Origin of the sequence: Streptomyces sp. NPDC002994 (assembly GCF_040611155.1) — a bacterium.
GTDB lineage: Bacteria > Actinomycetota > Actinomycetes > Streptomycetales > Streptomycetaceae > Streptomyces.
In genome coordinates this window covers 1-56,091 of sequence record NZ_JBEXNQ010000021.1, presented here as the reverse complement: position 1 = coordinate 56,091, position 56,091 = coordinate 1, and the positions used below count along the sequence as shown (strand labels likewise).

General features: G+C 69.0%; 51 protein-coding genes (1 of these 51 only partly in view). 28 read left to right on the top strand and 23 right to left on the bottom strand.

Annotated elements, in window-relative coordinates:
- Together ABZX79_RS26165 and ABZX79_RS26160 are read right to left on the bottom strand one after the other, a co-directional pair.
- A protein-coding gene (locus tag ABZX79_RS26165) for a response regulator transcription factor (protein WP_355262417.1) crosses the window boundary here: on the bottom strand, positions 1-504 show its 5' portion. The gene continues 147 nt to the left of window position 1, outside the view; 504 of the gene's 651 nt are visible here — the first part of the coding sequence; the start codon lies at positions 502-504; its stop codon lies beyond the left edge, outside the window.
- Complete coding sequence (locus ABZX79_RS26160; protein ID WP_355262414.1) at positions 501-1,706, bottom strand: histidine kinase; 1,206 nt, start codon at positions 1,704-1,706, stop codon at positions 501-503. Before ABZX79_RS26160 ends, ABZX79_RS26165 begins: the two co-directional genes overlap by 4 nt.
- Positions 1,707-1,862: 156 nt before the next feature.
- Between ABZX79_RS26160 and ABZX79_RS26155 the strand changes: the two genes are divergently transcribed.
- Positions 1,863-2,402 (top strand): hypothetical protein, encoded by a 540-nt coding sequence (locus ABZX79_RS26155; RefSeq protein ID WP_355262411.1) that lies wholly within the window; start codon positions 1,863-1,865, stop codon positions 2,400-2,402.
- Between the two features lie 223 nt (positions 2,403-2,625).
- Here ABZX79_RS26155 and ABZX79_RS26150 read toward each other — a convergent pair whose 3' ends face one another.
- Positions 2,626-3,198, bottom strand: coding sequence for a cob(I)yrinic acid a,c-diamide adenosyltransferase (locus ABZX79_RS26150; RefSeq protein WP_069926904.1), 573 nt, complete (start codon positions 3,196-3,198; stop codon positions 2,626-2,628).
- A 311-nt stretch (positions 3,199-3,509) separates the two neighbouring features.
- On the opposite strand from ABZX79_RS26150, the gene iscB reads away from it, so the two are divergent.
- The 4 genes from iscB (at position 3,510) to ABZX79_RS26130 (ending at position 9,471) form a co-directional block, all read left to right on the top strand.
- Positions 3,510-5,153, top strand: coding sequence for an RNA-guided endonuclease IscB (gene iscB / locus ABZX79_RS26145; protein WP_355262406.1), 1,644 nt, complete (start codon positions 3,510-3,512; stop codon positions 5,151-5,153).
- A 142-nt stretch (positions 5,154-5,295) separates the two neighbouring features.
- Positions 5,296-6,147, top strand: coding sequence for a 3-hydroxyacyl-CoA dehydrogenase family protein (locus tag ABZX79_RS26140; RefSeq protein ID WP_215136877.1), 852 nt, complete (start codon positions 5,296-5,298; stop codon positions 6,145-6,147).
- A gap of 146 nt (positions 6,148-6,293) precedes the next feature.
- Positions 6,294-6,617: an STAS domain-containing protein gene (locus ABZX79_RS26135; protein WP_069926899.1), complete on the top strand. Its 324-nt coding sequence runs from the start codon at positions 6,294-6,296 to the stop codon at positions 6,615-6,617.
- 250 nt (positions 6,618-6,867) lie between these two features.
- Positions 6,868-9,471 (top strand): ATP-binding protein, encoded by a 2,604-nt coding sequence (locus ABZX79_RS26130; RefSeq protein ID WP_355262401.1) that lies wholly within the window; start codon positions 6,868-6,870, stop codon positions 9,469-9,471.
- 347 nt (positions 9,472-9,818) lie between these two features.
- On the opposite strand, the gene nucS is transcribed toward ABZX79_RS26130, so the two are convergent.
- A complete protein-coding gene (nucS, locus tag ABZX79_RS26125; protein ID WP_355262398.1) occupies positions 9,819-10,490 on the bottom strand; it encodes an endonuclease NucS in 672 nt (223 codons plus the stop codon).
- Positions 10,491-10,700: 210 nt separating this feature from the next.
- On the opposite strand from nucS, the gene ABZX79_RS26120 reads away from it, so the two are divergent.
- On the top strand, positions 10,701-11,093 hold the full coding sequence (locus ABZX79_RS26120) for an SCO5389 family protein (RefSeq protein WP_355262395.1): 393 nt from the start codon (positions 10,701-10,703) through the stop codon (positions 11,091-11,093).
- A 73-nt stretch (positions 11,094-11,166) separates the two neighbouring features.
- On the opposite strand, the gene ABZX79_RS26115 is transcribed toward ABZX79_RS26120, so the two are convergent.
- The gene (locus tag ABZX79_RS26115) at positions 11,167-12,216 is read right to left on the bottom strand and encodes an LLM class flavin-dependent oxidoreductase (RefSeq protein ID WP_355262392.1); all 1,050 of its coding nucleotides are present in this window, start codon (positions 12,214-12,216) and stop codon (positions 11,167-11,169) included.
- Positions 12,217-12,430: 214 nt separating this feature from the next.
- Between ABZX79_RS26115 and ABZX79_RS26110 the strand changes: the two genes are divergently transcribed.
- Positions 12,431-12,760, top strand: a complete 330-nt coding sequence (locus tag ABZX79_RS26110) for an ATP/GTP-binding protein (RefSeq protein ID WP_214969586.1) — start codon at positions 12,431-12,433, stop codon at positions 12,758-12,760.
- Between the two features lie 40 nt (positions 12,761-12,800).
- On the opposite strand, the gene ABZX79_RS26105 is transcribed toward ABZX79_RS26110, so the two are convergent.
- The 7 genes from ABZX79_RS26105 to mce all read right to left on the bottom strand — a co-directional run bounded on the left by ABZX79_RS26105 (position 12,801) and on the right by mce (position 22,798).
- A complete protein-coding gene (locus ABZX79_RS26105) occupies positions 12,801-13,646 on the bottom strand; it encodes an ABC transporter permease subunit (RefSeq protein ID WP_355262388.1) in 846 nt (281 codons plus the stop codon).
- Complete coding sequence (locus ABZX79_RS26100; RefSeq protein ID WP_355262385.1) at positions 13,643-14,866, bottom strand: ATP-binding cassette domain-containing protein; 1,224 nt, start codon at positions 14,864-14,866, stop codon at positions 13,643-13,645. Before ABZX79_RS26100 ends, ABZX79_RS26105 begins: the two co-directional genes overlap by 4 nt.
- 129 nt (positions 14,867-14,995) lie before the next feature.
- Positions 14,996-15,766 carry an ABC transporter permease gene (locus tag ABZX79_RS26095; protein ID WP_355262382.1) on the bottom strand — a complete coding sequence of 257 codons (771 nt, stop codon included), beginning with the start codon at positions 15,764-15,766 and terminating at the stop codon, positions 14,996-14,998.
- Positions 15,767-15,769: 3 nt separating this feature from the next.
- The gene (locus ABZX79_RS26090) at positions 15,770-16,759 is read right to left on the bottom strand and encodes an ATP-binding cassette domain-containing protein (protein WP_355262379.1); all 990 of its coding nucleotides are present in this window, start codon (positions 16,757-16,759) and stop codon (positions 15,770-15,772) included.
- A gap of 166 nt (positions 16,760-16,925) precedes the next feature.
- Positions 16,926-17,864, bottom strand: a complete 939-nt coding sequence (locus ABZX79_RS26085; RefSeq protein ID WP_355262376.1) for a cellulose-binding protein — start codon at positions 17,862-17,864, stop codon at positions 16,926-16,928.
- A 122-nt stretch (positions 17,865-17,986) separates the two neighbouring features.
- On the bottom strand, positions 17,987-22,156 hold the full coding sequence (scy, locus tag ABZX79_RS26080; RefSeq protein ID WP_355262373.1) for a polarized growth protein Scy: 4,170 nt from the start codon (positions 22,154-22,156) through the stop codon (positions 17,987-17,989).
- Between the two features lie 201 nt (positions 22,157-22,357).
- On the bottom strand, positions 22,358-22,798 hold the full coding sequence (gene mce / locus ABZX79_RS26075) for a methylmalonyl-CoA epimerase (protein WP_355262366.1): 441 nt from the start codon (positions 22,796-22,798) through the stop codon (positions 22,358-22,360).
- Between the two features lie 136 nt (positions 22,799-22,934).
- Between mce and ABZX79_RS26070 the strand changes: the two genes are divergently transcribed.
- Positions 22,935-24,137 (top strand): acetyl-CoA C-acetyltransferase, encoded by a 1,203-nt coding sequence (locus ABZX79_RS26070; RefSeq protein WP_355262363.1) that lies wholly within the window; start codon positions 22,935-22,937, stop codon positions 24,135-24,137.
- A gap of 47 nt (positions 24,138-24,184) precedes the next feature.
- The gene (meaB, locus tag ABZX79_RS26065; protein ID WP_355262360.1) at positions 24,185-25,141 is read left to right on the top strand and encodes a methylmalonyl Co-A mutase-associated GTPase MeaB; all 957 of its coding nucleotides are present in this window, start codon (positions 24,185-24,187) and stop codon (positions 25,139-25,141) included.
- Positions 25,142-25,362: 221 nt separating this feature from the next.
- Here meaB and ABZX79_RS26060 read toward each other — a convergent pair whose 3' ends face one another.
- Positions 25,363-25,902 (bottom strand): PepSY domain-containing protein, encoded by a 540-nt coding sequence (locus tag ABZX79_RS26060; protein WP_355262357.1) that lies wholly within the window; start codon positions 25,900-25,902, stop codon positions 25,363-25,365.
- A gap of 115 nt (positions 25,903-26,017) precedes the next feature.
- Between ABZX79_RS26060 and ABZX79_RS26055 the strand changes: the two genes are divergently transcribed.
- Together ABZX79_RS26055 and ABZX79_RS26050 are read left to right on the top strand one after the other, a co-directional pair.
- Positions 26,018-26,680 carry a response regulator transcription factor gene (locus ABZX79_RS26055; RefSeq protein ID WP_355262354.1) on the top strand — a complete coding sequence of 221 codons (663 nt, stop codon included), beginning with the start codon at positions 26,018-26,020 and terminating at the stop codon, positions 26,678-26,680.
- Positions 26,677-28,095: a HAMP domain-containing sensor histidine kinase gene (locus tag ABZX79_RS26050; RefSeq protein WP_355262351.1), complete on the top strand. Its 1,419-nt coding sequence runs from the start codon at positions 26,677-26,679 to the stop codon at positions 28,093-28,095. Before ABZX79_RS26055 ends, ABZX79_RS26050 begins: the two co-directional genes overlap by 4 nt.
- Positions 28,096-28,252: 157 nt before the next feature.
- Here ABZX79_RS26050 and ABZX79_RS26045 read toward each other — a convergent pair whose 3' ends face one another.
- From ABZX79_RS26045 to ABZX79_RS26030, 4 genes are all read right to left on the bottom strand, one after another.
- On the bottom strand, positions 28,253-28,729 hold the full coding sequence (locus tag ABZX79_RS26045; RefSeq protein ID WP_355262348.1) for a MarR family transcriptional regulator: 477 nt from the start codon (positions 28,727-28,729) through the stop codon (positions 28,253-28,255).
- Positions 28,730-28,837: 108 nt separating this feature from the next.
- Positions 28,838-29,629: an AIM24 family protein gene (locus tag ABZX79_RS26040; protein ID WP_355262345.1), complete on the bottom strand. Its 792-nt coding sequence runs from the start codon at positions 29,627-29,629 to the stop codon at positions 28,838-28,840.
- Positions 29,626-30,276, bottom strand: coding sequence for an AIM24 family protein (locus tag ABZX79_RS26035; RefSeq protein ID WP_215136840.1), 651 nt, complete (start codon positions 30,274-30,276; stop codon positions 29,626-29,628). Before ABZX79_RS26035 ends, ABZX79_RS26040 begins: the two co-directional genes overlap by 4 nt.
- Positions 30,276-30,914: an AIM24 family protein gene (locus ABZX79_RS26030; RefSeq protein ID WP_069926880.1), complete on the bottom strand. Its 639-nt coding sequence runs from the start codon at positions 30,912-30,914 to the stop codon at positions 30,276-30,278. Before ABZX79_RS26030 ends, ABZX79_RS26035 begins: the two co-directional genes overlap by 1 nt.
- Positions 30,915-31,046: 132 nt before the next feature.
- On the opposite strand from ABZX79_RS26030, the gene ABZX79_RS26025 reads away from it, so the two are divergent.
- The 4 genes from ABZX79_RS26025 (at position 31,047) to ABZX79_RS26010 (ending at position 35,603) form a co-directional block, all read left to right on the top strand.
- Complete coding sequence (locus ABZX79_RS26025; protein WP_355262341.1) at positions 31,047-31,391, top strand: DUF3817 domain-containing protein; 345 nt, start codon at positions 31,047-31,049, stop codon at positions 31,389-31,391.
- Positions 31,388-31,681 (top strand): MTH1187 family thiamine-binding protein, encoded by a 294-nt coding sequence (locus tag ABZX79_RS26020; protein WP_214899393.1) that lies wholly within the window; start codon positions 31,388-31,390, stop codon positions 31,679-31,681. The genes ABZX79_RS26025 and ABZX79_RS26020 overlap by 4 nt, the downstream gene beginning before the upstream one ends.
- A gap of 145 nt (positions 31,682-31,826) precedes the next feature.
- Positions 31,827-33,644 (top strand): cellulose synthase catalytic subunit, encoded by a 1,818-nt coding sequence (locus ABZX79_RS26015; protein ID WP_355262338.1) that lies wholly within the window; start codon positions 31,827-31,829, stop codon positions 33,642-33,644.
- Between the two features lie 3 nt (positions 33,645-33,647).
- A complete protein-coding gene (locus ABZX79_RS26010; protein WP_355262336.1) occupies positions 33,648-35,603 on the top strand; it encodes a galactose oxidase-like domain-containing protein in 1,956 nt (651 codons plus the stop codon).
- Between the two features lie 10 nt (positions 35,604-35,613).
- On the opposite strand, the gene ABZX79_RS26005 is transcribed toward ABZX79_RS26010, so the two are convergent.
- Complete coding sequence (locus tag ABZX79_RS26005; RefSeq protein ID WP_355262333.1) at positions 35,614-36,645, bottom strand: glycoside hydrolase family 6 protein; 1,032 nt, start codon at positions 36,643-36,645, stop codon at positions 35,614-35,616.
- A gap of 309 nt (positions 36,646-36,954) precedes the next feature.
- The gene (locus ABZX79_RS26000; RefSeq protein ID WP_355262330.1) at positions 36,955-37,947 is read right to left on the bottom strand and encodes a DUF5937 family protein; all 993 of its coding nucleotides are present in this window, start codon (positions 37,945-37,947) and stop codon (positions 36,955-36,957) included.
- A gap of 89 nt (positions 37,948-38,036) precedes the next feature.
- Here ABZX79_RS26000 and ABZX79_RS25995 point away from each other — a divergent pair, with 89 nt between their 5' ends.
- The 4 genes from ABZX79_RS25995 (at position 38,037) to ABZX79_RS25980 (ending at position 42,105) form a co-directional block, all read left to right on the top strand.
- On the top strand, positions 38,037-39,338 hold the full coding sequence (locus ABZX79_RS25995) for an MFS transporter (RefSeq protein WP_355262327.1): 1,302 nt from the start codon (positions 38,037-38,039) through the stop codon (positions 39,336-39,338).
- A gap of 10 nt (positions 39,339-39,348) precedes the next feature.
- Positions 39,349-39,858 (top strand): MarR family transcriptional regulator, encoded by a 510-nt coding sequence (locus tag ABZX79_RS25990; protein ID WP_355262324.1) that lies wholly within the window; start codon positions 39,349-39,351, stop codon positions 39,856-39,858.
- Between the two features lie 122 nt (positions 39,859-39,980).
- Complete coding sequence (locus ABZX79_RS25985) at positions 39,981-40,307, top strand: DUF3817 domain-containing protein (RefSeq protein WP_355262321.1); 327 nt, start codon at positions 39,981-39,983, stop codon at positions 40,305-40,307.
- A gap of 97 nt (positions 40,308-40,404) precedes the next feature.
- Positions 40,405-42,105 carry a methylmalonyl-CoA mutase family protein gene (locus tag ABZX79_RS25980; protein ID WP_355262318.1) on the top strand — a complete coding sequence of 567 codons (1,701 nt, stop codon included), beginning with the start codon at positions 40,405-40,407 and terminating at the stop codon, positions 42,103-42,105.
- 761 nt (positions 42,106-42,866) lie between these two features.
- Here ABZX79_RS25980 and ABZX79_RS25975 read toward each other — a convergent pair.
- Positions 42,867-43,871 carry a GlxA family transcriptional regulator gene (locus tag ABZX79_RS25975; protein ID WP_355262316.1) on the bottom strand — a complete coding sequence of 335 codons (1,005 nt, stop codon included), beginning with the start codon at positions 43,869-43,871 and terminating at the stop codon, positions 42,867-42,869.
- Positions 43,872-44,014: 143 nt separating this feature from the next.
- On the opposite strand from ABZX79_RS25975, the gene ABZX79_RS25970 reads away from it, so the two are divergent.
- The 3 genes from ABZX79_RS25970 to ABZX79_RS25960 all read left to right on the top strand — a co-directional run bounded on the left by ABZX79_RS25970 (position 44,015) and on the right by ABZX79_RS25960 (position 47,983).
- Positions 44,015-44,608 (top strand): isochorismatase family protein, encoded by a 594-nt coding sequence (locus ABZX79_RS25970; protein WP_355262313.1) that lies wholly within the window; start codon positions 44,015-44,017, stop codon positions 44,606-44,608.
- Positions 44,609-46,292: 1,684 nt separating this feature from the next.
- The gene (locus ABZX79_RS25965; protein WP_355262310.1) at positions 46,293-47,441 is read left to right on the top strand and encodes a glycosyltransferase family 39 protein; all 1,149 of its coding nucleotides are present in this window, start codon (positions 46,293-46,295) and stop codon (positions 47,439-47,441) included.
- A 164-nt stretch (positions 47,442-47,605) separates the two neighbouring features.
- Positions 47,606-47,983, top strand: a complete 378-nt coding sequence (locus ABZX79_RS25960) for a hypothetical protein (RefSeq protein ID WP_355262307.1) — start codon at positions 47,606-47,608, stop codon at positions 47,981-47,983.
- Between the two features lie 73 nt (positions 47,984-48,056).
- Here ABZX79_RS25960 and ABZX79_RS25955 read toward each other — a convergent pair whose 3' ends face one another.
- Complete coding sequence (locus ABZX79_RS25955; RefSeq protein WP_355262304.1) at positions 48,057-48,185, bottom strand: hypothetical protein; 129 nt, start codon at positions 48,183-48,185, stop codon at positions 48,057-48,059.
- Between the two features lie 116 nt (positions 48,186-48,301).
- Positions 48,302-48,628, bottom strand: coding sequence for a maltose acetyltransferase domain-containing protein (locus ABZX79_RS25950; protein ID WP_355262301.1), 327 nt, complete (start codon positions 48,626-48,628; stop codon positions 48,302-48,304).
- A gap of 144 nt (positions 48,629-48,772) precedes the next feature.
- Between ABZX79_RS25950 and ABZX79_RS25945 the strand changes: the two genes are divergently transcribed.
- Positions 48,773-49,390, top strand: coding sequence for a TOPRIM nucleotidyl transferase/hydrolase domain-containing protein (locus ABZX79_RS25945; protein WP_355262298.1), 618 nt, complete (start codon positions 48,773-48,775; stop codon positions 49,388-49,390).
- A 136-nt stretch (positions 49,391-49,526) separates the two neighbouring features.
- Positions 49,527-50,171 carry a VOC family protein gene (locus tag ABZX79_RS25940; RefSeq protein WP_355262295.1) on the top strand — a complete coding sequence of 215 codons (645 nt, stop codon included), beginning with the start codon at positions 49,527-49,529 and terminating at the stop codon, positions 50,169-50,171.
- Positions 50,172-50,674: 503 nt separating this feature from the next.
- Here ABZX79_RS25940 and ABZX79_RS25935 read toward each other — a convergent pair.
- Complete coding sequence (locus tag ABZX79_RS25935) at positions 50,675-51,346, bottom strand: TetR/AcrR family transcriptional regulator (RefSeq protein ID WP_355262292.1); 672 nt, start codon at positions 51,344-51,346, stop codon at positions 50,675-50,677.
- Positions 51,347-51,628: 282 nt separating this feature from the next.
- On the opposite strand from ABZX79_RS25935, the gene ABZX79_RS25930 reads away from it, so the two are divergent.
- From ABZX79_RS25930 to ABZX79_RS25915, 4 genes are all read left to right on the top strand, one after another.
- Positions 51,629-52,615 (top strand): tetratricopeptide repeat protein, encoded by a 987-nt coding sequence (locus ABZX79_RS25930; RefSeq protein ID WP_355262290.1) that lies wholly within the window; start codon positions 51,629-51,631, stop codon positions 52,613-52,615.
- Between the two features lie 634 nt (positions 52,616-53,249).
- Complete coding sequence (locus tag ABZX79_RS25925) at positions 53,250-53,882, top strand: DUF6230 family protein (protein ID WP_355262287.1); 633 nt, start codon at positions 53,250-53,252, stop codon at positions 53,880-53,882.
- A 115-nt stretch (positions 53,883-53,997) separates the two neighbouring features.
- The gene (locus tag ABZX79_RS25920) at positions 53,998-54,546 is read left to right on the top strand and encodes a DUF6114 domain-containing protein (RefSeq protein ID WP_355262284.1); all 549 of its coding nucleotides are present in this window, start codon (positions 53,998-54,000) and stop codon (positions 54,544-54,546) included.
- Positions 54,536-55,957: a hypothetical protein gene (locus tag ABZX79_RS25915; protein ID WP_355262611.1), complete on the top strand. Its 1,422-nt coding sequence runs from the start codon at positions 54,536-54,538 to the stop codon at positions 55,955-55,957. The genes ABZX79_RS25920 and ABZX79_RS25915 overlap by 11 nt, the downstream gene beginning before the upstream one ends.
- Positions 55,958-56,091: the final 134 nt, after the last annotated feature.

Genomic DNA, 56,091 nt, shown 5'->3' with positions numbered 1-56,091 from the left:
GAGACACGACAGCACCTCCCGCTCGCGCCGGGTGAGCGAATCGAGCACCGCCGGGTCCGGCGCGTTCGCGGACCGTACGGGCGCGGGCGACGCGAACTCCGCGATCAGCCGACGGGTGACGGCGGGCGCGATCAGACCCTCGCCGCCCGCCACGGTGCGTACCGCCTCGATCAGGTCCTTCGCGTCGGTGTTCTTCAGCAGAAAGCCCGCGGCCCCCGCGCGCAGCGCCCCGAAGACGTACTCGTCGAGATCGAAAGTCGTCAGCACCAAGACGTCGGCGAGCTGCTCCGCCACCACCTGCCGGGTCGCCGACACCCCGTCCAGACGCGGCATCTGTACGTCCATCAGCACCAGGTCCGGGCGCAGCTCACGCGCCAGGGCGACCGCCGCCTCGCCGTCCGCGGCCTCCCCCACCACCTCGATGTCCTGGGCACTGTTGAGGATGAGCACGAGGCCCGCCCGTACGGCCGACTGGTCTTCGGCGACCAGTACCCGAATCGTCATGCGTACAGCTCCGTATCGTCCTCTGCGGGCAGTCGCGCCCGTACGTGCCAGATCTTCGTGCCGTCCGCCGCGGTGACGGGGCCCGCCTCCAGCGACCCGTCGAGCAGCGTCACCCGCTCCCGCATCCCCACCAGACCCGCACCCGAACCGGGCGCGCGTGGACCGGGCCGCTCGCCGTACGGGCTGGTCACGCCGACCGTCAGCGTGTGGTCGGTGTGCGCGAGCGTCACCGTGACCGTGCCGGGGGAGGCGTGCTTGAGCGCGTTGGTGAGGGACTCCTGGACGATCCGGTACGCGGCCATCTCGACCGGCGCCGGGAGCCGGCCGCCGGCCGGTTCGCGGCCGTCGTCGAGGACGAAGACGAGTCCGCTGTCGGCGCCCACCGTACGGGCCTGGGCGACGAGGGCGTCGAGCCCGTCCAGCGCGGGGGCGACGGCGGGCTCCTGGTCCGCTCCGCCGCTGTCGCGGAGCAGCCCGATGAGCCTGCGCATCTCGGACAGGCCCTGGACGCTGTTCTCGCGGATGACGGCCAGCGCGTCCGTCGACGCCTGCGGCTCACCGATGGACAGCGCCGCCGTGGAGTGGATCGCGATGGCGGAGAGGTGGTTGGCGACCATGTCGTGCAGCTCGCGCGCCATCCGCGAGCGCTCGGCCGTGATGGCCTGGTTACGGTCGATCTCGGCCAGCAGCGCGGTCTGTTCGGCGCGCAGCCGAGCCGCCTCGGCCGCCTGGCGGTGGTTGCGCAGGGTGGCGCCGGTGAGCGCGGGCGCGAAGGAGACGAGCCCCGTGACGACACCGATGAGCAGCGCTTCCGGCTGACGGAGCCAGGCCAGGGCGCCGATCGTCATGGCGACGGTGATGAGCCCCGTGATGACCGGGATACGGCGGGCCGCGCCCGGGGTTCCGTACACCACGGCGGCGTACATCAAGTCCGTGTACATGAGAACGGTCGCCAGGTTGCCGTGGGTGAACTGGTCCGCGATGAGGGCGACCGTGCCGATGAGCAGGGCCGCACTGGGACACGACCTGCGCAGCAGCTCCAGGAACGCCATCACGGCGAGCGGTACGAGAGTCACCCACGACGGCATGAGTTCGCGCATGGCGGTGGTGTGCAGCCCGAGGCCCCACAGCAGGACTCCGCCGAGCAGGCCGATCACCGCGAGGAGGATGCCGTCGTGGTGGGGGCGGGGGAACCGGGTCACCCGACCATCCAACACGGTACGGACCGGCTTGGCCTCACCGTGCGGGGTGAGCCGGGGCTACATCAAAGGATGCAGTGCGGGTTCGTCATTGGCGACGACGATTCGGGGCTTCGCGGGCGGGAGGGTTGGCAGCGTAACGGGAGGAGAGTGACCACCGTGATCGTCACGCTGATCATCATCTGCGAAGTCGGCTTCTGGATCCTGCTGGCCGGGGGCCTGGCCCTGCGCTACGTGGCGAGGATGCCGCGCGCCGGGGCGGCCGTGCTGCTCATGGAGCCGCTGCTGGAGGTCGTGCTGCTGGTCGTCACGGCCGTCGACCTGAAGAACGGCGCGGAGCCGGACTGGAAGCACGGGCTCGCGGCGGTCTACATCGGCTTCACGGTCGCGCTCGGCCATCGCACCATCAAGTGGGTCGACACCCGCGTCGCGCACCGCTACGCGGGCGGGCCGGCGCCGGTACGGGCGCCGAAGTACGGCACTGCGCGGGCGGTGCACGAGTGGAAGGTCGCCGGGCTGTGGATGCTGGCGGCGGGAATCGCGATGGGGTTGCTGCAGGCGGCGATCTGGTACGTCGGGGGGGACGGCGAGATCGGCTCCCTGCGGGCGTGGCAGCAGAAGATGCTCTTCGTGATCGGCATCAACGCGATCATCGCGGGGACGTACACGGTGTTCCCGAAGCGGGAGCCGGTGGGGTAGGCGGGGGGACGGGTGCCGCTGCGCGGGGCTTCCCCGACCCGCCCCTTCCCGCTGTGACACTTTGCGGCTCCGCCGCGTGGGGGCTCCGCCCCAGACCCCGCTCCTCAAGCGCCGGAGGGGCTGGTTGGTGCGGCCGAATCCAGCCCGTCCGGGGGTCTGGGGGCTTGCCCCCAGTTCGGGAAGGGGCGGGGTGGGGAACAAGCCCGCCGCAGGCGATGCGCCCCTACCGCTCGCCGCCCGGTACCCACAGCACGTCCCCGACCTCCTTGTTGGCCACCCTGGCCAGGATGAACAGCAGGTCCGACAGCCGGTTCAGATACGTCGCCGTCAGCGGATTCATGACCTCCCCGTGGACCTCGAACGCCGCCCACGTCGACCGCTCGGCCCGCCGCACCACCGTGCACGCCTGGTGCAGCAGCGCCGCCCCCGGCGTACCCCCCGGCAGGATGAAGCTCCGCAGCTTCTCCAGCTCCTCCAGGAACCGGTCGCAGTCCGCCTCCAGCTTGTCGATGTACGACTGCTCGACACGAAGCGGCGGGTACTTCGGGTCCTCGACCACCGGAGTCGACAGATCCGCGCCCACGTCGAAGAGGTCGTTCTGGACCCGGACGAGGACCTTCACCACCGCCTCGTCGAGCTGCCCCAGCGCGATCGCCGTCCCAATCGCAGCATTCGCCTCATTCGCGTCGGCGTACGCCGAGATCCGCAGATCGGTCTTGGCGGTGCGGCTCATGTCGCCCAGGGCGGTGGTGCCCTTGTCGCCGGTACGGGTATAGATGCGCGTCAGATTGACCATGAGGCCAGCCTAATTACGCCCCCGCCTTCCGGAAGACCCGTGTGCCCACCGTCACGGCGGCCACCACCAGCCCGGCCGACATCAGGACGCCGTACAGCAGTGCGGTTGCCCATTGTGGCGCCGACGTGACCTACGGGGCGGTCGCTCGTTTGATATGACGAACAGATGTGCCGGGTTCGTACGAGGCTCGGCACATGTCCGCCATCTGAGACGTCAACCGCTCCCCGGTCGACAGGCCGGTGTCTGCGATCGCTCTAAGTCGCAGACTCAAGGTTGACCAGCTCAAGTCATCATCCCGAAGAGGTGCCGTGATGACTACGTTCGATGCGAGTGAGCCCACCCACCCCGCCGTGCTTCCTCAGCGGCGGGCTCTGGAATCCGCGCCAGCAGACAACCCTCGGAGCAGGGACGAAACGGGACGCGGAGACCATCGGCAGCGTGCCGACGGCACTGGTTTCGAACATGAGCGAGGGGAGACTCCCGGCGGCAGCACTTTGCCCCAGGAGCGTCACCCCAAGGCCGTGAGCGCGCCAGTCGCGCCCAAGGCTGAGGGAGTAACCGCTGCCCGTGAGGGCGGCATCGTCCGTACCGCTGGAACTGGGGCAGCGTGGGTGCCGGTCCTAGACCGCGACGGCATCCCGCTGATGCCTACACACCCGGCGAGGGCCAGGAAGCTCCTCGCCTCAGGGCGCGCGGTCGTAGCCAAGCACACACCGTTCGTCATACGCCTCAAGGACCGTACTTCGGCGGAGTCGGAGGTGACCGGTGTCGAGGTGCGGATCGATCCCGGGAGTAGGGCGACGGGGATCGCAATCACTGTGGACCAGAACGCGAGCCGCTGCTCGTCGGTGGCTGCTTGGGTTCGGCGTGGCCTGTTCGCTGTTGAACTTGCACACCGGGGAAACCACATCAGCAAGAGAATGAAACAGCGTGCCCTGTACCGCCGTCGTCGGCGCAGTGCGAATCTCCGATACCGGCCCCAGCGTTCCAAGAACCGTGCGCGGAAGTCGGGCTGGCTCCCGCCCTCGGTTCAGCACCGTGTCGACAGCACGGTGTCTGTCGTCCGTCGGCTCGCACGGCTGTTTCCCGTACGCGAGGTCCACGTAGAACGCGTCGCCTTTGACACGCACGCCCTCTCGGCGGGACGCCCTTTGGAGGGAGCCGAATACCAGCAGGGGACCCTCTTCGGCTTCGAGATCCGGGAGTACCTGCTGGCCAAGTGGCGCCGGGCATGCGCCTACTGCGGTGCAGCGGGTGTCCCGCTCCAGATCGAGCACATCCACCCCCGGGCGCGGGGCGGGAGCGACCGAGTTGCCAACCTCACGTTGGCCTGCCGCCCGTGCAACCAGGCTAAGGGGGCAATGCCAGTGGCTGAGTTCCTGGCCGATCGCCCCGACCGGCTCGCAAGGATTCAGGCACAGGCCAAGACGGGGCTGAGGGATGCCGCCGCCATGAACGCCACGCGTCATAAGCTGTTCCAGGCGCTGTGTGAGCTGGGCGTGCCAGTGCGTGCCTGGTCCGGAGGGCGTACGAAGTACAACCGGATCCGCTCCGGGTTGGCCAAGACCCACACGCTCGACGCCTTGTGCGTGGGTGAACTTACTGAGGCCGTAGTCCTGGTACGCCACCCAGACTTCGTACTGGTCGCGTCTGCGACCGGACGCGGCGTCTATGCACGCACCACCCCTGACAAGTTCGGCTTCCCACGACTCCTGCGCCCTCGGCAGAAGCAGCACTACGGATTCACTACCGGGGACTTGGTCTCTGCGTGCTTGTCGTCGGGCAAGTACCAGGGGGCCCACACCGGACGAGTGGCTGTGCGCGCCACTGGCCGCTTCAACATCCGTACCGCTTTGGGCCTCGTTCAAGGCGTACACCATCGCCACCTTCGGCTGCTCCAGCGATCGGACGGTTATGGCTACAGCAGGCGCCTGGAAGGGTGTGTTGAGAGGTGAGGGGCTCGGTGGCAGTGTGATGTCCGTCATTTGGACCGTGACGCGCATCTCTTCGCCGCCACTCGGCCCCTCACGGGCGCTAACCTCCGCCGGAGAGCCTGAGTAAACAGGCGTTAAGGCCGAAGGAATCAAGGGGTGTGTCGTGGCCAGGAAGCTCGCCGTCATCGGAGCCGGACTCATGGGGTCCGGTATCGCGCAGGTCTCGGCGCAGGCGGGCTGGGACGTCGTGCTGCGCGATGTCACCGATGCCGCGCTGACCCGCGGCCGTGACGGCATCAAGGCCTCGTACGACAAGTTCGTGTCCAAGGGCAAGCTGGACGCCGCGGACGCCGAGGCGGCGCTCGGCCGCATCACCACGACCACCGACCTCGACGCGGTCGCCGACGCCGACATCGTCGTCGAGGCCGTCTTCGAGAAGCTGGAAGTCAAGCACGAGATCTTCCGCGCACTCGACAAGATCGTCCGGCCGGACGCGGTCCTCGCGTCCAACACCTCCGCCATCCCGATCACCAAGATCGCGGCCGTGACGGAGCGCCCGGAGCGGGTCGTCGGCGCACACTTCTTCTCGCCCGTACCGATGATGCAGCTGTGCGAGCTCGTACGGGGCTACAAGACCAGCGACGAAACGCTCGCCACCACGCGGGAGTTCGCCGAGTCCGTCGGCAAGACCTGCATCGTCGTCAACCGCGACGTGGCCGGCTTCGTCACCACGCGCCTCATCTCGGCCCTCGTGGTCGAGGCCGCGAAGCTGTACGAGTCGGGCGTCGCCTCGGCCGAGGACATCGACATCGCCTGCAAGCTGGGCTTCGGGCACGCCATGGGCCCGCTCGCCACGGCGGACCTGACCGGCGTCGACATCCTTCTGCACGCGACCAGCAACATCTACACGGAGTCGCAGGACGAGAAGTTCGCGCCGCCGGAGCTGATGCGCCGGATGGTTGATGCCGGTGACATCGGGCGCAAGAGCGGGCAGGGCTTCTACAAGCACCACTGATGCCGTGTCAGCTTCTGGGTCACCCTCAGGAGTGAATTCGGTATCGGTTCGCTTACGGACGGCAACTTCCTGACCCGTAAGGCAGTCAGTTGGGTGCAGGGAAAGAAACAAGACACGGAGAACTGACGCACTCTCGGGGAGCGCATATGCACATCAGGGGCGACCACGTCGAGCTGGTCGTCGGGGGCCGCCTCGACGTGCGCAGCGCGGCGGACGCCCGTACGGTCCTGCACTCGGCCGTCGACGACGGTGTCGGCGATCTCGTGCTGGACCTGACCGAGCTGGATTCCTGGGACGCCACCGGACTGGGCGTGATCATGGGCGCCCACCGGCGGGCCGGGCGGGCGGGCCGCAGGCTTGTGCTGCGCGGCGTACCGGCCCAGATGCAGCGCCTGCTGGTGGCGACCAGACTGCACCGCATTCTCGCCATCGAGGGCGGCCTGGCCGCCGAGTCGCTGCCGCGCGTCTGAGCGGCACGGCGTAAGGCGCGAAGCGGCGCGATCCGTACGGCGGGCGCACAATCCTCACGAGACTGTGACGTCCCGGGCGGGGTGGCACCCCTCTGGTTCCCGGATACTGTGCGAAGGTCTAGGGTTCGGTCGCCTGCTGATTGACGAACCCGAGTACGGCGGGCACCGGACCAGAAGCGACAGCGCGCGTGGGAAAGGCCGGGAGGGGCATCCGCACGCAACGCATCTGGGGGGCTTGACCATGGACCCGATGAACCCGATGAACCAAGGGCCGGAAGAGTACGGCCACGACGACGACCTGCTCGGCGAGAGCGAAACCGGTGACGGATCGCGCCGGCCACCACGAGACGCGATGCCACCGGCCCTTGCCCAGAGCAGCGGCCAGAGCAGTCCCGTCAAGGGGAGCGGGCAGGCCTCGTCGGCACCCGCCCGCACCGTGCAGGTCGTCGTGGGCGACTTCCTGCTCACCGTCAACCCCGTCGACGGCAGCGAGATCGAAGTCTGCCCGCCCGGCGAGCGCCCCGCGCGGCCGGCCAGGCACAGCGCCGACGACCGCGCCGAACTGCTGCGGGCGTCCAGGCCGCCCGTACCGCCGGGGCCCGCCGTTCCCGAGCTGCCGCTCCTGGAGCGGCAGGAGGAGCGCGAGAGGCTCGTGCGGCTGCTCGCGCGCGGCCGCTCGGTGCGGCTGACCGGGCCGTCGGGATCCGGGCGTACGGCGCTGCTCGATGCCGTCGCCGACGACTGCGCGGACCTCGCGCCCGACGGAGTCGTACGGCTCAGCGGAGCCCACCGCACGCCCGAAGAGCTGCTCCACGACCTGTTCGCCGCCGTGTACAGCGCGCCGCTGCACCGCCCGGACCGGGCGGGGCTGCTCGATCTCGTCCATGACATCGGCGCGGTCGTCGTCCTCGACGACCTGGAGTTCGGCGGGGCGGCCCTGGACGAGCTGCTGGAGGCCACGCCCGAGTGCGCCTTTCTGCTCGCGGCGACACCCGGCGTCGCCGCTCCCTCGCCCGACTCGCACATCGAGGAGGTCTTCCTCGGCGGTCTCGGCCGCAGCGCCAGCCTGGAACTCCTGGAGCGGGCCGTGGAGCGGCCCCTCACCGAGGACGAGGCGAACTGGGCGGGCGACCTGTGGTTCGAGTCCGAGGGGCTGCCGCTGCGCTTCACGCAGGCCGGTGCGCTGCTGCGGCAGCGCGACCGGCTGCGCGCCGACCCCAACGCCTTCGACGAGTACGGGTACTTCAACGAGCAGCCGTTCGACGCGCCCTTCGACGCGGAGGACGGTCACGACGTACCCCTGCCGTCCCTCGCCGAGGGAGCCATGCCGGCGGCGCTCCTCGCGTCCCGGCTGAGCGAGTCCGCCCGCGCCACGCTGCGCTTCGCCATCGCGCTCGGCGGCGAGGTCCCGCACCAGGCGCACCTGCCGGCCCTCGTGGGAGACACCCACGCGGACGCCGCGCTCGGCGAGCTGATGAGCTGCGGGCTTCTCTCGCCGGTCGGAGCGCACTTCCGGCTGGCGGCCGGTGTGGCCGTACAGCTGGAGGCCGCCGGTTTCGCGGACGACGTGGCGGAGCAGGCGCACACCGCCGCCCAGCACTACGCCTGGTGGGCAGGCCACCCCTCGGTGTCGCCCGAGCGGGCGGCCGCGGAGGCCGACGCGATGCTCGCGGCGATGGGCGCCCTGGTGCCGGGTACGGAGGCGGGGCACCCGAGCGCCGCCGTCCTGCTGGCCCGTACGGCGGCGCCCGCCTTCGCCGCCGGGCTTTCCTGGGGCGCGTGGGAGCGGGCGCTGCGGGCGGGCCTTGAGGCCGCGCGCATCGCCGGGGAAGTTGCCGAAGAGGCGTACTTCCACCACGAGTTGGGCGTCCTCGCGCTCTGTACGGGCAGTCTGGACCGGGCCCGGGCCGAGCTGGAGGCGTCCATCGCGATGCGCGGCGCCGTGGCCGACAAGAGCGGCACCGTCGCCGGACGCAGGGCGCTGGCGCTGGTCGCGGACCGCTCCGGCGCGGGTGCCGGCGGGCTCGTGCTCGGCGGACGTACGCCCGCGGGCGAGGAGGTGCCGGCGGCTCGGTACGAGGAGTCGGCGTCGCCGCCCGGTGGCGTACCGGCAGCGGTCGTACCCCTGTCGCTGTCGGCCAGGCTGGGAGAAGGGGCGGGTGACGACAGCACGTTGGTCACCCACCGCTCGGCGGAGGCCGGTGGTGGTGGCGCTGGTGGCCGTCTCGCCGTGCTCACCGGCGCCCGGCGCAACATGGTCGCGGCGGGCGCGGGTGCGCTGCTCGTCGCCGTACTCGGCACTGTGGTGACGCTCGGCGCGGCCTCGGACGGCGACGAGCCGCCGAACAGGGTGACGTCCGAGCAGTCGGCCAACGAGGACGACGGGCAGGACGGGCTGATCGCCGACGAGCCGACCCAGGGCTCGACCAAGCGCCCGGGCGACCCGGGCTATCCGTCCGGTCCTGGTACGTCGGGGCGGCCGCAGCCGGGGCAGGGTGGCGACAGCGGGGTGCCGGGTGATCCGTCGACGAGCGGCAGGCCGACGGACGACGACGCGTCGTCCCCGGGCAGCAAGCCGCCGACTTCGGGGGACCCGACGACCCCGGGCGGCGGTTCTACTCGGCCTCCGTCCACCCCGGCACCGACCACCCCGCCGCCCACGACGCCTACGGAGTCGCCCACGACAACGTCACCGACCACTGCGCCGCCGACAACACCGCCGACGACCCCATCGGAGTCGCCCACGACCTCGCCGGGAACGTCCGACTCGGCGAGCGCGCCAGTCACTTCGAGCGCGCCCGGTTCATCGGGACCGTCGGAGACCGATACGACCTCTCCGAGTCCGGTGATCTGAGGCGGGGGCGGGGGAGCTTTGTTTCCCCACCCCCGCCCCTTCCCGAACTGAGGCGCTGCCCCAGACCCCGGTCCTCAAACGCCGGACGGGCTGAAGGTTGCCGCATGCGGAAGGCTTCAGCCCGCGGCGCCCATGATTGGGGCCGCGCCTGGCGGTCAAGCCGCGCCTGGCGGTCCGGCGGCGCGTCAAATCGGGGCGGCGCCCAACCATGCCGTGCGCGACAATCCAGCGTGCCCGGGGAAACAAGCCCGTCCGGCGTTTGAGGACACGCCCGTAGGGCGTCCAGGGGGCTGGGGGCTTGCCCCCGGTTGCGGGGAGGGACGGGTAGGGGAAATGGCCCTCGGTCGTCAGAACAGGCGGAGCTTGTCGTCCTCGATGCCTCGCATCGCGTTGTAGTCCAGGACCACGCAGCCGATCCCGCGGTCCGTCGCCAGTACGCGCGCCTGCGGCTTGATCTCCTGCGCCGCGAAAATGCCCCGTACCGGCGCCAGGTGCGGATCCCGGTTCAGCAGCTCCAGGTAGCGGGTGAGCTGCTCCACGCCGTCGATGTCGCCGCGTCGTTTCAGTTCCACCGCGACCGTCGCGCCGTCCGCGTCGCGGCACAGGATGTCCACCGGGCCGATGGCCGTGGGGTACTCGCGGCGGATCAGCGAGTAGCCCTCGCCGAGCGTGTCGATGCGGTCGGCGAGCAGCTCCTGGAGGTGCGCTTCCACGCCGTCCTTGATCAGCCCGGGGTCGACGCCCAGTTCGTGGGACGAGTCGTGGAGGACTTCCTCCATCGTGATGATCAATTTCTCGCCCGCCTTGTTGATCACCGTCCAGGTGCCGGCATCGTCCCCTGTGCCCTCCTTGAGGGTGCACGGCGGCGACATCCAGTTGAGCGGTTTGTACGCCCGGTCGTCGGCGTGGATCGAGACGCTGCCGTCCGCCTTCACCAGGATCAGACGGGGAGCGGAGGGCAGATGGGCGGTGAGCCGGCCCGCGTAGTCCACGGAGCAGCGGGCAATGACGAGACGCATGGGGCGCAACGCTACTCGACGACAAGCGGTCTACGCGATTCGCCCAGTAAGACCCCCTTCGTTGTTGGCTGGTTGTGTTCCCAATCTCCTGGTGCGGCCCCGACCGCACGCTTAACTTGGATGCAGGAGGTCGTCGTACGTGCACTCTGCGTCGTCGTCCGTCTTCCCTGCCCGTAAGACCCCGGCCCCGGGGTCGCGAGAGGAGAACCCATGTCGCTCGACGTCTCACCGGCACTGTTGGAACAGGCCGAGCGAGGCGATGTCGACGAAGCCGCATTCGTCGACTGCGTCCGGACCTCCCTGCCTTACGCATGGGAGATGATCAGCTCTCTGGTGGCACAGCTGAAGGTCGACGGTGGCGAGTTCGCCGACAACCAGACGCCTCCGCCGGACGAGCAGGCACGTGGTCAGCTCCTGCGTGCACTCGCGAGTGACGCGATTCGCGGTGCGCTGCAGCGGCACTTCGGCGTACGTCTTGCATTCCAGAACTGCCACCGCGTAGCGGTGTTCCCGCTGGACTCCTCGTCGGACGAGCGGCTCGGCCGCTTCACCTCGATCAGGGGTCAGCTTCTCAACCAGTCGCCGGAACTTCGGGACTGCTGAGGCAATGCTGCCGCTCCGCATCGCGGGAGGTCCACTGATGCGGAGCGGCGGCGTCCCCGCCGGCACGGCACGGTCAGGACAGCAGGGGAAGCACTTCGGACCCCAGCAGCCGTACGTTCTCCTCGGTGGCCGCCAGGTCGCCCGAGCCTTCCACGAGCAGCGCGAAGCGTGTGATGCCGGTCCGCTCCGAGGTCGCCGCCAGCCGGTCGGCGGCCAGCCGGGGCGGCCCCACCGGATGCAGCTCGCACAGCATTTCCGTGTAGGCGACGGGGTCCCGCATCGCGCGGTGCCGTCCGTCGACCGTCACATGGGCGTCGAGGCCCTGCTTGAGCCACCCGGGCATCGCCTTCGTCAGCGTCTCCGTGCCGTCGGCCGCGCTGCTCGCGATCTGAGCCACTCCGGCCGAAACATGGCCTGCCCGCGCGACCTTTTCCGGCTCATGTCCGGCGGCCAGCGCGAGCCTGCGCCACAGCGCGACCATCTCCGCCTTGTCCTCGTCACCGCAGTGCATGCCGAGCAGCATCGGCAGCCCGCGCTCGGCGGCCATCCGTACGCTCTTCGGGGAGGTACACGCGAGCACGACCTCGGGGCCGCCCCCTTCCTCTTCTTCGGCCGGCGTCTCGCGCAGCAGCTCGTCCGGCCTTGGTACGACGGCGACTTCACGGAAGTCGAACCGCTCGCCCCGCGCTTCGACGCGCGGTTCGCGCAGCCAGCGCAGCAGCAGGTCCAGCGACTCGGGGAACCCGTGCTCGTATGCCGAAAGACCCTGTCCGAACACCTCCAGGTCCACCCACGGCCCGCCCCGCCCGACGCCGAGCGTGAAACGCCCGCCGGAGGTGAGGTGCAGCAGCGCGGCCTGCTCGCCCAGGGCGACCGGGTGCACGGTGGGCAGGACGCTGACCGCCGTACCCACGCGGATGCGCCGGGTGCGCCCGAGCAGCAGCGCGGCGAGTGTCACCGCGGAGGGGCACACGCCGTACGGCACGAAGTGGTGCTCCGCCAGCCAGACCGAGTCAAGCCCGGCTTCCTCGGCGACCTCGGCGGACCGCACCGCGCGGTGCAGCGCCTCCCCCTGGCCCTGGCCCGGAAACTGGGCCGCCAGTACAAACGTTCCGACACGCATCGCCTTCTGCCTCCTTACGGCCGACGCGGCTTCCCCCTTACTGGCAACAACGTCTGACACGTGCCAAAGGCACGGGTGCGCGTGAAGTTGTTGCGATTTTCCGGTAAGCCGCGCCCAGCGGCGGGCGGCCCGCACGCGCTGCGGTACGTGTACCCCTGTCGGATGGCCCTAGGCTGGGTGAAAACCCCTGCCCGTCCGACCCGTGAGGTTTCAGGTGTCCCCGCGTCGCAACCGCCCCAAGGGCGGCGAGAACCCGACCGAGTCCCAAAGTGGCGCGGCAGGAGAGAGGTTCGGGCTCCAGAGCACCGAGTCGTGGCAGGGCGAGGAGTGGTCGCTGCGCCACGTCGCCGGCGCGAGTGCGGCGGGCAAGCGCTACCGCTGCCCGGGCTGCGACCAGGAGATCCCGTCCGGGGTCCCGCACCTGGTGGCCTGGCCGGAGTACGGCGGTGTCGACGACCGCAGGCACTGGCACAAGGCCTGCTGGAACGCGCGGGACCGCCGCACCACGAAGGTGCAGCGGTCCCGTAATGCCCCGCGCTACTGACGGGCCGCGAGGCCCCATGTGGTCCTCGCGGCCCGCGCCGTCACACGTCGCGCTTGTCCAGGGCGAGGAAAGCGCCGCCGAGCACCACGGCGGTCACGCCCAGCAGGATCCACAGCGGCTCCCAGCCGGCCGGTCCCGAGTCGGTGACCGAGACGTCGTAGAAGGCGCTGAGCTGGTTGGGGATCGAGTACTCGAAGAGCGCCTTCTGAAGGTCGGCCAGCGTCTCGGAGAACATGAACATCGCCAGCACCAGCGGCAGCAGCACCACGCCGATCATGATGGTGATCGCGCCCGCCGAGTGCCGGATGAGCGAGCCGACGGCGAGGGAGAGCAGACCGAGCGTCGCGATGTAGAGGCTGATGCCGATCGTCGCGCGCAGCCAGTCGCCGCCGGTGGGCGTGGCGCCGTCCAGCGTGGCGGTCTGGATCGCCCCGACGATGGCGGTGGTCACCAGGGTGATGGCGAAGGCCAGCACGAAGAAGACGATCGACTTGGCCGTCAGCACGCGGGAGCGGCTCGGGCAGGCCGTGAGGGTCGTACGGATCATGCCCGTGCCGTACTCGGACGCGACGGTCATCACGCCGAGCGTGATCACCGGGATGGCGCCGAGCAGCACACCGAAGAAGCCGAGGCTGAGCACCGGGGTCTCGCCGAGGTCGGCGCCGGACGAGCCGACGGCCACCGTCGAGAGCACTCCGATGCCGAGGACGAGCACGATCATCACGCCGAGCGTCCACACGGTGGAGCGCACCGACCGGATCTTCGTCCACTCGGAGGTGAGCGCGTCCCCGAGCGTCGCCCTGCGCACCGGGATCGGCGAGATGTACGACGCGACGCCCTGCTGCTGGTAGTGCTGCGGGGCCTGCTGCTGGTACGGGGTCGTCATCGGGCGTCCTCGGGGCTGTCGGTGTCGCTGTCGCTCTTGGTCAGGTCGGGGGCAGGCGCGGGGGCGGCTGCGGGCGCGGGAGGCGCCGCCGGGGCGGCAACAGGGGCCGCGTACGGGTTCTGGCCGGGCGCGGGGTAGCCGGGGGCGGCTGCGGGCCCGCCCGGCGTCGGGACACCCGCGAAGGGCTGTCCGCCGGCCTGGGGCGGCGGCGGGGCGTACCAGCCGTCCTGCTGCGGCAGGGGCTGGGCGTAGCCGCCGGGGTGCTGAAGCTGCTGGGGCTGCTCGAAGCCGGCCAGCTGGTCGGCCGTGGAGCGGTAGTCCACCGCGCCCTGGGTCATCCGCATGTACGCCTCCTCCAGCGAGGCCTGGTGCGGCGAAAGCTCCCACAGCCGTACGTCGGCGTCGTGCGCGAGGTCGCTGATCCGCGCCAGCGGCAGCCCGGTGACGCGCATCGCACCATCCTGTTCGGTCATGACGTGCGCGCCGGCCTCGGTCAGTACCGACGACAGCTTCTCGCGCTGCTGCGGCTCGGTCTGCGGCGTACGCACCCGGGCGAAGTCCGCGGAGTTCGCCGAGATGAAGTCCTTGACGCTCATGTCGGAGAGCAGCTGCCCGCGCCCGATCACTATCAAGTGGTCGGCGGTGACCGCCATTTCGCTCATGAGGTGGCTGGAGACGAAGACCGTACGGCCCTCGGCGGCGAGCGTCTTCATGAGGTTGCGGACCCAGAGGATGCCCTCGGGGTCGAGGCCGTTGACCGGCTCGTCGAAGAGCAGCACCTGCGGGTCGCCGAGGAGCGCCGCCGCGATGCCCAGGCGCTGTCCCATGCCGAGCGAGAAGCCGTTGGAGCGCCGCCTGGCGACGTCCTGGAGGCCGACGACCCCGAGCACCTCGTCGACGCGCTGGGCGGGGATGCCGGAGAGCTGCGCCAGCGACAGCAGGTGGTTGCGCGCGCTGCGTCCGCCGTGCACCGCCTTGGCGTCGAGCAGGGCGCCCACCTGGCGGGGAGCGTTGGGAAGCTTGCGGAAGGGGTGACCGCCGATGGTGACATGGCCCGCGGTGGGCTCGTCGAGCCCGAGGATCATGCGCATGGTCGTGGACTTGCCGGAGCCGTTGGGACCCAGGAAGCCCGTCACCGTGCCCGGGCGTACCTGGAAGGAAAGGTTGTACACGGCTGTCTTGGCGCCGTAGCGCTTCGTCAGGCCGACTGCCTCGATCATTGTCTGCAGCCCCATCGACAGGTCGGGTGGTCGGGGCTGTGACCGTCTGGCCGAACGCGCCCCCGTAAGGGTTAGGAGGATAACCAGCGGCTGACGGTTCCTGCTAAGGCGGTACGTGAGGTGCCGGCTCTACGCGTCCCGCTTCTTCAGCAGGACATATCCGCCCACCAGGGCCGCCGCGACCCACACGGCCATGATCAGCAGCCCGCCCCAGGGGCCGTACGGCGCGTCGTCGTTGACCGGTGGGACCACCTGCATGATCTTGCTGCCCGCCTGGTCGGGGAGGTACTGGCCGACCTTCTTGGTCGCGGAGACGTTGCCCAGGATCGGCGCGAGCAGGAAGAAGAACGGCATCAGGACGCCGAGCGCGAGCACCTGGCTGCGCAGCATCGAGGCGACGCCCATCGAGAACAGCGCGATCAGGGTCATGTAGAGGCCGCCGCCGATGACCGCGCGCAGTACGCCCGGGTCGCCGATGTCCGCTTTGAGGTCGCCGAGCATCGCCTGGCCGAGGAAGAAGGAGAGGAAGCTTGTGATCATTCCGACGGCCAGCGCGAGCGCCGCGGCGACGGTGATCTTGCTGAAGAGGAAGGTGCCGCGCTGCGGGACGGCGGCGAGCGACATGCGGATCATTCCGGTGTTGTATTCGTTCGACACGACCAGGACACCGAAAACGATCATTGCGAGCTGCCCAAGACTCGTGCCCGCGAAACTCACAAACGTCGGATCGAAGGCGAGCTTGTCCTCCGCGCTCAGCTTCTGGAATTCGTTCTTGGAAAGAATACTGATCAGTACGCCGAGGCCGATGGTGACGATTGCGGCAAGGCTGAGTGTCCATACTGTGGACTGAACCGATTTGATCTTGGTCCATTCCGACTTGAGTACCTGTGCGACCGCCATGACTCAGGCCCCCCTCTTCTTCGTCTTCGCCTTCTGCTGCTGCACGCCGGCGCCCCAGCCGGCCCCGGGGGACCCGGGCCTCTCGCCGTCGGAATGCGCGTGGTACTCGACGGATTCGGCGGTCAGGCGCATGAAGGCTTCCTCCAGCGAGGCCTGCTGAGGGCTCAGCTCGTGGAGTACGAGCTGATGCCTGGCGGCGAGATCACCGAGCTGCTCCGAGGTCACGCCGTCCACTTCCAGGGACCCGTTGGCCGCGCTGACCGCCGTGATGCCGGCCTCGTGCATGACATCGCGCAGCCGCTCCTGCTGCGGGGAGCGCAGGCGTACGTAACTGCGCGAGTTCTCCCGGATGAAGCCCGCCATCGACGTGTCGGCGAGCAGCCTGCCCTGGCCGATGACGACCAGGTGGTCGGCGGTGAGCGCCATTTCGCTCATCAGGTGGGAGGAGACGAAGACCGTACGCCCCTGGGACGCCAGCGACTTCATCAGGTTGCGGATCCAGTGGATGCCCTCGGGATCGAGCCCGTTCACCGGCTCGTCGAACATCAGGATCTCGGGGTCGCCCAGCAGCGCGCCCGCGATGCCCAGCCGCTGCCCCATGCCCATCGAGAAGCCCTTCGCGCGCTTCTTCGCGACCGATGTCAGGCCCACCGTTTCGAGGACCTCGGAGACCCGGCTGCGCGGGATGCCGTTGCTCTGGGCCAGGCAGAGGAGGTGGTTGTACGCGCTGCGGCCGCCGTGCATGGCCTTGGCGTCCAGAAGTGCGCCGATGTACTTCAGCGGGTCGCGGAGGTCGGCGTAGTGCCTGCCGTCGATACGGACATCACCGGCGGTCGGGCTGTCCAGTCCCAGCAGCAGCCGCATGGTCGTGGACTTGCCCGCCCCGTTCGGGCCCAGGAAGCCGGTGACCATGCCCGGCCGTACGGTGAAGGTCAGATGGTCGACGGCCACCTTCTCGCCGTAACGCTTCGTCAGCCCCGTCAGTTCGATCACTGAAATTCACCTCGCGAAGGTGCCTCGGTCAGTGTGGCCGGCCTGTTCGTCCGGCCGGGGGTCCGGGGGTTGCCCCCGGGAAAGCACAGCATGTCGGCCACGCTAAGGGCGCGCAAAGCCCCCCGCCACTGGAATGACGGGGGGCTTTTTCGCGGTACTACGGCCGCTAGCGGGTCTGCTGGGCCGGGACGCCGCGCGTGATCGGCTCGTCGTCGGCCGGCGCGCCGGCGGCGGCGACGGCCGCACCGGTCAGCGTGGCCAGCATCTCGCGGACGTTGGTCAGCTGCGCGTTGATGGAGTCGCGGCGGTTGGTGAGCGCCGCCAGCTCGCGCTCGGATTCGCTGCGGATCCGGTCGGCCTTGGCGTTGGCGTCGGCCACGATGTCCTCGGCCTGGCGCTGCGCGGTCTCCACCGTCTGGCGGGCGCGGCGCTCCGCGTCCGTACGCAGCTTCTCGGCCTCGAGACGAAGCTGCTCCGCGCGGTGCTCGATCTCGGCCAGACGCTTCTCGGCCTTGGCCTGACGCGAAGCCAGGTCGCGCTCCGACTGCTCGCGGCGCTTGGCCAGGTTCGTCTCGAAGTCCGCGGCGGCCTGGGCGGCCTTGGCGCGGGTCTCCTCGAAGAGAGCGTCCGCCTCCTCGCGCTTCTGCTGTGCGTCCTTCTGGGCCTCGCTGCGCAGCGTGGAGGCGTCACCCTTGGCCTTCTCGACGATACGAACGCCCTCGTCGTCGGCCTTCGCCTTGCGCTCGGCGGCGAACGACTCGGCGTCGTTGCGCACCTGCTGCGCGGCGGACTCGGCGAGCTCGCGGTGCTGCTCGGCGGCGCGACGGGCCTCCTCACGCAGGTCCTTCGCCTCCTCCTCGGCGAGCCGGAGGATCTTCTCGACGCGCGCACCGAGCCCGGCGTACGACGGCTCCGCGTCGCTCACCTGGGCCTGGGCGTTCTGCGTCTCGAGGTGGAGTTCCTCGATGCGCTTTTCCAGAGCAGTGATTCGGGCCAGAGCACTGTCACGGTCGGCGACGAGTTTGGTAATGCGGTCGTCCACCTGACCGCGGTCGTAACCACGCCGCACGAGCTCGAAGCCGAAGGGGGAGGAAGTGTCGCTCATGGGGTTCCTGGGTTCCTGTCGAATGTGACCGGTGAGGTGTTAGGGGGAATCCTAGGGGCCTAAGCGGCGTGTCATCGAGTCAATGCCCGTTTGATCTGGAGAATGACACCCCTTTTGAGTGGCTAACCGTCGGATGACTTGCCACCCGAACGGGTTGCGCCCGCCGCGGCGCCCGCTTTGACCCCGCCTGCCCCGGACCCGCTGTTCGATGCCGTCTTGCCGCCCCCGGAAGGTGCCTCAAAGGACTCCAACGCCTCAAGTACGTCCTGGACACGGGAGATTTCAGCCTGAATGTCCTCCCGGCGGCGTACCAGCACATCGAGTTCGCGCTGGCCCTCCTCGACCATGCGCGCCGCCTCGGCCGTGGCCTCGGCGTGCACCCGCTCGCCCTCCCGTACCAGGTCGGCCTTCTTCCGCTCGGCCTCCTTGAGCAGCGCCTCGGCCTTCTTCACCGCGCCGAGCCGGACCTTGGCCGCCTCCGAACTCGCCTCGGAGATCATCGCCTTCGCCTTCGCCTCGGCCTCGGCCTGCTGCTCCGTCGCCGCCTTCACGAGCTTGTCGACACGCTCGCCCGCCGTCCGCAGCTGCTCGGACGTCTCCCGGCGGGCCCGCTCGTGCAGCTCCTCGATCTCGCTCTCGATGCGGGTACGCAGCTCCTCCGCCCGCTCCCTTATGGCGGTCGCGTCCCTGCGGGCACCGACCAGCAGCTCGTCGGCGTCCGTACGGGCCTTCTCCACCAGGGAGTTGCCCTCGACCGTCGACTCCGACACCAGCCGCTCGGCCTCCTTGCGGGCCGCGCCGACCATCGTGTCGGCCTGCTCCTCCGCCCGTGTCGCGGCGAGCAGCGCCTCCTCCTGGGCCTTGGCCATCAGCTGGTCGGCCTGCTCGGCGGCGTCCGAGCGGCGCTTGGACGCCGCCTGACGGGCCTCGTCGAGCAGCCGGTCCGCCTCGGTGCGGGCGTCGCCGCGCATCCGCTCCGCCGCTTCCTCGGCGTCCGCCTTGACCTTCTGGGCCTCGGCCCTGATGCGCTCCGCCGCCTGCTGGGCGGAGCCCACCATCTCGGCGGCCTCCGCGCGCAGCCGCTCGGCCTCGCCGCTCGCCTCGGCGATGAGCTGATCGGCCTGCGCCGCCGCGTCGCCGCGCCGCTTGTCGGCGGCCTCGCGCGCCTCGTCCAGGATCCGGTCGGACTCCGTCCGCGCCTCGGCGTGCACCCGCTCGGCCTCCGCGCGCAGCCGCTCCGCTTCGGCGTTCGCGTCGGCGACCAGCTTGTCCGCCTCGCCGCTCGCCTCGGAGACGAGTTTGTCCGCCTGGGAGGCCGCGTCGCCGCGCCGCTTGTCGGCCGCCTTGCGCGCCTCGTCGAGAACCCGCTCGCCCTCCTCGCGCGCCTCGGCCCGCAGCCGCTCGGCCCCGGCCTCACCGTCCGCCTTGATCTGCTCCGCCTCGGCCCGCATCCGCGCCGCGTCCTGCCCGGCCGCCGTCAGCGACTGCACGGCCTCGGCCGCCATGCGCTCGGCCTCGCCCGTCGCCTCGCCGACCAGCCGGTCCGCCTGCGCCGCCGCCTCGTTGCGGATGCGGTTCGCGTCCTCACGGGCCTCGGCGCGCGAACGGGCCGCGTCCTGCTCGGCCGAAGCCAGCGCGTCGGACGCCTCCGTGCGAAGCCTCTGGGCGTACTCCGAGGACTCGGAACGCAGCCGCTCCGCCTCCGTGATCGCGTCCCCGACCGTGCGCTCCGCGAGCGCCTTCGCGGCGTCCGTCTCCTCCCGCGCCTGCCGGCGCAGCCGGTTCGCGTCCTCGGTGGCCCGCTCCCGCTCCTCGTACGCGTCGGCGCGGAGCCGGTCCGCCTCCTCCTGCGCCTCGCTCTTCGTACGCTCCGCCACGTGCTCGGCGGCGCTGCGCAGCCCGGCGATCTCCTCCTCGGCCTGCTCGTGCAGCCCGGCGACCGATTCCCGTACCTGCTGCGCCGTCTGCTCGGCGGCCGCGACCAGCTCGGTCGCCCGGTAGTCCGCCTCCTGGACCAGGCGCTGCGCCTCGGTCTGCGCGTCCTCGACCCGCTTGCGGGCGGACGCCAGCAGCTCCTCGCTCTGCTCACGGGCCGTCGTACGCTCCCGCTCGGCCTCCTCGCGGGCGGCGGCCAGCGTCTCCTCGGCCTCCCGGCGGCGCCTCGCGGCCTCCTCCTGGGCGGCGGTCAGCGCCTCGGCTGCCTCGTTCCCGACGCGCTCGGCCGCGGCCGCGGCCTCCGCACGGATCCGGTCCGCGCTCTCCTGCGCCTCCGACTTGAGCCGCTCGGCCTCGTTCGACGCCTCACTGCGCAGCCGTACGGCGACGGCCTCACCCTCGGCGCGCGACTGCGACGCGTCGGCGGCAGCCTCGTCCCGCAGCCGCTCCGCCTCCGTCTCGGCCTGCGCCTGGAGCGTACGTACCCGCTCGGCCGCTTCGGTCCGCAGCCGCTCGATCTCCTCGCCGGCCTCCCGGCGCAGCCGCTCGGCCTCGGTCCGCGCGTCGCCCAGCGCCTTCTCGGCGGCGGTGACGCGCTGCTCGGCCTCGGTGTGCAGCCGGGTCAGTTCCGCGGTGGCCTCCGCCTGGCGGGCCGCGATGGCGCGCTCGGCCTCCTCGCGCAGGGCGCGGGCGGCCTCCTCGGCGTCGGCGGTGGTGCTCGCCGCCTGCTCCTCGGCCTCCGTACGCAGCCGGTCGGCCTCGGCGCGGGTGCGCTCCAGGGTCTCCTCGGCCTGCTTGCGCAGCGTCGTGGCGCGCTCGATGGCCTCGCCGCGTACGCGCTCGCTCTCGGCGGAGGCGGACGTACGCAGCTCGTCCGCGTCGCCCCGCGCCTTGGTCAGGAGCTCCTCGGCGGTCCTGGCCGCCTCCTCGATCTGCTGGACGGCCTCGCGGCGGGCCTCGCCGCGGATCCGCTCGCCCTCGGCGACCGCCTCGGACCGCAGCTGCTCGGCCTCGCCGCGCAGCCTGCGCGCCTCCTCCTGCAGCTCGACCGTCTTGGCCCGGTACTCCTTGGTGTCGTCCTTCGCCGCGCCCTTGAGCTGGTCGGCCTGGGCCGCCGCCTCGCTGCGCAGCCGCTCGATCTCCGCCTCGGCCTCGCGGCGGATCCGCTCGGCCTCCTCGGACGCCTTGCGGGTGGTCTCCTTGGCGTCGTTGGACGCCTTGGTCAGGACCTCTTCGGCGGTACGGGCGGCCTTGGCCAGCGCGGCCGCCGAATCCTCGGCGGCGACCGTACGGGCCTTCTCGGCGGCCTCGGCCACCAGCCGCTCGGCCTCGGCGACGGCGTCGGCACGGGCCTGCTCGGCCTCCGCCTTCAGCGCCTCGGCGTCCTTCGTGGCCTCGCCGACCAGCCGCGCGATCTCGGACTTGGCCGTACGCGTGCGCTGCTCATTGACGGACTCGGCCGTGGTCAGCTGCTTGGCCGCCGCGTCCTTGGCCTCGGTGAGGACCTTCTCGGCCTCGGCGCGCGCCTCGCGCAGCGCCGTCTCGGCCTCCTGCATCCGCTGCTCGGCGGTGCGGCTCAGCTCGGCCGCCTGCCGACGCGCCTGCTCGGACTCGGCGGTCGTCGACGTACGAAGCTGCTCGGCGTGGGTCGTCGCCTCCTGCGCCTGGTTCGAGGCGGCGTTCAGCAGGCGCTCGGCGTCCTTGCGGGCGCGCAGCAAAATCGCTTCAGCCTCGGCGCGGGCGTTCTCCGCCTCGGAGCCGAGGCGCTGGCGGGCCTCCTGGGTGACCCGCTCGGCCTCGGCGCGGGCGGCGGCCAGGGCCTGCTCGGCCTCGGCGCGGGACTCCTCCAGGAGCCTGCGGGCCTGCGACTCGGTACGGGCGCGGAGCTGTTCGGCCCACGCCACGTTCTCGTTGACGTGCGCCTCGACGGTCTGCCGGCGCTCGGAGAGCTCCTGGTCGAGCCGCTGGCGGCGGGTGACCGCCTCCGTGTGCAACTCGGCCTGGAGCCTTGCCTGGTGCTCGGCGTGCTCCTGGAGGATCCGCTGCGTCTGCGCCCGGGCGTCGCGCAGTTCGCGCTCGGCGTCGGTGCGCAGCTGATCGGCCTGAATCTGGGCATTACGGAGCAACTGCTCGGCCTGGTAGCCGATGTCCGCCGCGTCGTAGGCAGGCCGGGACGCGAGGTTGCGGCGCGCCTCGTGGAGCTTGGCGCGCAACACCTCGACCTGGTAGCCGAGGTCCTCGGCGTGCTGAACCGCCTTCTCCCGCTCGGTCTTCAGCCGCTCCATCTCGGCTTCGAACCGCGAGAGATGGTCGGTCTCACCCCGCTGTTGGCTCTCCTGGCGTTCGTAGCCCCGCACTGCGCGGTCCCATCCGTCCCCTGGTCGCAACTCTTCCGAAAACTCCGAACAAGCACCGCCCCGACAAACGGGCGGCCCCCGGGGGGAATGGTCTCAGATCAACAGTGAGGCATGGGTCACAGCCCCCGGTCCGACCCCGGTCCGGCCCCGGACCGGAACCGCCCACTCTACCGGCGTGGAATACGGGGGACTGTGTTCCGGTCAGTGCTCCGGGGGGGAGGAGTGGGCCGAAGTGACCAGTTCTGTCAGTACGCCGTGGCAGTCCTTGGGGTGCAGGAAGGTGATGCGGGACCCCATGGAGCCGATGCGCGGCTCGTCGTAGAGGACCCGTACGCCCTTGTCGCGGATGTCTGCCGCGTCGGCGTCCACGTCCGGTGTCCCGAAGGCGATGTGGTGGACCCCCTCACCGTTCTTGGCCAGCCACTTTCCGACCGCGGAGTCCTCGCGGGTGGGCTCCAGGAGCTGGAGATAGGTGGCTCCGCCGTCGGACGTCTCGTTGATCTTGAGCATGGCCTCACGTACGCCCTGCTCCTCGTTGACCTCCGAGTGGTACACCTGGAAGCCATAGGTCGAGCGATAGAACTCGATGGTCTTGTCGAGGTCGAAACAGGCGATTCCGATGTGGTCGATTCGCGTCAGCATGGGTCCAGTGCAGCGCTATTGGTGGTGGTTACGCAACGTGCGCGCGATCACACTCGCTGCCCGGTGACCGGGCCCGTACCGCTCAGTACATTGAGGTAAACCCTCGTTCACTCCTCATCCCAAGGGGCCGTGCCTCATGCCTGGAACGAACCGCACTACGTCAGTCATCGTCGCTGGTGCCCGTACGCCCATGGGCCGACTGCTCGGCTCTCTGAAGTCCTTCTCCGGCGCGGACCTCGGCGGGTTCGCCATCAAGGCCGCCCTGGAACGGGCCGGCATCGGCGGTGACCAGGTCCAGTACGTGATCATGGGCCAGGTGCTGCAGGCGGGCGCCGGGCAGATCCCGGCTCGGCAGGCGGCTGTGAAGGCCGGCATTCCCATGGCCGTGCCCGCTCTGACCATCAACAAGGTCTGTCTGTCCGGGCTCGACGCGATCGCCCTGGCCGATCAGCTGATCCGCGCCGGTGAGTTCGACGTGGTGGTGGCCGGTGGACAGGAGTCCATGACCAACGCTCCTCACGTGCTGCCGAAGTCCCGTGACGGCTTCAAGTACGGCGCGATCGAGATGCTCGACTCCATGGCCCACGACGGGCTGACCGACTCCTTCGAAGGCATCGCGATGGGGGAGTCGACCGAGAAGCACAACACCCGGCTCGGGATCGCCCGCGGGCCGCAGGACGAGTTCGCCGCGCAGTCGCACCAGCGGGCCGCCGCCGCGCAGAAGAACGGGCTCTTCGAGGCGGAGATCACGCCCATCGAGATCCCGCAGCGCAAGGGCGACCCGGTTCTTTTCTCGAAGGACGAGGGGATCCGGCCGGAGACGACGGCGGAGTCGCTGGGGAAGCTGCGGCCCGCCTTCGCGAAGGACGGGACGATCACCGCCGGGACCGCCTCGCAAATCTCTGACGGTGCGGCCGCTGTGGTCGTGATGAGCAAGGCCAAGGCTGAGGCTCTCGGGCTTGAGTGGATCGCCGAGATCGGGGCGCACGGGAACGTGGCGGGCCCTGACAATTCCCTCCAGTCGCAGCCCTCGAACGCGATCGCGCACGCGCTGGGCAAGGAAGGGATCGGGGTTGAGGACCTCGACCTCATTGAGATCAATGAGGCTTTCGCGGCGGTTGCGGTCCAGTCAATGAAGGACCTCGGGGTGTCCCCGGAAAAGGTGAACGTCAATGGTGGTGCGATTGCCCTGGGGCATCCGATCGGGATGTCCGGTGCGCGGGTTGTGCTGCACCTCGCCCTTGAGCTGAAGCGGCGGGGCGGCGGCGTGGGCGCTGCCGCGCTGTGTGGTGGTGGCGGCCAGGGTGATGCGCTGATCATCAAGGTCGCGGGCAACTGACGCGCACGTAACCCTTCCGTAGTGCTTGATCGAGGAGCGGAGTTGTGATGCAGGACGTCCCCGAGCTGGTGGCTCAGGCGCGAGAGGGCCGGCCGCGTGCCGTTGCCCGGCTGATCTCGCTGGTCGAGGGGGCGTCCCCGCAACTGCGTGAGGTGATGGCGGCGCTGGCTCCGCTGGCCGGCAACGCGTATGTGGTGGGCCTTACGGGGTCGCCGGGGGTCGGTAAGTCCACGTCCACTTCGGCGCTGGTATCGGCGTACCGGCGGGCCGGGAAGCGGGTCGGGGTGCTGGCGGTGGACCCGTCGTCGCCGTTCAGTGGCGGGGCGCTGCTGGGGGACCGGGTGCGGATGTCCGAGCACGCGTCGGACCCGGGGGTTTACATCCGGTCCATGGCCACGCGCGGGCATCTGGGCGGGCTCGCGTGGGCGGCGCCGCAGGCCATTCGGGTGCTGGATGCGGCCGGGTGTGACGTGGTGCTGGTCGAGACGGTGGGGGTCGGGCAGTCGGAGGTGGAGATCGCCTCGCAGGCGGATACGTCTGTGGTGCTGCTGGCGCCGGGGATGGGGGACGGGATCCAGGCCGCGAAGGCGGGGATCCTGGAGATCGGTGACGTGTACGTCGTGAACAAGGCCGACCGGGACGGGGCCGACGCGACCGCGCGGGAGCTCAACCACATGCTGGGGCTCGGGGAGTCCCGGGGGCCGGGCGACTGGCGGCCGCCGATCGTGAAGACGGTGGCGGCGCGGGGCGAGGGGATCGACGAGGTCGTCGAGGCGCTGGAGAAGCACCGGGCGTGGATGGAGGAGCGCGGGGTGCTGTCCGAGCGGCGGGCGAAGCGGGCCTCGCACGAGGTCGAGACGATCGCCGTTACCGCGCTGCGGGAGCGGATCGGTGACCTGCGGGGTGACCGGCGGCTGGGGGCGCTGGCGGAGCGGATCGTTGCGGGGGAGCTTGATCCATATGCGGCGGCGGATGAGCTGGTGGCGGGGATTACGGAGGCGTAGGCGGGTCGGCTGTGGGGCGGGGGCGGGCCGCTCCGGGGGCGGTGTTCGGGACTGCATGATTTAGGCGCGATACGGTGCCGAATCGCGAAGCCCGCGCCCTGCCCACAAATCACGCTTTACGTCCCGAACACCACCCCCTGCGCGTCCCGCCCCCTCACGCCGGTGGGTGGAGTGCGGGTCGTCCTTGCCGTCCGGCGATTGAGGACCGGGGTGCGGGACGGCTAGTCGGCGTCGTTGTCGTCGTCCGCGTCGTCCCGGTCCGCGGTCACCTTCGCCGTCGTGGTGTTGACGTTCAGCTCGTGGTGCTTGCCGTCCTTGCCGTGGATTTCGACCTCCCAGGCGTGGGAGCCCTCGTCGTCGTCCAGGTCGACGGACGTCAGCGTGCCCGGCTGCGCCTTGAGGGCTGCTGCGGCCGCCTCGGTCAGGGTGACCTTCGTGTTCTGCGGAGCGCGGTCACGGTCGTCGTTGTCCGTGTGGGTGCTCACTACCTTTGCCGTCTTGGCGTCCACGTCGACGTCGTGCCACTTCGTGTCCTTGCCGAAGACGTCCATCTCCCAGACGGGCTCGTCGTCGTCGAGTTCGGCGCCGGTGACCGTGCCCGGTGTGGAGTTGACGGCCGCCGTCTTCGCCTCTTCGAGGGTGATCGTGTGCGTGCTCGGCGCCGGCTTCGTGTCGTCGGCCGAGGTGGCGAACGCCGTGGCCGTGCCGCCGCCGATGAGCAGGGCCGCAGCGGCGGTGGCAATGACGAGCTTGCGCTTCATGAGGGTTCCTCCCGAGCGGTTGGTTGCTACGGGGATCAATGCTTGCTGAGGGATGCTGAAGGCTGGCTGAAGCCTGCTGAAGGCTTCTTCAGGTTCGGTTTGCGAACCTGGGCGCATGCGCTTGTTGATCGTGGAGGACGAGAGGCGGCTCGCGGTGGCCCTGGCCAAGGGGCTCACCGCCGAGGGCTTCGCCGTGGACGTGGTGCACGACGGGCTCGAAGGGCTGCACCGGGCCGGGGAGGGCTCGTACGATCTCGTCCTTCTCGACATCATGCTGCCCGGCATGAACGGTTATCGGGTGTGTGCGGCGTTGCGGGCCGCCGGGAATGACGTGCCGATTCTGATGCTGACGGCGAAGGACGGGGAGTACGACGAGGCGGAGGGGCTCGATACGGGCGCGGATGACTATTTGACCAAGCCGTTCTCGTACGTGGTGCTCGTCGCACGGGTCAAGGCTCTGCTGCGGCGGCGGGCGAGCGCCGGGGCCTCGCCGGTGGTCGTTGTGGGGGATCTGCGGATGGATACCGGCAGTCGGCGGGTGTACGCGGGTGAGGACGAAGTCGTGCTCACCGCCAAGGAGTTCGCCGTGCTGGAGCAGTTCGCGGTACGGGCCGGTGACGTCGTCAGCAAGGCGCAGATCCTGGAGCATGTGTGGGACTTCGCGTACGACGGCGATCCGAACATCGTCGAGGTGTACGTGAGCGCCCTGCGGCGCAAGCTCGGCGCCCGCCGGATTCAGACGGTGCGCGGTGCCGGGTATCGGCTGGTGGCGGGATGAGGCGGCTCTTCGGGTCCGTACGGGCCAGGGCGGCGCTCGGGGCGACCGTGGTCGTCGCGGTGGCGCTGGTGGCGGCCGGGCTGGCCGTGCTGCTGGTGCTGCGGGCGAATCTGATCGACCAGGCCGACCTCCAGGCCGAGGTCGACGCCCAGAATGTCGCCTCGCAGGTGGCTGTGGGGCGCCCGTACGGGGGTGTGGAGTGGCCTGACGACGTGCCGGTGCAGGTCGTGGGCGATGACGGACAGGTGCTGGCCGTGAGCGAGGACCTGGAGGCGATCGAGGGGGCGGGGAGTCCCGAGGTCCGGGTCGGCGGCGGTGGGTCGGGCGAGGACGACGACGATGACGACCCCGGGCGGGGGGAAGTGTCGAGCGACGAGCCCCGGCTGTCGTCGGGGAGCGCGACGGTGGATGGCGAGCGGGCCGACTACCGGTTCGCCGCGGTTGAGGCGACGACGCCCCGGGGGCAGACCGTCACGGTGTACGCCGGTGCGCCGCTGGCCGCCGAGCAGGACGCCGTCGGGACGGTGCGGGAGGCCATGCTGATCGGGCTGCCGGCGCTGCTCGTGGTGGTGGGCGGGGTGACCTGGCTGGTGACGCGGCGGGCGCTGCGGCCCGTGGAGGGGATCAGGCGCGAGATGGCCGCGATCACCGCCTCCGAGGATCTGTCGCGGCGGGTGCCGGAGCCCGACGCGCATGACGAGGTGGCGCGGCTGGCCGTGACCACCAATGAGACGCTGGCGGCGCTGGAGGCTTCCGTGGAGCGGCAGCGGCGGTTCGTCGCCGATGCCTCGCATGAGCTGCGGAGCCCGATCGCCTCGCTGCGGACGCAACTGGAGGTGGGCGCCGCGCATCCGGAGCTGCTCGATGTGGAGGGCGCGGTGCGGGACACCGTACGGCTCCAGGGGCTGGCCGCGGATCTGTTGCTGCTGGCGCGGCTGGACGCGGGGGAGCGGCCGGGGCGGGCGCGCGTGGACCTGGGTGCGCTGGTGCGGGAGGAGGTCTCGCAGCGGACTGCCGACCGGGTGCCTGTGGTCGTCAAGGGCTCGGGCGTGTTCGACGTGGCCGGTTCGCGCGGGCAGTTGGCGCGGGTGCTCGGCAACCTGCTCGACAACGCGCAGCGGCACGCGAGGAGTTCGGTCGAAATCCGGTTGCGGGGCGTGGGTGGTGCTGTGATGGTTGAGGTCGCCGACGATGGTGCGGGGGTGCCGGTGGGGGAGCGCGAGCGGATTTTTGAGCGGTTCGTACGACTCGACGACGCCCGAACCCGCGACGACGGTGGCGCGGGACTGGGGCTGGCGATCGCCCGCGATGTGGCGACGCGGCACGGTGGCTCGTTGAGTGTGGGTGAAGGAGAGGGCGGCGGTGCTCTCTTCACGTTGCGACTGCCGGCTGCGGCTGTCTCGGCTGATTGTTGACGTTGGCGACCCGGTGCGGCATCCGTGCCGACGGACGGAGTCCGGCGCAGCGGCTCGAAGCCCGGGAGGCCCTCTGGGGCCGAGTGGTGCGAGGGGCGCGTGGGGAGTGGTCGGGCGGCGGTGCTCTCTTCACGTTGCGGCTGCCGGCTGCGGCGGCCTAGATTTTTCCTCGTCGGCCTCGGAGCTGCTCGACCACCGGGGTGAGGGCGGCCTTCATGTCGGCCAGTGCCTCGGGGGACAGCATGCCGATGAAGTGCCGGCGTACGGATTCCACGTGGTGCGGAGCGACCTGCTTCATCGTTTCGCTGCCCTGGTCCGTGAGTACGGCGTACAGGCCGCGGCGGTCGGATTCGCAGTTCTCCCTGCGGACCAGTCCCGCGTTCTCCATGCGGGTGATCTGGTGGGAGAGCCGGCTCTTGGACTGGAGGGTGGCTGCCGCCAGGTCGCTCATCCGCAGCCGGCGCTCCTGCGACTCCGAAAGATTGACCAGGATCTCGTAGTCGTTGATCGTCAGCCCGTACGGCTGAAGATCCTTTTCGAGCTGATAGGTCAGCAGCCTGTTGGCGTCCAGGTAGGTCCGCCAGGCGCACTGTTCGGCATCGGTCAGCCAGGGGGTGGCCGTCTCGGTCTCCATGTATGGATTCTACCTAAGAAGTTGAATGCTGGACGAAGTCTACGGAATGTGACGCTCGGCACCCAACAAGGGTGCAGACGTTCGACGTCACACTCCGCAGACTACCGCTCACAGCCCGAAGCGACGCGTGAGGTCCCCCAGCTGACCGGGAAGACGCGGTGCGCCCCCCTGCTGACCCTGCCCCCCACCATGCCCGCCGGGCACCCCCGCCTGGGACGGGACGGCGCCCGTGGCCTGCTCGGCCATGAGGAGTTCGGTGGACTGGAGCAGCACGGTGCCGGCCCCGACGAACTCGAACTGGTGCTCCTCGCCCGACGTACCGCCGATGCCGGTCAGTGACCTGATCCCGCCCATGACGCCCGCCATGTACTGGTGGTCGTAGTGGTGGCACGGGGACGGGCAGTCCGCCCAGCCCACCAGGGCCTGCGGGTCCACGCGGATCGGCGGCTCCATGAAGACCACCGGGCCGTTCGACGCCGCCACGAACTTTCCGGTACCGATGAGGGTGAGGAAGCCGGGGACGATCGACTGCTTGAGCGCGAGCGTCGGTTCGTACGCCAGAAGGTTGCCGGAGCGGATCGTGAGGTTGCCGTTGTCGAGGTCGAAGCTGTTGACGTCGAAGGCGCGGTCCGCGAGCAGCATCTTGCCCTGGCCCTCCGCCACCACCCAGTCGCTCGCGTGCAGCGGCGAGTGGAAGCTGGTGCGCAGGAGGCGGTCGAAGCGGCCGTGGCCGATGCCGTTGAAGTCGATGCGCCCGTAATAGGCGATCATCTTCCCCTTCTGCAGGAACCACTGGCTCCCCTTGAGCTCCACGCAGAAGGTGTACGGATTGACGTTGTCGTCGGACGGGAGCGTGTGCGGGTCGAAGACGACATGGCCTGCGGGCATGGGGGTCGTCATAGCTTTTCCTCCGAGGCCTGTACGTACACCGCGCCGCTGCCGGACAGCTCCAGCTGGAACGCCTCGCCCGAACCGCGCCCCACCATGTCGCGCCAGCCGAGGGCGGTGGAGAGCTTGTTGCGTACGTCGCCGTGGTGCGCGACGTACGCCTGCGGGTCGACGTGAATCGGCCGCTGGGGTGTGATGGGGATCTCGATCACTCCGCCGTGCGCCATGACCGCCACCGCGCCGTGGCCCTTGAGCGTGGTGGTGAACAGGCCCTGGCCGGTCACCTGGCCGCGCACCATGCCCATGACGCCGCCCTGGGAGCCCATGAACATCGTGCCCTGGGTGAGGGTTCCGTCAAAGGCGAGGAGGCGGTCCGCCTCGACGCAGAGGGTGTCGCCGGTGAGGTTGATCACCTGGATGTGGTGGCCCCCGTGACCGAACATGACCGTCCCGGAGCCCTCGACCGTCATGAGCGGGGTCGACTCGTTCGCGACCCGGCGGCCGATCATGGACATCACACCGCCCTGGCCGCCCTGGATGTTCGGCGTGAAGGAGACGTCGCCCTGGTACGCCAGCATCGCGCCGCGCTGGCTGAACATCTTCTGGCCGGGCGCGACCCGCGCCTCGACCATGCGGGAGTTGATCTCGCGGAACGGCATCAGACGTCGCCCCCGACGGTGTTGCGCTCGCTCGGCTGCACGTAGACGAGACCCTCGCCCTCGAAACGGATCTGGAACGCCTCGCCCGAGCCCTCGCCGATGAGCGTGCGGAAGTTGACGCCCGACTGGAAGTGCTGCTGGAGGTTGCCCTGGTGGGCGATGTACGCGCCGGGGTCCACCTGGAGTGGGTACTGGGCCGAGACGCGCAGGACGACCGCCGGGCCGTCCGACATGATCGCCGCCTGGCCGGTGCCTTCCACGGTCGTGGTGAACAGGCCGTTGCCGGTCGCGCCGCCGCGCAGCCCGGTGAAGGAGGTGCCGGTGCGCAGGCCCGCGTCCGTACACAGGAGATTGCTGGATTCGACGTACAGCTTGTCGCCGTGGAGAGAGACGAGGTTGATCTCGCTCGCCCGGTCGGCGAAATAGCACGTGCCGTGGCCCTTCACCTCCATCACGGTCATCTGCTCACCGGTCAGGCGGCGGGTCACCATGCCGCGCACGCCCTCACCGCCGCCGGACATCTTCTTGAAGGCCATCTGGCCGTCGTACGCGACCATCGAGCCGTTTTTAGCTTTGACGGCGTCGCCGGTCATGTCGACGGCGAGCACCTTGCTGCCTTGGAGTCGGAACTGAGCCACGTGAGTGACGGTATCCCGTGACCCCGACCCTGATAAAGGGCAGGAGGAGGGGGCTGCCACAATGGGGTGCGAGCTTGTGCACGCGTTCACAAGATCAATGACAGTTTCCGCGACGACGAAGGTTGCCCCTCCGTGGACATCAAGACCGCTTCCGCACTCCGCCGCCTCCGCCTGGTTTCCGCACCCGAGGCGGTCTCCTTCCTGCTGCTGCTCGTCTGCTCGGTGCTCAAGCGCACGACGGAATTCAACGCGGTCCCCGTCATGGGTGCGATCCACGGTGTGCTCTTCATCCTGTACGTCCTCTTCTGGGCCGACGCCTGGAACCGGACCAAGTGGCCGCTGAAGACCGCCGTCTTCTACTTCGTCATGTCCGTCCTGCCGACCGGCGGCTTCTTCGCCGACAAGCGCCTCAAGCGTGAGGCCGAGGACGCGGTCATCGCCGGCCGCGCCCGCCAGGAGAGCGTGGTCAAGGGATGATCGTCGCCTTCTCCGTCAGCCCACTGGGGGTGGGCGAGGACGTCGGGGAGTACGTCGCCGACGCGGTGCGCGTGGTCCGGGAGTCCGGGCTGCCGAACCGTACCGACGCGATGTTCACCTCGATCGAGGGTGAGTGGGACGAGGTGATGGACGTCGTCAAGCGCGCCGTCGCCGCCGTCGAGGCCCGCGCCCCGCGGGTGTCGCTGGTCCTGAAGGCCGACATCCGGCCCGGTGTCACCGACGGCCTGACCTCCAAGGTCGAGACGGTGGAGCGCCATCTGGGTGCCTGATCCGGCGCCCGGTCATGTCGTGACCTGATGTGCCGACAGCCCCCCACCGCCATGGCGCGGTCGGGGGCTTCGTCGTTCAAACGGCCGGACGCCAAAAACCGCCCGCTCGGACGACCCGGTTCGACACGCCGCCAAATGTCCCCTTATGTGGGGGTATCGAACGCCCTCGACTGCGGGAGGCACAGTGCGGCCGGACGGCTACGACTACGACACCCACAGCCGGCTCGCCGGGCCGATGACCGATCCTGGCACCGGCGCGTACCGGGTTCAGTACCGGAGTCTGATGGCGCAGGAACCGCACCGAATACGCGCCGTCCTGCTGATGACGCTGGCTCCGCTGCTCTCGGCGCTCCTGCTGGTCTACCTCGTCTGGCCCACCCACTGGACCGAACGCGAGGGTGGCGACCGCTGGCTGATCCAGCTGGACCGGGTGATGCTGGTCTCGATCGGCCTGATCATGTTCTTCATGCTGGTCAACGTGGTGTCGATCGCACACGCCACGATGGTCGCCAGGGACCCGGTGCCGGTGCCACCCGAGCCGGGAACCCGGGTCGCGTTCCTCACGACGTACGTACCGGGCAAGGAAGCCCTCTCCATGGTACGGGCCACGCTCGAAGGCGCGGTCGGGCTCCGGCACGACGGGCCGCTCGACATCTGGCTCCTCGACGAGGGCAACGACGAGCAGGCCCGGGCACTCTGCGCGGAGTTGGGCGTACGCCACTTCACGCGCAACGGCGTACCGGAGTGGAACACCAAGAAGGGCCCGCACCGGGCGAAGACCAAGCACGGCAACTACAACGCCTGGCTGGCCATGCACGGCGACGCCTACGACTTCTTCGCCTCCGTCGACACCGACCATGTGCCGCTCCCCAACTTCCTGGAGCGGATGCTCGGTTACTTCCGTGACCCGGACATCGCCTTCGTCGTCGGGCCGCAGGTGTACGGCAACTACGAGAAGGGCGTCACCAAGGCCGCGGAGTCGCAGCAGTTCCTTTTCCACGCCCTGATCCAGCGCGCCGGCAACCGCTATGGCGCGCCCATGTTCGTCGGCACCAACAACGTCGTACGCGTCAAGGCCCTCAAGCAGGTCGGCGGCCTGTACGACTCCATCACCGAGGACATGGCCACCGGCTTCGAGCTGCACCGCAGGAAGAACCGCGAGACCGGGCGGTTCTGGCGGTCCGTCTACACCCCGGACGTGCTGGCGGTCGGAGAGGGCCCGGCCTCCTGGACCGACTTCTTCACCCAGCAGCTGCGGTGGTCGCGCGGGACGTACGAGACGCTGTTCAAGCAGTTCTGGAAGGCGCCGCTGCGGGTGCCGCCGGGCCGGCTCCTCACGTACTCGCTGATGCTCGTCTACTACCCGATGACCGCCGTCAACTGGCTGCTCGGCATCCTCAGCTGCGTCCTGTTCCTGTGGTTCGGGGCCTCCGGCACCCAGGTGTCGTCGTCGGTGTGGCTGATGCTCTACAGCGACGCGGCGGCCCTCCAGATCGGGCTGTATCTGTGGAACAGGCGGCACAATGTCTCGCCGCACGAGCCGGAAGGCTCGGGCGGTCTGGCCGGCATGGCGATGTCCGCGCTCTGCGCGCCGATCTACGCCAAGTCGCTGGGCTCGGCTGTGCTGCGCACCCGGGGCAGGTTCGTGGTCACGCCCAAGGGCGGCGAGGCGAGCCCCGACCGGCTGCTGACCTTCCGCATCCATCTGTTCTGGGCGGCTGTGCTGATCGGCTCCCTGATCGCCTCCTTCCACCTCGGTCACACGCATGCGGCGATGCGCACCTGGGCCGTACTGGCGCTGGTCATCGCGCTCTCGCCGGTCGCTGTGTGGTGCTGGACCTCGGCGCGGGAGCGCCGCGCCGCGGCCAAGGCCGTCAGGCCCGCCAAGGCGGCGGGGGCCGGCAGCACCGTGCCGGGTGAGGAGCCGGAGCCCGCGTTCGCCACGACGACCGGAGGGAACTGACCCATGGCCTACCGGCCGACGAAGAAGTTCAAGAAGACGCTGCTGGGCGGCGGAGCTGTCGTCGTGCTCGCCGGGCTCAACGCGCCGGCGGCGCTGACCTTCGCCGAGGAGAAGTACCACGCGTACAAGATCGCCCAGCCGGGCTACAAGGCGCAGTACGGGTCCTGGTCGACCGTCGACATTCCGGAGGAATACCGTACGAACGCGATTCACGCGGCCCTGCTCAACAGCGGGAAAGTGCTCATCATCGCGGGCTCGGGCAACGAGGAGGAGAAGTTCGACGAGGGCACCTTCGAGACCGTCCTGTGGGACCCGAAGGACAACTCCTTCAAGCTGGTCCCCACCCCCGAGGACTTCTTCTGCGCCGGGCACGCCCAACTCCCCGACGGACGACTGCTGGTGGCGGGCGGCACCGCGCGCTACGAGGTGCTGGGCGACAAGGTCATGCGGGCCGGCGGCGGAATGCGCGTCAAGAACGAGAACCCGGACAAGGCCATCACCTTCAAGAAAGGCACCCGGTTCCGCTCGCCGTCCGGAGTGGTGTACGTGTCGAAGTTCGACGTGACCGTGCCGAAGGCCAAGCGGGACTTCAAGATCTCGTACGCCAAGAGCGGGCGCATGCTGCCCTGGAAGACCACGGTCAAGGCAGCGGAGGCACGGGTCTTCGTCGAGGCGGTGGAGGACGGGCCGAAGGCTGTCACGAAGCAGTCCGCGCAGTACGAGATAGAAGGGCTGAAGGGGGAGGACGCCGACAACGCGTACGGGCTCGCCGAAGCGATAACCATGGACAAGCAGGACTTCCAGGGGATCAGGGCGGCGTACGAGTTCGACCCGAAGGCGGAGAAGTACATACCCGTCGACCCGATGAAGGAGGCGCGCTGGTATCCGACGCTGGTCACCCTCCAGGACGGCAAGGTGCTCGCCGTCTCCGGGCTCGACGACGTCGGCGCGATCCTCGCGGGCGACAACGAGTACTACGACCCGAAGACGAAGAAGTGGTCGAAGGCGCCCTTCCGGTACTTCCCGACGTACCCGGCGCTCTTCCTCACCAAGGGCGGCAAGCTCTTTTACTCCGGGGCGAACGCCGGCTACGGGCCGGCCGACAAGGGCCGCGAGCCCGGCATCTGGGACCTGGAGAAGAACACCTTCAAGAAGGTCGGCGGGCTTACGGATCTCGACCAGACGGAGACCGCCGCCTCACTGGTGCTGCCGCCCGCGCAGGACCAGCGGGTGATGATCCTGGGGGGCGGGGGAGTCGGCGAGTCGGACAAGGCGACCGGCCGTACGGCGATCATCGACCTGGACGAGGAAAGTCCGGTGTTCGAGCGCGGTCCGCAACTCCCGCAGGGGACAAGGTACTTGAACAGCGTGATCATGCCGGACGACACCATTTTCACCAGCGGTGGCTCGACGGACTACCGGGGCCGCGGCGCCAGCAACATCCTCAAGGCGCAGTTCTACGACCCGAAGACGAACGCCTTCAAGGAGGCGGCCGATCCGACGGTGGGCCGCAACTACCACTCCGAGGCGTTGCTGCTGCCGGACGGCCGGGTGGTGACCTTCGGATCGGATTCGTTGTTCGGCGACAAGGACAACACCAAGCTCGGCAAGTTCGAGCAGCGGATGGAGGTCTATACGCCGCCGTACCTCTTCCGGGACAAGGCGCTGCGTCCGGCGCTGGGTGCGGGGCCGCGCGAGCTGGGCGCGTCGGGGAGGGCGACGTACAAGACCGCGCATCCGGAGCGGATCGCGCGGGCCAGGCTGATGCGGCCGAGCGCGGTCACGCATACGACGGATGTCGAGCAGCGCTCGATCGAGCTCGGACTGAAGAAGGGCAGGGGCGAGGTGACGGTGGAGGTGCCGGGCGACAAGTCGCTGGTGCCGCCCGGCTGGTACATGCTCTTCGTCACGGACAGCGAGGGGACGCCGTCGGAGGCGAAGTGGATCCACGTGCGGTGAGTTTGCTGACTCAGGCCTTGGCGCGGCGGGCGAGGCCGAGGGCGTAATCCGGCCACCAGGTGCCGGCCGCCGGGCCGCCGCGGCACTCGCCGTCCGAGTCGCCCGGCCGCTTGATCCACAGGTACGCGTCGAGCAGTGGGACGCCGGTGCGGTCGCTGGGCGGCGTACCGAGGGCGCGGCCGGTGGGGTTGCACCAGGCGTCGGTGCGGCCGCCGGAGAGCGGGCCGTTGCCGTTGCGGCTGCTGTCGATCACGAAGTGGGTGCCGCCGAGGAGGGTGGAGAGCTGGGCGCCGAACGCTTTGACGGCGTCGTCCGTCTGGAAGTTGGAGACGTTGAGCGAGATGCCGTCGGCCCGGTCGACACCGGCCCGCTTGAGGGGCTCGACGAGCTTGCCGGGGTCGTCGATCCAGGCGGGATTGCCGGCGTCGACGTACACCTTGGTCTTCGGCTGCTGTTTGAGCCGGTCGACGGCTTCGGAGAGGAGTTCGGTGCGCTCGTCGTGCTCTTCGGGCGGGGTGCAGCCGTCCACGATGTGGGGTACGGCGTCGGGTTCGAGGATGACGATGGCCGGGGCGGAGCCGATGCTGTCGGCGAACGAGCCGATCCAGCGGCGGTAGGTGTCGCCGTCGGCGGCGCCGCCGGCGGAGTGCTGGCCGCAGTCGCGGTGCGGGATGTTGTACGCGACGAGTACGAGGGTGCTGCCGTCCTTGGCGGCGCCGCGTACGGCGTTCCTGATGCCGGGGGCCGGGTCGTCCCCGGCGGGCCAGTCGGCGACCGGGCGCTCGGAGATACGCCGCAGAATGTCGGCGTCGGCGGTGCGGCCCTGGGCGTCCCAGGCCTTGACCTGGCGGGCGGCGTCGCTTTCCGGGTCGACCCAGTAGGGGGAGGAGTCGCGGTTCTGGGCCTGGTTCGCCGGCGCGGCGGATCCCTCCGGCCGAGGTCCAGCCTCCGACCCGGAACTGCTGGAGCAGCCGGCGGTGGTGAGCGCGAGGACGGCGATGGCTGCGGCGGTGAGCGAGCGGGTCGGTCTGCGGCCGGACATCCAGCCCCCTTGGACGGTTCGACTGGGCGACTAGGTGGACCGGGCAATCGTTGCATAGTGCGCATATCGCCTCGGGCTGCGACACCGGCCGGTGCGGGGCGGAGGGGTGGGGTGCGGGTGCGGTGCGGGTTGCCTGCGGCGCTGTTCCCCTACCCGCCCCTTCCCGTAACTGGGGCAAGCCCCAGCCCCCAGACGCACAGACGCCCTTCGGGCGTGTCCTCAAACGCCGGACGGGCTGAAGGTTGCCGCAACGCGGCACTATCCAGCCCCTCCGGCGTTTGAGGAGCGGGGTCTGGGGCGGAGCCCCAGCTACGGTGCTGCCGACAGCGCGATACCCAGCGGCGTGCGCTCGTACAGCACCTGGTGGCCGTACCGGCGCGACACCACCAGCCCCGAACCCCGCAGCACCGACAAATGCTCCGACACCGTCGACCGCGCCAGCCCCAACCCGTGCGCCAGCGCAGACGTCGACGCCGGTTCGTCCAGCGCGCACAGCACATCCGCCCGCCCCCGCCCCAGCAACCGCGCCAGCGACTCCGGCGTACGCTCCGCCGCCCGCGTCCACAGCCCGCCGATCCCGCGCGCCGGATACGCGACGGTCGGCTGCCACGGCGGGTCGAAACCGCTCACCACCTCCGGCCAGCAGAACACGCTCGGCATCAGCACCAGCCCCTGGCCACCGAGCGTCCGCTCGTGCTCGCCGGGCCGGTCGATCGTGAGCGTGAGCGCGCGGCCGTCGCCCGACCACGCGAGCCGCGGGTTCAGCTCCCCCAGCAGCCCCTCCAGGCCCACCTCCGCCAGCCGCCGCGAATGGAACGCCACATCCGCCTCCAGCAGCGCGCGCAGCCGAGGCCAGTCCGGCTCCACCAGGGCGCGCCACGCCCGCTCCAGCAGCTCGGCCATCTCCCGCACGGCGCGCGCCGGGTCCGCGAGCATCGCCCGCCCCGCCGGGCTGTCCGGCGCTCCCGGCGTACACGCCAGCGACTGCGCGATGTCCTCCCGCGCGGCCACCGGATCGGCCGCCCGTACGGCCGCGATCTCCTCCTCGAAGGTGGCCGACGGCCCGATCGGCGGCGGCCCGAGACAGTCCGGGGTGTGCCCGCGCTGCGGCATCAGCAGCCACAGCGGCGTGAGGTCGAGACCGGCGGTGGCCTCGCGGATGCGGCGCAGCCAGGGCAGTTGGTAGCCGTGCCGCTCGGGCCGCGCGAGCGTCCGTACCGCCTCCTGGGTCTCCCAGAGCGGCGAGACAGCGAACCGGCAGCGGAGCAGATCGGCTTCGCTGAAGTGCAGTCGGTACGCCATGGCTCTCCCGTACGGTCCCGGTCCGGCCACAACATTCGGCGGCAGCCGAAAGTCTATGGACGCCGCCGGGCCCCGGCCAGGCTCCCTCCATGCCACCGATGCCCCTTGAGCAACCGATGCCACCGTCGGGATACGGCGCCGTCTTCCGGGTCCGGGAGTTCCGGGCCGTCTTCGCCGCGCACCTGATGTCCCTCCTCGGCGTCGTCGTCTGCGAGATCTCGCTCACCGTCCTCGTGTACGACCTCACCGGCTCCCCACTCATGAGCGCGCTCGCGTTCGCGGTCGGCTTCCTCCCCTACCTCGTCGGCGGCACGCTCCTCGCCGGGGTCGCCGACCGCTACCCCGCCCGGCGCGTGCTCGTCGTCTGCGACCTGATCTGCGCCGGCTGCGCCGCCCTGATGGTGCTGCCCGCCACCCCTGTCGCCGCGCTGCTGGCCCTGCGCTGCGCGGTCGCCGCCGTCTCGCCCGTGTTCAACGGCACCCGGATCGCGACCCTCGCCGACATCCTCGGCGACGGCGACCTCTTCGTCCTCGGGCGATCACTCCTGCGCATCGTGTCGCAGAGCGCGCTGCTCGTCGGGTTCGGCGCGGGCGGGGTGCTGCTCGCGCTGATGCCCGCGCGGGCGGCCATCGGGATCACCGTCGCGACCTTCCTCGGCTCGGCTGTGGTGCTGCGGCTCGGGACCAGGCGCCGCCCCGCCCGCGTCGGCAGCCGGGGCGGCGGCGCCACCCTGCTGGGCGACTCGCTCGCCGGCGCCCGCGCGGTGTTCGCCCACCGCCGGGTCCGTGCGCTGATGCTGATGTTCTGGGTGCCGCCGATGTTCGTCGTGGCTCCGGAAGCGCTGGCCGCGCCGTACGCCGACCAGATCGGCGTCGGCACCGCCGCAGTGGGGCTGCTGATGTGCGCGATGCCGGTGGGGCACATCGCGGGGGAGGTCTGGGCCGGCTCGGTGCTCGGCCCCCGCACCCGGGAGCGGATCGTCGTACCGGTGGCGGCGGTGTGCCTGCTGCCGCTGGCGCTGTATGCCGTACGCCCCGGGGTGCCGCTCGCGGTGCTCGCGCTGGTACTGACGGGGCTGGCATCGGCGTACACGCTGGGCCTGGACCAGTGGTTCGTCCAAGCCGTGCCGGAGGAACTGCGCGGGCGCGCCATGACCGTGATGACGGCGGGCATGATGACGGTCCAGGGGGTGGGGATGGCGGTCGCGGGCGCGGCAGCGGAGTTCTTTCCCGTACACCAGGTCGTGGCCGGCTTCGGGATCGTGGGGACGGGTTCTGTGCTGGTGCTGCTGGCGGAGATCCGGCGTACCGAAGTCCGCGAGGGCGGCAGCAGCGGATCGAAAGCGACCGAAGCGCGAGACGGGGATGTTCGCGATATGACCGGCCGGTAAGGTCGACGACGTGCCGAAGCCGCTCAGCCTCCCGTTCGATCCCATCGCCAGAGCCGACAAACTCTGGCAGCAGCGCTGGGGACCCATCCCCTCGATGGCCGCGATCACCTCGATCATGCGCGCGCACCAGATCCTGCTGGCCGAGGTCGACGCCGTCGTCAAGCCGTACGGGCTGACCTTCGCACGGTACGAGGCGCTGGTGCTGCTCACCTTCTCCAAGCAGGGCGAGCTGCCGATGTCCAAGATCGGCGAGCGGCTGATGGTCCACCCGACGTCCGTCACGAACACCGTCGACCGGCTGGTGAAGTCCGGCCTCGTCGACAAGCGCCCGAACCCGAACGACGGCCGCGGCACGCTCGCCTCGATCACCGAGAAGGGCCGCGAGGTGGTGGAGGCGGCGACGCGCGACCTGATGGCGATGGACTTCGGGCTGAGCGCGTACGACGCCGAGGAGTGCGCGGAGATCTTCGCGATGCTGCGGCCGCTGCGGGTGGCGGCGCACGACTTCGAGGAGAAGTAGGCGCACGGCTTCGAGCGGAAGCAGGCGCACGGCTTCGGGGAGCAGTAGGCGACGAGACGAAACGGGCGAGAAGCGGCAACCCGCGCGAAGATCGCCCGTCCTGCCCCGCTACGCTCGACGCCATGAAGTCGAATGTGCTGTCCCGATACCGGGTGATGGCGTACATCACCGCCGTGTGGCTGCTGGTGTTCACCGTGGCGATCGTCGCGAAGTACGGATTCCAGGCCGGCGACACCATGCTGATCTCGCAGATCCACGGTGTGCTGTTCATCATCTACGTCGTCTTCGCCTTCGATCTCGGCACCAAGGCGAAGTGGCCGTTCGGCAAGCTGCTGTGGGTGCTGGCGGCCGGCTGCATCCCTCTGGCCTCGTTCTTTGTCGAGCCGAAGATCACCCGCGAGGCCCGTCTGCTGATCACGGACGCGCGCCCGGCGCCGGCGAAGGCCTGATCTTTCACCGCTTCTGACCGGATTCTGACCGCCACAAGCGTGGCTTGTGGCGGTCAGCCATCGACATTTACTAGGACGTCCTAGTAAATTCGAAGGTATGGACGCTGAAGCGATTGAGGAAGGCCGCCGCCGCTGGCAGGCCCGTTACGACAAGGCCCGCAAGCGCGACGCGGACTTCACCACGCTCTCCGGAGACCCGGTCGACCCCGCGTACGGCCCGCGACCCGGCGACACGTACGAGGGCTTCGAGCGGATCGGGTGGCCCGGGGAGTACCCCTTCACCCGCGGCCTGCACCCGACCGGCTACCGCGGCCGGACGTGGACCATCCGCCAGTTCGCCGGCTTCGGCAATGCCGAGCAGACGAACGAGCGCTACAAGATGATCCTGGCGAACGGCGGCGGCGGGCTGTCGGTCGCCTTCGACATGCCGACGCTGATGGGCCGGGACTCCGACGAGCCGAAGGCGCTCGGCGAGGTCGGTCACTGCGGTGTCGCCATCGACTCCGCCGCCGACATGGAGGTCCTGTTCAAGGACATCCCGCTGGGTGACGTGACGACGTCGATGACGATCAGCGGCCCGGCCGTCCCTGTCTTCTGCATGTACATCGTGGCGGCGGAGCGCCAGGGCGTGGACCCCGCCTTGCTGAACGGCACGCTCCAGACGGACATCTTCAAGGAGTACATCGCGCAGAAGGAGTGGCTGTTCCAGCCGGAGCCGCATCTGCGCCTGATCGGCGACCTGATGGAGCACTGCGCGCGCTCGATCCCCGCGTACAAGCCGCTGTCGGTCTCCGGTTACCACATCCGCGAGGCGGGGGCGACGGCCGCGCAGGAGCTGGCGTACACGCTGGCGGACGGTTTCGGTTACGTCGAGCTGGGGCTCAGCCGGGGCATGGACGTGGACCACTTCGCGCCGGGCCTCTCCTTCTTCTTCGACGCGCATGTGGACTTCTTCGAGGAGATCGCGAAGTTCCGCGCGGCGAGGAGGATCTGGGCGCGGTGGATGAAGGAGGTGTACGGCGCGCAGACGGACAAGGCGCAGTGGCTGCGGTTCCACACGCAGACGGCGGGCGTCTCGCTGACCGCGCAGCAGCCGTACAACAACGTGGTGCGTACGGCGGTGGAGGCCTTGGCGGCGGTGCTTGGCGGCACGAACTCCCTCCACACCAACGCCCTGGACGAGACCCTCGCCCTGCCGAGCGAGCAGGCGGCGGAGATCGCGCTGCGGACGCAGCAGGTGCTGATGGAGGAGACGGGCGTCGCGAATGTGGCGGACCCGCTGGGCGGCTCTTGGTACGTCGAGCAGCTGACGGACCGCATTGAGGCGGACGCGGAGAAGATCTTCGACCAGATCAAGGAGCGGGGGACGCGGGCGCATGCGGATGGACGCCATCCGATCGGTCCGATGACGTCGGGGATCCTGCGCGGGATCGAGGACGGCTGGTTCACGGGCGAGATCGCCGAGTCGGCGTTCCAGTACCAGCGGTCGGTGGAGAAGGGCGACAAGCGGGTGGTGGGCGTGAACTGCCACCACGGGTCGGTGACGGGTGACCTGGAGATTCTGCGGGTTAGCCACGAGGTGGAGCGCGTGCAGGTGCGGACCTTGGTGGAACGTAAGGCTGCGCGGGACGACGCGAAGGTACGGGCATCGCTGGACGCGATGCTGGCGGCGGCGCGCGACGGCTCGAACATGATCGAGCCCATGCTGACGGCGGTACGAGCGGAAGCGACCCTGGGCGAGATCTGTGGCGTACTGCGGGACGAGTGGGGGGTCTACACGGAGCCGCCGGGGTTCTGAGGGGGGCTTCGGGCGGCCTGGGGCGTTGGTTGCTTCTGCGATGGGGGCCGCCTTTTCGGAGGGTGGCGCCGGAGGCCCGCCCCTCAAGGGCGCTCCTACGTCGCGTCGCCTGCGGCGATTGCGCTGCGCTTAACCCTTGACCGGCGAACCTCCGCCGCAATGCTTCTGGGGGGCGGCCCCCGGGGGGAGCCCACGGGGAGGTCCGGGGAGTGGCTGCTGTTTCGTTGCCGACCGGCGGGCTCGGTGGGTGGGGCGCGGCAGGTTGAGGGGGCGGTGCGGCCCCAGTCTCAGCGGGTGCGGCGACGGCCGCTGGTGCGACATCCCCATTCCCACGCACACGCGCACGCACGACGGTGGCCTGCTGGCCCGTCCGGTCGACCTGCGGACTCATGTCTGCGTGCGTGGGGCGCGACAGTTGAATGGGGGGACTCGGGTGGGTGTGGCGTCCGCCCGGACCGGTGGTCGGTGGAGCCTCAAGCCCGTTGCTGGTGTGGGTTGGGGGTGGGGCACGCGATCGCGGTAGCGGCCGTGGGTCGAAACGCTCCCGTGATGGCGGGAAGCGATACGGCTGTGATGGTTGGGGTTGGAGGGGCGTTGTGCCTCGTCAAGTGCGGGGTTCGTTGCATTTGACGCCCTGAGTGGGCGGCTGTCGGGGACATCCGGATGCGGCCGAACCCCGGTCGTACGTGAACTCGGTCCGCGAGCCTAGGCGTAGTGGCGGGGGTAAGGCGCCCGTGGGACGCCGCTCCGGGGGCTTCAGGTCAGTTGGCACTTTCACTGACGGAGTGCCGGAATCGGTTTCGGTACTCCGTCGGTGTCGTGTTGAGTTTCCGGCGGAACGCGCGGATGAGGGTGTCCGTCGTGTTGAAGCCGCAGGTGGATGCGATGCGTTCGAGGGTCGCATCCGTGGATTCGAGTTGATTGCGCGCCACTTCGACGCGGGCCGATTCGATGTAGGCGGCCGGGGTCATTCCAAGTTCAGTCTTGAAGATGCGGGTGAGCTGCCGTTCGCTCACGTGGGCCTGACTGGCGAGGTCGGCGACCGTTAGCTGCTCGGCGAGGTTTCGCGTGATGTAGTGACGGAGATCCTCGATGCGTCGCGTTGTCGAGACGGGTTCGAGCGGGACGCTGAACTGGCTTTGGCCGCTTGGCCGTTTCAGATACATCACGAGCTGCCGCGCGACGCGAAGTGCGGTGGCTTCGCCGAAGTCGTCGGCGACGAGGGCAAGCGACAGGTCAAGACAGGCGCTGATTCCCGCACCGGTCCACACGTCGTGATCGCGAATGAAGATTGGATCGGCGTCGACCTCGATCGCGGGGTGATCGGCGGCGAGTTGCTGCGCGGTCGACCAGTGTGTCGTGGCGCGCTTGCCGTCCAGCAGCCCGGCTTCCGCGAGGATATGTGCTCCCACGCAGACGGACGCGACGCGCCTTGTCTTGCCGGCGAGTGTCTTCACCCAGGCGACCACTGTGGGTTCGGTGATGGCGTGAACGCGGCGTTGGCTGTCGACTTCGACCGCACCGGGCACCAGGAGGGTGTCGATACGTCTCCCCGACAGCTCCTGGAAGGTGGCGTCGGGCAGGACACGAACCCCTGCGGAGGTGGTTACCGGGTCCATGGTTTCGGCGGCCAGTACGACGCGGTAGCCCGTCGCGTCGTCCACCTCGCGTTGCAGCAAGGAGAACACCTCCGGGGGGCCGGTGATGTCCAGCAGGTCGACGCCGTCGAAGAGCATGACGATAACGAGTCGCTTGACGGTTTTCACTTGGTCTCCGCTCGTGCACGTGATGTCTGTATCTGCATGTTAGGCGACATTGCCGACACGTGTGGGGGGTCGTAGCGTTCAACGCACAGCCACCCCGTGTGTGGCGCGAACCTTTCAACACGACGTACGAGGACGGCACTTCAATGGCTACGACAACCCTGCGCGAGCTCAACGGCTTCGACCAGACCCCCGCATCGCTGGCCGATGCGACACTGCTTCTGGTCGACTACCAGAACACCTACACCACTGGCGTGATGGAGCTGACGGGATGGGAGCCCGCCCTCGACTCGGCCGCCGCATTGCTGGCCAGGGCCCGGAACGCCGGAACGAAGGTGATCCATGTCGTGAACGACGGCGGCGAGGGAAGCCCGTACGACATCCGGACCGAAATCGGCCAGATCCACCCCCGTGTGGCTCCCGTCGAGGGCGAACCCGTCGTTGTGAAGACAGCCGCCCCCAACGCGTTCGTCGGCACCGACCTGGGCGAACACATTGACGCGGCCGGCAACAAGAACGTCATCATCGCCGGGTTCATGACCAACATGTGCGTGACCTTCACCGCAGAAGGCGCGTTCCTGCGCGGCAACCAGCCGACAGTGGTCGCCGACGCCTGTGCGACCCGGCCTCTGCAGACGGTGGTTGCCGACGTGTCTGCGGAACAGCTCCACCACAGTGCGCTCGCAACCATCGCTGACCTTTACGGAATCGTCGTCCCGTCCGGCTCGTCTTTGAGTTGAGCGCCGCGTGCGGCCGGCGATCAACTACCGGCGGCGAACATCCGGGCCATGCCGCGAGAGCGCACGTGTTTTCAGATACCAGGGGCAGGTTTCCCGTGGTCCCACACAGGGAGGCCCCGACTGGCAAGAGGCACCAGCCGGGGCAGCGAAAGGGGCTTGCCATTTTCCTGAGCTTCAGCCGACTGATCTTGTATGGTGAAACTCGGCGAGCCCGAGCTCTTTATTTGCGGAGCAGTCAGGGGCAGCACTGGCACCAAGAAGACTTCGGCAACGGTGGCGTAGCGCTACGCAGCCCCTTTAGGGCTATCCCAGCTCGATCTGCACACGGTCGATGTCCCAGGAGCAGTCCACCGCATACTTCCTAGTGGTGCCACCAGTTTGGTCTACCCAAGAAGTGCGCTTATCGCGCTCGTTGTTACATATAGAGACTACCCGCCACTTACCAGTGCCGGTGCACTCTCCCCACCCGCCGGTGACACGGGCGGCTGGGCTGAATGCACCGGAACCGGGACTTGGCGAGTCAGGTCAGTCTGTAGTTGGAATGACTTCGACAAGTACACTCAGTGGGTTTCCACCAACAAGAAGACCAGGGTCTATGCGACCGACTGCAACTTCAAGATCGTCGACGTTGTAGTTCAAATACGATAGCCGAGAGTAAATATTGAGGTTTAGTGGGTGGCCAGGGGTGTGAGAGTCAATGCACTCTCGTTCCCCTGGCCATTTGCGTCGGAAGGGTTTAGGCGAATGGATTATTGCGGGGCCAAAGCTTTCCATGCGATGACGGGTGACACCCGAGGGCGGAAAAATGTGCGAGTCGAGTCCGGTGCCCAGAATCCTCCACGCGGGCGCTACATCGCCCTGGTGGGGGACGGCCAGCGGAAGGCGCACAACCGCCTGCCGCCCGTGTAGATCTCGGCGGGTGGAGGAGGGGCCGGGTACCCGGCTTCGGAACAGGTGCCAGACGTGCTAGCTGGATGCGTAGACCCTCGCCGGTTTGTCTTCTGATGCCCCGCCCGTGACTACTCGGCAGCCCCCACGAATTCGACGGGCCGGCGCCGTCCATGTTTTTCGCGCCCGGAAGCGCATACAGCGATGAATGTCGGCCGCAGAGATGACCTGGCCGAGTAAAGACCAGCGCCCCGTGGCTCCTCGTCCGCTGGCGTGCTGCTGGGGGCCTGATCAGCGCCCACACGGACAACGACACGTGTCAGCTTCCTGGTGGCGGAGACTCGCGGAGAAAGTCTTCCATCGGGGGGGAATCAGCCAATGACTCGAAAAGCGTGGACCCCAAACAGGAATGTGGCGTACCGGCTCGGGGCCCACACAGACCTTCGCCTGCCGCAGTGGGTGCTTGCTCAGAATCTGCCGGATCCACATAATTAGGAATCTGCACTTTATGGCCGCAAGTGTCACAAAACGTACTTTCCTCACTCGAATCGAGAACAGGATATCGCTTCCGAGCCAATAATGGCTAGTTCTTACTGAGGGGAATGGCGGGACTTGCATCACAATCCGTCACCACGAACAATCTTCGTGCGCGTCTCGGCCGCAGCTACCGTCATGCAGCGGGCGCCCGGTGCGCATCACGTTAATTTGGGGGCAGGAGTAAGCACCCTCATGGGTGCAGGATTTGGGAGAGCCAGTAATGGTAAGTACAGTCCATCACTCGGTGAGGAGTGATGAAATGACGCAGGGCGCTCTATGCGTCAATTCGATACAGCGGTACCGAGCTGCCATCCCAGCCATCTATCTCTACATCGCCATCAGAATGCTCGGAATCGCCGTCTTGGTTATTTGGTCTGCATTCAACGAAAAGAGCGCGCATGTGCTCTTGAGTCGGCGCTGGGACTCTCTTTGGTATTCTCGGATTGCCGACCATGGCTACAACTTCTCAGTACAGGCGCCGGATGGAAGAAATCTTTCCAGCATGGCTTTCTTCCCGTTGCTTCCCTGGCTCGAGAAGCTGGGGTCGAATCTCGGGTTGGACTCCCCGGATGTTGGCCTGACGGTGAGTGCAGTTTCCTCTTTAGTGGCCGCCGTGGGCATATTTGTGCTGGCCAGTCATGTCCACAGCGCCAAGGCGGGTATCATTCTGGTAGGGCTTTGGGCGGCCCTACCAGTAGGCATTGTTCAATCCATGGCTTATAGCGAGTCGCTGTTTGTCGCTCTTGCGTCGTGGGCACTCTACTCACTTTTGCAGAATCGGTGGATAACGGCTGGGATTCTCGCATTCTTTGCCGGCTTGACACGCCCCATAGGAATGGCAGTATGCGCCGCTGTTATTGTCTCTGCACTCTTGATTTTCGCTACGTCTCCCTCTGTGCGTCGTGATCAGCCAAAGTGGCTTCATGTTATCGCAGGGTGCGTCCTGGCACCGCTTGGGGCAGCGGGTTACATCCTTTGGGTAGGGTGTCAGCGAGGCAAACTATTTGGCTACCTTGACGTGCAATCAGAGTGGGGCAATGGATTCGATGCAGGAATAAACTTCGGCCGTTTCCTGGTGTCGCCAATATCGAACTCTGGAGTCGCTATCGGCCTCGTCGTATTACTTATTCTCGGTCTTTTCTCTTGGCCTCATTGGATCGCATTGAGGCAGAAGTATCCGATTTCGCTAGTGATTTACTCTTTCATCGTCACGATATTGGCGGTGGGCGCGTCAGGCTACTTTGGATCAAAGCCCCGACTTCTTATGCCAGCCTTCCCTATACTGTTGCCTCTCGCAATATCCCTGGCTCGCGCTCGCTCCATATATGCCTACGCCGTGATAATTACGGCAGCGGTTGGCAGCGCCATCTACGGGGCATTCTGGCTGAACGGCTCAGGTCCGCCGTAAAACGGGCCGAGCATCTTTAGAGCTTCCTGGCGTTAGTGGCAATGAATCGGAGCGCGGGGGCAAGAGTCATCAGCCACCCCGATAAAATCCAATCTAGACCCCCTAGACGCTCCGCGTCTAGGGGGTCTAGATTGCACCCAGACCTCATGGGAAGGGAATGTGAGATGGATCTGCCAAAGATTGTCGCTCGTCGGTCCGAGGAAGGCTGGGAGCTGGAGATTGCTGGTCTTGGGCCCGCCTACGTCAAGAGGCTGTCCGATGTAAGCGACCACGGACGCGCGTTGATGCAGTCCGCTGGGGTGACGGGTGCGGATCACGGCGTTCAGGTCACAGTGGATCTGGGCGACGAACTGAATGAGCGCATCAAGTCGGCGACTCAAGCAACTATTGATGCTCACCGGGCCCAACTGGAGGCAGCGGCTGAGATGCGGCGCACGACCATGTCACTCAAAGGCCATGGCATGACGGGACGAGACATCGCATTTGTCCTCGGCATCTCGCCGCAGCGTGTCTCTCAACTCCTCAGCGATCAGCAACTGTAGGGCCGCCCCTTGCCCCCAACGTCCCGGACTGAACCTGTCCCGCCACACCCGCGTGGTCTCGTGAATGTGCTGGTCATCTGAGGCCGAAGAGGTCGAGTGGGCGGGTGTGCGGTCGGTAGGAGAGGTGGCGGAGTCCGGCGGCGATGTTGTGGTGGCCGACGCTGCGGAGGGTGTTGATCGCGTAGTTGCGCAGGGTGGCCATGTTCTGTGGCCCTGTCCGCTGCGGATGCGGCTGGCGTCCTCGGCGAAGGTGACGTCGCGAACGAAGTGGAGCTTGTTCTCGGTGCCCCAATGTGAGCGGGCCAGCTGCCCGATCTTCTACGGAGAGGCTTCCTGGGCGAGCAGGCCGGTGATGGCGTAGATCGTCTTGCGGGTGAGTTTCCCGGTCCGGTTGTTCGGCGGAAGCGCATGATTCGGGCGGCCTGCGCCGATGGCGATGTGGTGGCCGTAGTGGATGTTGACCGTGTCATCGACCTTGCCAAGCAACTGGCGCAGTAGCGCGCCACGTTCGGAGGCTGTCGCGGTGTCGGCCGCGTTGTACGCCGCGCAGAGTTCGGCGCGGCGCCGGGTGTCGGCGGCGAGTTCGGGGTCGTCGGGGAGGAGGTACCAGTCGCCGGCCAGCATGCGCTGCTTGTTCTCACCCACGGGTCGTCCTCTCCTTGGTGGATCATGGTCGGGCCTCAGGGGATCGTGTGGAAGTTCCGTACCTGCTTTCAGCGCCGGTCATGTCGAGCGGGGCCGTCGAATAATCCCGTGCCGTGTCGTCGGTGGAGGTGCAGACTCGCTCCCATGGCGGACATGCGGGCGTTCCGGGACGAGCTGAGTGGCTGGGCGGCCGGCGGTCCCGGCGGGCCGGCGAGTGATCTGGCTGTGCGACTGGGGGTGCGGACGGCGGTGCTGCTGGAAGGGCCGAGCGACCTCGCTGCCGTTGAGGCGCTGGCCGCCCGGCGTGGCCGGGACCTGGCCGCCGAGGGGGTGTGTGTCGTGCAGATGGGCGGGGCGATGAGCGTCGGCCGCTACGCCGGCCTCCTCGGGCCGCCCGGCCTTGGCCTGCGCCTGGCAGGGCTGTGCGACGAGGGCGAGCAGCGCTTCTACGACCGCGGCCTGGAGCGGGCACGGGCGCCGCGCCGGGGCTTCTTCGTGTGCGTGACGGACCTGGAGGACGAGCTCATCCGCGCGCTGGGCACGGCAAGGGTCGAGGAGATCGTCCGGGCCGAGGGCGACTTCCGTGCCTGGCAGACCTTCCTGCACCAGCCCGCACACCACGGCCGGCCCCGGCAGCAGCAGTTGCGGCGTTTCCTCGGTACGAAGAAAGGCCGCAAGATCCGCTACGGCCGCCTCCTCGTCGAAGCCCTCGACCCCGACCAGGCACCGGCTCCGCTCGACAACCTCCTCATGAGCCTGTGACGTCGTCGCTGCTGCCCCGACCTGGATGAAAGCCTTCTTGCTGATGGACTGCCCTACCCGATCGGCGGGTGGGGCAGCGAGTCAGCAGATCGGAGATGCCGAAAGGTGACTTCTCGACTCCACGCGCTCTGCTTCGATGCGAACGATCCGCTCCGTCTCGCGCTTCTGGGCCGGCGTCCTGGGCTGGGACATGGCCGACGACTCCGACGACGGCATCGCGCTCCTGCCCACCGATGACACCGGGTTCCGGATCCGATTTCTTCCGACCCAGGAGCGGAAGGCAGGCCAGAGCCAGGTGCACTTCGATCTGACGAGCACGTCCCTTGTTGACCAGCAGCAGGTTGTGGCGAGGTCGCTCGGACTCGGCGCACGGCACATTGACATCGGTCAACGCCCGGAGGAGGGGCATGCGGTGCTCGCCGACCCCGAAGGCAATGAGTTCTGCGTCATCGAGCCGGGTGACAACTTCCTTGCTGACTGCGGATTCATCGGAGCGCTTGCGTGCGACGGTTCGCAGGACGTCGGGTACTTCTGGAGCAAAGCGCTGGGCTGGCCGTTGGTCTGGGACCAGGACCAGGAGACCGCGATCCGCTCGCCGCGCGGCGGTCCGAAGGTCACGTGGGGCGGCCCGCCACTGATGCCGAAGACCGGGAAGAACCGGCTGCATTTCGACCTCGCTCCACCTGCCCACGGTGATCAGCAAGCGGAGGTCGACCGTCTCGTCTCCCTCGGGGCAGGGCGAGGTCAGCTGGGTGGTGATGGCCGATCCCGATGGCCATGAGTTCTGTGTGTTGACCCCCCGATGAATCGACCGATCCGGAGGCGACGACCCTCCTCACGGCGGGGCGAGCCATGGTCGTTCGGCTCGTAAATTGAGGACAGGCCCCAGGGGCGCTCTCCTCACGGAGCGGGAGAGTCACGTGCGATGGGGCTCTGGACCAGGGTTGCCGCGTCGTGGTGCGGCTCCGGCTCCGGTTCCGTCGTGAGGAGCAGCGTCATCGCCTGAAGGTGAGCCGTGAGCTGTTGGATCAGGGCCGCCCGCGGCAGGTGGTCCGTGAGCGTGCGGAAGTGTCGGTACAGATCCCTTGCCACCGGCGCCCGGGTCGGGCCGGACGGCGGCGTATGCCCGGTTCCATGCGGCGATGCCCAGTGCCGAGTGGTGTCCCCGACGGGAGCGTCGCCCGTGCTCGCTGACTCGTGTGCCGCCGAGTGTGCCGTTTCCCCGGCGGCCAACCGTGCCCCTCCGGTGACACGGCACGGTCGTCGAGTACGTCGAGCATCGCCCTACGCAGGAGGGGAGCTGAACGGCGCCGGGCCCGTCGTCAGGCCGTTCACCAGCAGCAGTGAGAAGTTGTGTGCCCACTCCCTGTCCACCGGTTCGGCGCTCACCAGTGCCCGGTGGACGACCGCGCCGGCGATGACGTCGAAGATGAGGTCCGCGTTACGGGCCGCCTGCGCGGGGTCGTCCTCGTACGGCAGCTCGCCGCGTGCCTGAGCGCGTTCCCGGCCCAGCAGCACCAAGCGCTTCTGGCGGTCGACGATCGCCGAGCGGATACGTTCCCGCAGTGCCTCGTCGCGCGTCGACTCCGCGACGACCGCCATCAGCGCGGTCTTCGCCTCCGGCCGGTCGAGCAGCGCGGCGAACTGGAGCACCACGCCCTCCACGTCGGCCATCAGGCTGCCCCGGTCGGGGAGCTGGAGTTCGTCGAACAGGACGGCCACGGCGTCGACGACCAGCTCGCTCTTGTGCGCCCAGCGGCGGTACAGCGTCGTCTTGGCTACGCCGGCCCGGCTAGCCACATCACCCATTGTCAGCTTCGACCAGCCCAGTTCCACCAGCGCCGCTCTCGTCGCCTCAAGGATCGCGGCATCGGCCTCGACGCTGCGCGGACGGCCGGTGCGAGTGGGAGGGGTGAGCGGGGTCTGGGGGGAGCGTGGGGGGTGGCTGGGGGACATGTCCGCGACCATACCGGTCGGTAGGTGGCTGGGCCTGGTGAGCGAGATCACCGTATACAGCCGCCAAGAGGGCCGGCTTTCGAGTTACGCTACGACCAGTAGCGAAAGAGCGACAGCCAAGCGACAAACCACTGGCGCGAGGGTGGGGACCCCGCGCCGAACCTCGGTCCTCCTCGGGACCCTGGGCCGTGTTCGTCCGTACGCCCCGCAACCGGCGGGGGGCTGCGGACGGGCGCGGTTCGTGTGTTTCTCTACCGCGCGCGAAAGGGGGAGGATGTACGCATGCAGCCTAGGAACATGTCCATGAGCGGCGTCGTCGACCTCGCCGCGGTGAAGGCAGCCGGCGAAGCCCGGCAGAAGGCGGAGCAGGCGCGCGCCGCCGCCGCGAGGGACGGTGGCGGCGGCGGAGCCGTTGCCCCGGTCAGTCTGGTGATCGATGTCGACGAGGCCGGCTTCGAGCGCGATGTCCTGCAGCGCTCCGCCGAAGTCCCGGTCGTCATCGACTTCTGGGCCGAGTGGTGCGAGCCGTGCAAGCAGCTCGGCCCGCTCCTTGAGCGCCTCGCCGTCCAGTACAACGGCCGTTTCCTCCTCGCCAAGGTCGACGTCGACGCCAACCAGATGCTGATGCAGCAGTTCGGGATCCAGGGGATCCCGGCCGTCTTCGCGGTGGTCGCCGGACAGGCGCTGCCGCTCTTCCAGGGCGCGGCCCCCGAGGCGCAGATCCGCGAGACGCTGGATCAGTTGATCCAGGTCGCGGAGGAGCGCTTCGGTCTGACCGGTATCCCTGTCGACCCGGAGGCGGGCGCGGCTGCCGGCGCGGCTGCGGCCGAGGAGGCCGAGGCGCCTGCCGGCCCGTACGACTCGCTGCTCGAAGCGGCGGCGCGTGCGCTGGACGCGAACGACTTCGGCGGCGCGGTCCAGGCGTACAAGAACGTGCTGGTCGACGACCCGGGCAATACCGAGGCCAAGCTGGGCCTGGCACAGGCCGAACTCCTCGCGCGCGTCCAGGACCTCGACCCACAGCAGGTGCGCAAGGCCGCTGCCGAGAATCTGAACGACGTGGCCGCGCAGATCGCCGCGGCCGACCTGGACCTGGTCGGTGGCCATGTGGAGGACGCCTTCGGGCGTCTGGTCGAGACCGTGCGCCGCACGGCCGGTGACGACCGTGACGCCGCGCGGGTGCGGCTGCTGGAACTCTTCGAGGTAATCGGCGCCGACGACCCGCGCGTCGCGCCGGCGCGAGCGGCGCTGGCGAGGGTGCTGTTCTGACCGGTGGTCCGACCGGTGGTCCGACCGGTGTTTCACCGGTGTTCTGACCGGTGGTGCCCCTGGGGCAGCCATCGTTGATTTGGCGACACAGTGACAAGATGCGGCCGCGCTTTACCAAAACTTGGTAATCGCGGCCGCTGTTACTTGCAGTAAGTCGATCAAGGTATTCTGCCCGTTTCTGGGCGACAATCACTGCGTTTTTCCCGTCACTTGACGGCACCGTCCGGGCTCGTCGATGCCGGGCGGTCGCGCTTCGGTTATCCGGCCGTTACTAGCGAGTAACGAACCCCCTTGTGCCCCGGCCGCGAATGCACCACGATCGGCCACGCTCGGTCCAATACCGCACCAGCCCGACAGCCAATCGGCGCCGCGGTCCCGTTGGGTCCCCACCGAGCCGGTCGGCGGCAGTGCTGCCGGCCGTGGACAGGGGGGTCTCTGCCGAACGGCGGGGCCTGTCCAGCAGGTTGCGCGAATGCGTGGCCAGTGGTTGTCGCTCGGGGGTGATCGCCGGTGTTTCGGAAGTCGTTCGCGCCTCCGATACGGGCGCTCTCCTTCCCGAGGACGTAGCACTTCTCCCATCCCCCTGCGGGCCCCTGCCCGTACCGGAGATGTACGTCCGAGAAGGAGGAAAGTCATGGAGTCTGCAGTTCGTGGCGGTACCAGATGGAAGCGGTTCGCCGTCGTCATGGTGCCGAGTGTGGCCGCGACGGCCGCGATAGGCGTCGCCCTCGCACAGGGTGCGCTCGCGGCGTCGTTCAGCGTTTCTGGCCAGAGCTTCAAGGTCAGTGCGGAGAAGCTCGAAGGTAAGGGCTTCTTCCAGTACGGAGGAATGGCCGAAGGCACCGACCTCGAGGGCAACAAGGCTGCCCACCCGGTCGCCGTGTCGGCGTTCAAGACCGCCGAGATCACCAAGATGTGTCAGTCGGTCGTGACGCCCAACGTCCCGATCTTCGGCAACATATCCCTCCAGCTCACCGCTGGAGGAAACGGTACGCCGGTCAAGGCAGAGAACCTCTACCTGGACGTCGAGGAGCTTGGCGCCAACGCCACGTTCAAGAACATCGACATCGGCGTGGCGGCGGGCAAGGCCACCAAGGGACCGGGTATCCAGCCGGGCACCAGGGCCAACCCGTACGGCTTCTCGCAGCAGGCCGACTCGGCCGTGCTGACCGACGTGAAGCAGAAGGCCTGGGCCACCACGGCCGGCACCTTCAAGCTCAGTGGTCTGAGCATGAAGCTGCACAAGGGCGTCAAGGAGTGCTACTAAGCACTCCCTCCGCGGGCGGGACGCGTGACGCGTCACGGGAGGCGTCATGTCGTCCCGCCCGCTACCCCCTCTCTCATCTCTGCACAGCAACACCGGTTCCAGGGAGCTGTTTTCCATGAGCGCCGAGTCCTCGGGTCCGAGCCGCGATTTCACCTACTGGCGGCTGCGCTTCCGTGCCTGGCGGGGCGGCCGGCCGTTCTGGGCGGGCCTGCTCACGCTGGTGGGCGGTGTGCCGATCGCCTGGCTTCCGTACGCCGAAATCAAGATCGGCCACCTCACGATGGCCATGGCCACCACCGCGGGAGCGGGCTCGCTGATCATCGGCGTACTGCTCGTCACTCTCGGCCTGACCATGTGGTACCACCACATCGTCCGGATCTTCGCGGGCGTCGCCTCCATTCTGCTGGCGCTCGTCTCGATCCCCGTGTCCAACCTGGGCGGCTTCGGGGTCGGCTTCCTGCTGGCCCTGATCGGCGGAGCCCTGTCCATCTCCTGGGCGCCGTCCGAGCCGGATGCGCCCGGTGAGTACGCCGCCAAGTCCGGCGAGGCCCCGCCCGCGGGCGACGAGCCGGTCGGTGGCCCGGAAGGCACGGGCGGTACGGACCACATGTACGTAACCGACACATCTGTTGACGCCAATGGCGGGAGGAACAGTGCGGGGTGACGAGGCGGAGCTGACTGCGGCCGGAGGCGACCGGACCCGTGAAAGAAGCGGGCCGCGTCACGCGGCCCCCAGGAAGTCGCTCCTGACGAAGCTGCAAATACCCGCGGGCAAGGCGATGGCCCTGGCCGCGATGCCCACGGCCGTGTTTGTCGGCATGGGGCTCACCCCGAAGCTGGCACTCGCCGACGACCAGGTGACGAACCCCTTCGCTCCTGGCCCCTGCGTAACGCGCTCGGACACTCCTGACCCTGACGCCTCCGAGTCGAAGTCCCCCTCGGCCAAGCCGTCGTCACCGACGGCCACGCCGAGTTCCGGTACGACGCCGGACAAGCCCGCGCAGACGGAAACCCCGCAGCCGGGCGAGACGCCGTCGGCGAGCGCGAGTCCGAGTGCGAGCGCGAGCAGTACCGCGCCGGCCACCGAGCCCACCAAGGAGCCGGAGGCGGGCGAGACCGCGGCGACCACGCCGGCTCCGACGGAGAGCGAGGGCGGGGGCGAGACCAAGAACCCGCTCGACCCGCTGGGTGTGGGCGATGCGATCAAGGACGTACTCGACGGGCCGGACAAGGAGACCGCTTCTCCGGAGCCCTCCGAGACTGAGCCCGCCGACACGAAGCCCACCGACGGCGACGTCGCGACCACCAAGCCCGACGCCGACAAGCCCGACGCCGACAAGCCCGACGCCGACAAGCCCGACGCCGACGAGCCGAAGGACCCGGCCGTCGAGAACCCGGTGGGCGACGCGGCCGGTGACGCGGCCGACAAGACCGAGGACGCCATCAGGGACGCGGCGGACAAGGTCGGCGCCAAGGTCGAGGAGCTCGGCGACGAGGCCAAGGGCACCGCGGACGACGCGAAGGACGCGGCGGACGACGCGGCGGACGGCAAGGCCGACGACCCGGCCGCGGACGCCGACGGCAAGGAGCCCTTCCCTTGCCCGACCGCGGACCCCGACGCGCTCGCGAACGCCGAGCTGGAGCAAGGCATCCCGGACCTGCCGGACGACCCGTGGATCCTGGAGAGCACGAAGCTCACCCTGCGCGGGCTCGACTACAAGGGCATCGTCGAGGTCAGGACCGGCAGCGGAAAGATCAAGAAGGTCCTGAAGTTCACCGCCGAGAAGACCGACATCAAGGACCTCCACCAGAAGGTCGTCGGCCCCAACGGCACCACGGCCCACGTGCAGGCCGCGGAGGGTTCCACCTCGACCATCCGCGAGGGCACGGTGACCATGTACACGGAGAAACTGAAGGGCAATCTCTTCGGCCTCATCCCCGTCACGTTCAGCCCGGAGACCCCGCCGCCGCTGAATGTCCCGGTCGCTGTGTTCACGGACGTCACGGTGACCCAGGCCGGCCAGTTCGGGGGCACGCTCAAGGTGCCGGGGCTGCACAACTTCTACACCGGCTGAGAGCACGCCCGTATCGCACCCGTATCGCACCGAAACGGCGGTGGGGCGCCCCCCCCGGGGGGGGGGGCCCCCCCCCCTGGGCGGGGGGGGGGGGGCCGCGACGTGGGGGTGGGGCCCCCCCCCGCCGGGGGTGG

Bases quoted from the DNA above. Each gene is read 5' to 3' on its own strand.
- ABZX79_RS26150 (WP_069926904.1), bottom strand. From the start codon at position 3,198: ATGGTCAATCTGACGCGCATCTATACCCGTACCGGCGACAAGGGCACC.
- iscB (WP_355262406.1), top strand. From the start codon at position 3,510: ATGACTACGTTCGATGCGAGTGAGCCCACCCACCCCGCCGTGCTTCCT.
- ABZX79_RS26135 (WP_069926899.1), top strand. From the start codon at position 6,294: ATGCACATCAGGGGCGACCACGTCGAGCTGGTCGTCGGGGGCCGCCTC.
- ABZX79_RS26130 (WP_355262401.1), top strand. From the start codon at position 6,868: ATGAACCCGATGAACCAAGGGCCGGAAGAGTACGGCCACGACGACGAC.
- nucS (WP_355262398.1), bottom strand. From the start codon at position 10,490: ATGCGTCTCGTCATTGCCCGCTGCTCCGTGGACTACGCGGGCCGGCTC.
- ABZX79_RS26120 (WP_355262395.1), top strand. From the start codon at position 10,701: ATGTCGCTCGACGTCTCACCGGCACTGTTGGAACAGGCCGAGCGAGGC.
- ABZX79_RS26115 (WP_355262392.1), bottom strand. From the start codon at position 12,216: ATGCGTGTCGGAACGTTTGTACTGGCGGCCCAGTTTCCGGGCCAGGGC.
- ABZX79_RS26105 (WP_355262388.1), bottom strand. From the start codon at position 13,646: ATGACGACCCCGTACCAGCAGCAGGCCCCGCAGCACTACCAGCAGCAG.
- ABZX79_RS26100 (WP_355262385.1), bottom strand. From the start codon at position 14,866: ATGATCGAGGCAGTCGGCCTGACGAAGCGCTACGGCGCCAAGACAGCC.
- ABZX79_RS26095 (WP_355262382.1), bottom strand. From the start codon at position 15,766: ATGGCGGTCGCACAGGTACTCAAGTCGGAATGGACCAAGATCAAATCG.
- ABZX79_RS26085 (WP_355262376.1), bottom strand. From the start codon at position 17,864: ATGAGCGACACTTCCTCCCCCTTCGGCTTCGAGCTCGTGCGGCGTGGT.
- mce (WP_355262366.1), bottom strand. From the start codon at position 22,798: ATGCTGACGCGAATCGACCACATCGGAATCGCCTGTTTCGACCTCGAC.
- ABZX79_RS26070 (WP_355262363.1), top strand. From the start codon at position 22,935: ATGCCTGGAACGAACCGCACTACGTCAGTCATCGTCGCTGGTGCCCGT.
- meaB (WP_355262360.1), top strand. From the start codon at position 24,185: ATGCAGGACGTCCCCGAGCTGGTGGCTCAGGCGCGAGAGGGCCGGCCG.
- ABZX79_RS26060 (WP_355262357.1), bottom strand. From the start codon at position 25,902: ATGAAGCGCAAGCTCGTCATTGCCACCGCCGCTGCGGCCCTGCTCATC.
- ABZX79_RS26055 (WP_355262354.1), top strand. From the start codon at position 26,018: ATGCGCTTGTTGATCGTGGAGGACGAGAGGCGGCTCGCGGTGGCCCTG.
- ABZX79_RS26050 (WP_355262351.1), top strand. From the start codon at position 26,677: ATGAGGCGGCTCTTCGGGTCCGTACGGGCCAGGGCGGCGCTCGGGGCG.
- ABZX79_RS26045 (WP_355262348.1), bottom strand. From the start codon at position 28,729: ATGGAGACCGAGACGGCCACCCCCTGGCTGACCGATGCCGAACAGTGC.
- ABZX79_RS26040 (WP_355262345.1), bottom strand. From the start codon at position 29,629: ATGACGACCCCCATGCCCGCAGGCCATGTCGTCTTCGACCCGCACACG.
- ABZX79_RS26035 (WP_215136840.1), bottom strand. From the start codon at position 30,276: ATGCCGTTCCGCGAGATCAACTCCCGCATGGTCGAGGCGCGGGTCGCG.
- ABZX79_RS26020 (WP_214899393.1), top strand. From the start codon at position 31,388: ATGATCGTCGCCTTCTCCGTCAGCCCACTGGGGGTGGGCGAGGACGTC.
- ABZX79_RS26015 (WP_355262338.1), top strand. From the start codon at position 31,827: ATGTGGGGGTATCGAACGCCCTCGACTGCGGGAGGCACAGTGCGGCCG.
- ABZX79_RS26010 (WP_355262336.1), top strand. From the start codon at position 33,648: ATGGCCTACCGGCCGACGAAGAAGTTCAAGAAGACGCTGCTGGGCGGC.
- ABZX79_RS26005 (WP_355262333.1), bottom strand. From the start codon at position 36,645: ATGTCCGGCCGCAGACCGACCCGCTCGCTCACCGCCGCAGCCATCGCC.
- ABZX79_RS26000 (WP_355262330.1), bottom strand. From the start codon at position 37,947: ATGGCGTACCGACTGCACTTCAGCGAAGCCGATCTGCTCCGCTGCCGG.
- ABZX79_RS25995 (WP_355262327.1), top strand. From the start codon at position 38,037: ATGCCACCGATGCCCCTTGAGCAACCGATGCCACCGTCGGGATACGGC.
- ABZX79_RS25985 (WP_355262321.1), top strand. From the start codon at position 39,981: ATGAAGTCGAATGTGCTGTCCCGATACCGGGTGATGGCGTACATCACC.
- ABZX79_RS25980 (WP_355262318.1), top strand. From the start codon at position 40,405: ATGGACGCTGAAGCGATTGAGGAAGGCCGCCGCCGCTGGCAGGCCCGT.
- ABZX79_RS25970 (WP_355262313.1), top strand. From the start codon at position 44,015: ATGGCTACGACAACCCTGCGCGAGCTCAACGGCTTCGACCAGACCCCC.
- ABZX79_RS25965 (WP_355262310.1), top strand. From the start codon at position 46,293: ATGACGCAGGGCGCTCTATGCGTCAATTCGATACAGCGGTACCGAGCT.
- ABZX79_RS25960 (WP_355262307.1), top strand. From the start codon at position 47,606: ATGGATCTGCCAAAGATTGTCGCTCGTCGGTCCGAGGAAGGCTGGGAG.
- ABZX79_RS25955 (WP_355262304.1), bottom strand. From the start codon at position 48,185: ATGGCCACCCTGCGCAACTACGCGATCAACACCCTCCGCAGCGTCGGC.
- ABZX79_RS25945 (WP_355262298.1), top strand. From the start codon at position 48,773: ATGGCGGACATGCGGGCGTTCCGGGACGAGCTGAGTGGCTGGGCGGCC.
- ABZX79_RS25940 (WP_355262295.1), top strand. From the start codon at position 49,527: ATGCGAACGATCCGCTCCGTCTCGCGCTTCTGGGCCGGCGTCCTGGGC.
- ABZX79_RS25935 (WP_355262292.1), bottom strand. From the start codon at position 51,346: ATGTCCCCCAGCCACCCCCCACGCTCCCCCCAGACCCCGCTCACCCCT.
- ABZX79_RS25930 (WP_355262290.1), top strand. From the start codon at position 51,629: ATGCAGCCTAGGAACATGTCCATGAGCGGCGTCGTCGACCTCGCCGCG.
- ABZX79_RS25925 (WP_355262287.1), top strand. From the start codon at position 53,250: ATGGAGTCTGCAGTTCGTGGCGGTACCAGATGGAAGCGGTTCGCCGTC.
- ABZX79_RS25920 (WP_355262284.1), top strand. From the start codon at position 53,998: ATGAGCGCCGAGTCCTCGGGTCCGAGCCGCGATTTCACCTACTGGCGG.